Source organism: Streptomyces sp. NPDC020965 (assembly GCF_044333555.1).
GTDB lineage: Bacteria > Actinomycetota > Actinomycetes > Streptomycetales > Streptomycetaceae > Streptomyces.
This window is the reverse complement of record NZ_JBIRRE010000004.1, coordinates 186187-243857: the sequence shown is the minus strand read 5'-3', so window position 1 is coordinate 243857 and position 57671 is coordinate 186187. Positions and strand designations below refer to the sequence as shown.

The window sequence follows — 57671 nt, the reverse complement described above, 5'->3', positions numbered from 1 at the left end:
CGAGACGAGGAGCAGCGTGGGGAGGGCGGAGAGCAGCCGCTGAAGGACGAACTTCGTCATTGCTCCGCGTCCCGTCCGGCCGGTTCGCCCAGGACGCGTCCGCGCACCCGACGGGTGGCGGCGCCCGCGGCGGCGGGGTCGAGATCGGTGAGCCGCCCGTGCCGCTTGCGGACGACGCCGCCGACGACGACCGTGTCCACATCGCGCGGCCCGGCCTGGAGGACGATATGGGCGGCCGGGTCGCCGAGGGCGATCCCGTACGGTTCGGTGCCGATCAGGATCAGATCGGCGAGCCGGCCGGGGGTGAGCCGGCCGAGATCGTCGCCGAGGCCGATGGCGCGGGCCGCGTTGACCGTGGCGTACTCCAGCATGTGGCGGGGATCGACCAGCGGGGAGTCGGGACGGCGCGCCAGCGGCCAGCGGCCCGCCTCCCGTTCGGCCGCGGCCTCCACATTGCGCATCAGCAGGAAGGTGAGCCGCATGGTGGCGAAGAGGTCGATGGAGACCCGGGCATGGGTGTCGATGCCGAGGCTGGCGGTGACACCGGCCCGGTGCGCCCGGTTGAGGACGGTCATGGAACGGCCGCCGCCGAACTCGCCCTCCGGGGTGAAGGAGATGCCTCCGCCCCGGGCGGCGAGCAGCTCCAGCTCTCCGTCGTCGGCGGCGTTGGCGTGCGCCGGCAGGATGTCGGAGTCCAACAGCCCGGCCTCGTCCAGCGCGCGGATCTGACCGGCCGGATTCTGGTGGACGCTCATCCGCAGCCCCAGGTCCCGGGCCGTACCGATCTCGGTGGTGATCCGTTCCATGCCGCCGTACTCCAGCGAGGACAGCGCCATGCCGACCTGCAGCAGCCCGTCATCGCCGAGCCGGCCGCGCAGCTCGCGGACGTGGTCGAGCCGCCAGGCGTGGTCCTCGGGCGGGGCGTCGAAGCTGCCGAGCATCCCGTACGCGAACAGGGCGCGCTGGCCGGTCCGCCGGTGGGCGTTCAGCCCGGCCTCGGCGTGCTCCGGCGACATGACGTTGTGACAGAAGTCGAGGACGCCGGTGACTCCGCTGTCGAGCATCTGGACGGAGCCCGCGAAGGTGGCGTCGTGGATGTCGTCGGGGCTGAACCGCTCCCGGAGGTGGAAGACCTGGGACTGGTAGTCCTCCCCGGTCCAGCCGCTGGCGTGCAGTCCCTTGAGCGGGGTCTGCCAGGCGTGGTGGTGGGTGTCGATCAGACCGGGGACGGCGATCATGCCCCGGGCGTCGATGACCTCGGCGTCCGGATCGGAGAGCTCTGGAGCGACGGCGGTGATCCGGTCGCCGGTGATGAGGATGTCGCCGGTGGCGAGATCGCCGAGTCCGGGGTCCATCGTGAGGACGGTGGCGCCCTTGACGAGCAGTCGGGTGGTCTCAGGCACGGCTGACTCCCTGCGGTACGGGGGCGGCGACGGGCAGTTCGGCGAAGGGCGTCCCGGTGTGCACGACGCGTCCGCCGACGAGGGTGAGCACCGATTCGATCCGGGGGATCAGCTCCTGGGCGACGGTGAGGTAGTCGTCGCTGAGGACGGCGAGATCGGCGAGCAGCCCGGGTTCGAGCCGGCCCCGCTCGTGCTCCTCGAAGCTGAACCACGCACCGGCCGCCGTATAGCCGCGCAGCGCCTCCATCCGGGTGAGCAGATGGCGCGGCGCGAGGGTCTCGGTGCCGAGGACGGTCCGCCCGTCGAGGAACCAGGCGAGGGTGGCGAACGGGTTGTACGAGGCCACCCGCATGGCGTCGGACCCGAGCCCGAGCGGGATGCCACGCTCGATCAGCGTCCGCAGCGGCGGCGCCTGCGCGACGGTCTCGGCACCCCAGATCGCGAGGGCCTCCTCGCCCTGGAAGCGGTAGAGCCCCTGGGCGAGCACCCCCGCGCCCAGCGCGGCGATCCGGTCGACATCGGCGGGGGTGAGCGGTTCGGCGTGCACCAGGGACCAGCGCAGCCCGCTGATGTCGTGTTCGGCGTGCGCCTCCTCCCAGGCGGTGAGGAGGGCGTCGATGGTGGCGTGCTGGTGGGCGTGGGCGTGCACGGTCCAGCGGTTGCGGGCGAGATCCCCGAAGATCTGGCGGAACTGGTCCCGTACCTCGTCGCCGATCTCCACCGGGTGGGCGATCTTGTCCACCGTGCGGTACAGGATGACCTCGCCCGCGCCGATGACCCGGAGCATCCCGTCGCCGATGTCGAGGGGGGTGAAGCGCTGGTATCCGGCGAGTTCCTCGAACTCGGTCCCGGCGCGGGAGGCGTGCACGGCCAGCCGGCCGCGTACGGTGAGCAGCCCGCGCCGCCAGGTCTCGTGGATCGCCGGGTAGGCGTCGGGCCCGCTGTTGAAGCCGCCGCCGTCGATCGCGCCGGTGATGCCGAGCCGGTTGAGCTCCCGTGACATCTCGGCCGTCGAGGCGACCTGCTCCTCGAAGCTGGGGCTCGGCATCCGCCGGTAGAACCACTCCATCAGAGGGGTGCCGTTGACCTTGCCGGTCAGCTCGCCGTCGGCGTCGGTCTCGAAGGACGCGGTGTCGAAGCCCTCCGCGCCGAGCTTGCGCACCAGCGCGTGATCGACGCCGAGGGAGTTCAGCGCGGCCGAGTTGAGGACGGCCCAGTCGTATAGGAACTGGACGTAGACGGGGTGGTCCGGGGCCGCCGCGTCCAGCTCGGCCCTGGTCGGGCCGCGGCCTTCGGGGAACTGGCCCGGATGCCAGCCGCCGATGACCCTGATCCAGCTTCCGGCGGGTCGTTCGGAGGCGCGCCGGGCGATGGCGGCGAGCCCCGACTCCAGGGTCGGTTCGTCCTCCCAGCGGACCTCGTCCCGCCAGGTGCGCCCGGCCCGCACGATATGGACGTGGGAGTCGATCAGACCGGGGACGACCCGGCGGCCCGCCAGGTCCACCACGGTGGTACCGGGCCCGGCCAGTCCCTCGATCTCCCGGGTGGTGCCGATGGCGGAGATCCGGTCACCGGTGACGGCGACGGCCGCCACCTCGGCGGGTCCGTCCTCCGCCGCCATGGTGGTCACCCGGCCGTTGAGAAGGACCAGATCGGGGTGGGCGGGGTGGGGAGGGGTGGTGCTCATGGGCGATTTCTCCATCCTGGACGTGCGAACGGACAGCGGTGCGCGCGGGAGGGGGCGGCGTACGGGGGAGGGCGGGGAGCGCCCGAGGCGGACCGGAGACGTACGGGGGAGGACCGGAGCGTCGCGGGGGCTCGGGGCCCGTCCGTGGTCCTCAGAGGTGCGGGGCGGTCCGGCGCGCACCCTCGCGGGCGGCGGGGGTCAGCCCGTGACCCGGGCGTCCCGGTAGCGGAACACCGCGACGTCATTGGTCGTGGAGACGATGTTCCCGACCTTCTTCGGGTTGTAGGCCCAGAAGCCCGTGTAGTCGAAGTAGCCGCAGTCCAGCGCCTCATCGTTGACGATCTTCGACATCTTCTGCCAGGCGGCGTCCCGTGCTCCGGGGGTGGTGGCGGCCAGTCCCTCCGCGGCGGCGGCGTCGATCGCCGGGTACCGCACCTTCAGGGGATTGCCCGGGGCGTCGGGCGCGAACTTCCGGATGTAGTAGTCGTACGCTCCCGAGCGTGAGCCGTCCGAGAGGATCGCGGCGGGGTACTTGCCGTTCTGGTAGGTGCTCAGGAACTGGGGGAAGTTCGGCAGTTGCAGTTCGACCTCCACGCCGATCTTCGCTAGCTGGCTGCGGAACAGCTCGGCGATGGTCCGCTGGGTGTCATAGCTGATCAGGGTGAACTTCCGCTTTCCGCCGCCGAGTCCGGCCATCAGCTCCCTGGCCTTGTCCAGGTCGTGGGGATACCCTCCGGCCGATGCGGTGTGGCCCGGCTGGCCGGCGGGGAAGCGCTGGAGCGGCACCTTTCCCTTGCCGCCGAGCGCCGCGTCCACGTAGTCCTGCGGGTTCATCGCGTGACAGACGGCCTGGCGGAACTCCTTGTCCTTGAAGGTGCCCTCGGTGTCGTACATCTGGAGGTGCCAGAGCACGGACGGGAACGAGGTGGACTTCATCCCCTCCTTGTCCGCCCGTTCGGCCAGCGGGGGAGTGGTCCAGACGACGTCGAGCTGCCCGGCGCGCAGCGCGTTGTAGAGGCTGTCGGGGTCGTTGATCTGGGTGATCTCGACCCGGGCGGGGCCGACCGACGCCTTGTCGTAGTACTTGTCGAAGGAGGTGACGACCGTTCGCAGTCCTTTGGTGGACGCCTTCGGGTCGAACCGCCAGGGTCCGGTGCCGGTGCCGCTGGTCCTCCAGTCCCCGGCGGCCAGGGCCTTGGGGGAGACCATGTACATCCCGAGCCGCGCGAGATTGGTGAGCAGGCTCGGCGCGGGCCGCCGCAGGTCGATCCGGACCCGGGTCGGGTCCACGGCGCTGATCTGCCCGATCGCGGAGAGCTGTCCCCGGTACTGGCTGGGGGTCTTCCGGATGCGTTCCAGATTGGTGACGACGGCCTGGGCGTCGAAGGGGGTGCCGTCGTGGAAGACGACGCCCGTCCGGAGGGTGAAGTCGATCCGGAGGGGGGTCTCCTGCCACCCGGTGGCGAGCTGGGGTCGGAGGGTGAATCCGTCCGGGGCGACGCCGAGCAGTGACTCGTACACCAGGGAGGTAAATGTGCTGTTCTGCTTGGTGACGGTCTCCCAGTCGTCGAACTGCTGGTTGGTGCCGACCCGCAGGGTTCCGCCGCTGCCGTTGCCGGCCGCGCCGGGGGCGGTCGATGCGGGTCCGGTGCCGCCGCCGGAACACGCGGTGAGGGTGAGGGCCAGGGCGACGGCCGGTATCAGGGCCCTTCGTGCGGACCGGGGCCGGCGAGCCCGTCTGGCGGGTGATCCGTTGTCTGTCACAGCTGTCACAGCGAGAACCTCCACACAACTGCACAAGCGTCGATACGCGAGGTGATGTGCGTTATAGTGCACGAGTGTGCAGCATTGTTGTCAAGGGTTGTACATCTCCTCTCGGTAACCCTTGGTCGGAGTGGGGCGGAGGCAGGCAAGCCGGGCATTGATCCGGCCTCCCCTCAGAGACCCGCTGGACGCTTGTTCAGTCAACGGGGATCGTGTGCAGTATCGCGAGGATGTGCGTGCAGGAAAGTGCAGTCCTTTACAGTTGTCCAGTGCGCGAACACGGCGGATCGAATGGATCGGGAGGCTCGATGAAGCCCGAGGGGGGAAGCCCTGGCCTCGGCGGCAGACTCAGGAGAGTCCGGGCCGAGCGTGGGATGTCACTGCGTGAGCTGGGCAAGCTCGCGGGCTGTTCCGCGAGTCTGATCTCGCAGGTCGAACGGGGACAGACCGCCCCGTCGGCAGGGGTGATCTACGGGATAGCGAATGCGCTGGAGATCTCCCTCGACTATCTCTTCGGTGTCTCGGACAGCGACGTCGTACCGGCACCGGCCGGCGCGGCACGGGCCCCGCGGGTCGCGCCGCCGCCGCACATCGGTACGGACGAGGCGCCGCGCTTCGCCCGCGGGGGCGCGCACTCCGTCCGGGGCGGCGAGGGTGCCACCGACGGCGATCGGCCGCAGGAGCCCGACCGCGGCCCCGCGTCGGCGGGGGTCGGACTGGCGCCGGCAGGGGAGAGCATCGTCCAGCGCGCGGGGCACCGCCGCACCATCGATCTCGCGAGCGGTGTCCGCTGGGAGCGGCTCACCCCGCAACAGGACGCCCGGGTCGACTTCCTGGAGGTCGTCTACGCGCCGTACGGACGGTCCACCGACACCCGTTGCCCGATCCGGCACGACGGGCGGGAGTACCAACTCGTCCTGCACGGCACCCTGCACGCCGACGTCGGATTCGAGACCTATGTGCTGGAGCCCGGGGACTCCCTCGCCTTCGACCCGGCCACCCCGCACCAGTACCGCAATATGACGGGGGACGAGGTCCGCTGCGTCTCCGTGGTCGTCCACCACGACGACTGACGGGCCCTCGGTCCGGGGCGCGCGCCACCGGGGGCGAGCCCCCGGACCCGACTCCGTGCCCCCGGTGCCGACTTCGTGCTCCCCGCCGGGCGGGGCCCCTGGGTCTCCGGGTGCGGGTGCGGCCCGTGGTGTTCCGGGTACTGCCCCCTGTCGCGGCCGGGTCGGGAACGGTACCTTCCGCCCATGCCGATACGTACGCGGGGATCCCGCTTGACGTACAGATCGATCGTGCCGGCGGCCGTGGCCGCCCTGATGGCCCTCGCGCTCTCTCCGACGACTGCGCGCGGCGCCCCCGTACAGGTGAGCGAACCCGTTCACTCGTACGAGAATGCGATCCGCGAATCCGTTTGGGTCGACACCCGGCTCGACGGTGACGGCGACGGCCGGACCGATCGGGTCGCCGTCGACATCGTCCGGCCGAGGGAACCCGCCCAGCAGGGCCGGAAGATCCCGGTGATCATGGACGCCAGTCCCTACTACGCCTGCTGCGGACGCGGTAACGAGAGCCAGCGCAAGACGTACGACGCGCAGGGCGGCCCCGTCCAGTTCCCGCTCCACTACGACAACTACTTCGTCCCCCGCGGCTACGCCTTCGCCGCGGTCGACCTCGCCGGCACCAGCCGATCCGACGGCTGTGTCGATGTCGGCGGAGTCTCCGACGTCCATTCCGCCAAGGCCGTCATCGACTGGCTGAACGGCCGGGCCAGCGGCTACACCACCCGTACCGGCACCGTACGCGCCGGGACGGACTGGACCACCGGCGACACCGCGATGATCGGCAAGAGCTACGACGGCACCATCGCGAACGGGGTCGCCGCCACCGGAGTCGAGGGCCTCAAGACGATCGTCCCCATCGGCGCCATCTCCAGTTGGTACGACTACTACTTCGCCAAGGGCGCGCCCCTCTTCGGCAGCGGGCCCGACCGGCTCGCGAACCACGTCGCGAGCCCCGCGGCCCGTCAGCGGTGCCAGGCCGTCCAGCAGCGTCTGGTCAGCGGGGCGCCGCGCACCGGCGACCGCACTCCCCTCTGGGCGGAGCGCGACCATGTGCCCGACGCCGGCAAGGTGACCGCCAGCGTCTTCGCCGTCCACGGCACCCAGGACCTGAACGTCCGCGCCAGACACGTCGGGCAGTGGTGGGACGCCCTCGCCGACGCCGGGGTGGAGCGCAAGATCTGGCTGTCGGGGACCGGACACGTCGATCCGTTCGACTTCCGGCGCGCCGAGTGGGTGAAGACCCTGCACCGCTGGTTCGACCACTATCTCCTCGGTTACGACAACGGCATCGAACGCGAACCCATGGCGGATATCGAGCGCGCCCCCGACGTGTGGTCCACCGACCGCGTCTGGCCGCCGGCCGGCACCGTGACCACCGCACTCCGGCCGGGTCGCGGCGCGGTCCCCGGAGTCGGCACGCTCTCCCTCACCCCCGCCGCCCCCGGTGTCACCGAGAGCTTCACCGACGACCGGACCTTGGGCCAAGCCGACTGGGCCGCCCTGATCGACCGGTCGACCCCGGCGAAGGCGGGCTTCATCACCCCGCCGCTCGACCGGGCGCTCCGGCTCGCCGGCTCCGGCACGGTCGATGTCACCGTCACCCCGACGACCCGCACGGCCCATCTCTCCGCCGTCCTCGTCGATCTCGGGCCCGACACCATCCGCGACTACACCGCACCGGGCGAGGGCATCACCACCCTCCCGGAGCGCACCTGCTGGGGCTCGTCCACCCCTGGTGACAGCGCCTGCTTCAAGGAGACCCGGGCCGACACCAGGGCCGTCGACCTCACCGTCTTCAGCCGGGGTTGGGCCGATCTCGGCAACCACGCCTCCGCCGACCAGGGCCGCCCGCTGACCCCCGGCAGGCCGTACACCATCACCCTCGATCTGCATGCCAACGATCATGTGGTGCCGCCGGGGCACCGGCTCGCCCTGATCGTCGCCGGCACCGATCGCGGACTGATCGAGCCGCCCGCGAACACCCCACGACTGACGGTCGACCTCGCCCGCACCACGGCGAACCTCCCCGTCGTCGGCGGCGCGTCCGCGTTCGCCGGCGCCACCACCGGGAAGGCCGTGGCGCCCCTACCCGGCCGGGTACGCCTCGACGGCGTCGCCGGTCCACGTCCCATCCACCCGATCCCGGGAGCCGACAGCCGATGATGACCCGATGGCGCACCCTCGTGCTCACGGCGACCGCCGCGGCGCTCGCCGTACCCCTGATCACCGCCCCGGCACGGGCCACCCACAGCCCGCCGCCGCGCACCGGCTTCGAGATCAGCGACGGCGCGCGGTGGACGAGTCAGCCGGAGGAACAGTCCTTCCTGGCCGCCGTCGACCGGGGCGGTGACCGGGTATCGGTCGGTCGGATCGGTACGACCAAAGAGGGCCGGCCGCTCCAACTCGTCCGGATCGGCGACCCCCGCGCGGCCACCACCGTGCTGCTGATCTGCTCCCAGCACGGCGACGAGCCGTCCGGCCGGGAGGCATGTCTCTCCACCGTCCGCGACCTTGCCCATGCCAGGGACCGGGCGACCCGCGCCCTGCTCTCCCGGACCGAGATCCTGGTCGTCCCCACCGCCAACCCGGACGGTCGCGCCGCCGACACTCGGGGCAATGCCGACAAGGTGGATATCAACCGCGACCATCTCGCCCTGCGCACCGCGGAGGCCCGGGCGCTGGCCGCTGTCGTCCGGGACCACCGCCCGGACATCGTCTACGACCTGCACGAGTACGGCGCCACCCCGCCGCAGTACGACAAGGAACTGTTCGACCTCTGGCCCCGCAACCCCAACACCGATGCCCGGGTCCACCAGGAGTCGAAGATCCTCTCCGGGGAGTACGTCCGCCCGGCCGCGCACGAGGCGGGATACAGCACCGGGACGTACGGCATCTGGACCGACCCCGCCACCGGCGAGCCCATCCGGCAGGTCGCGGGCGACGGCCAGGAGCGGATCCTCCGCAACGCCACGGGGATCAAGAACGCGGTGGGACTCCTCATCGAGAGCCGGGTCGATGCCCTGACGGCGGCGGAGAAGGCGGATGAGGCGCTGAACAACCGGCGCCGGGTGCACAGCCAACTCGCCGCGCTCGAAGGGCTGTTTGCGTTCACCGGGGAGCGGCGGTCACGGATCGAGGCGGCGACCACGGCGGCTCGGCTCGCCGGCTTCCTGGACCGCGGACCGGTCTATCTGGGCGGCGCCGACAACGATCCGCCGACGCCGGACGAGACCCTCACCGACCCGCCGTGCGGCTACCGTCTTGACGCCGCCCAGTTCGCGGATGTAAAGGACGAGCTGGCTCTGCACGGGGTGGTGGCGCGACACGACGGTGACGGTGCGTTCGTACCGTTGCGTCAATCCCAGCGGAAACTGGTCCCGCTGCTGCTGGACGCCCGTGCGGCCTACCATCTGACAAAGGCACAAACCGTTACCGCCTGTTGACCTTCGTGATGTGCATGACCTGTGGTAGTGGGTAGCGGAAGCACACAGCAGCGTCATTTCGCTCGTTCCGCGCAACCCCTGAAAGGTGCCACGCGTGTCGCACGAAGAACAACCGGGTGACCGGGGAGCACGGCCGGAAACGGCCAAGGTCTCCGGTCACCCTCAGGAGATTGGGCGCCCTTCGACGGACCGCGTGGTCTTCGGAGTCACCGCCGTCCTGACCCTCGCCTTCGTGGTCTGGGGCACGGTCGCCACCGATGCCCTGGAGGACATCTCCAGCTCCATGCTGAACGGGCTCATCCACAACGGTGGCTGGGCCTTCGTCCTCGCCGCGTCCGCCTTCGTGGTCTTCGCCCTCTGGCTCGCCATCAGCCGCTACGGCAAGATCCCGCTCGGCCGCGAGAACGAGGGCCCGGAGTTCCGTACGGTCTCCTGGGTCGCGATGATGTTCAGCGCCGGAATGGGCATCGGCCTGATGTTCTACGGGGTGAGTGAGCCGCTCGCCCACTACATGTCGCCGCCACCGGGCACCGACCCCGCAGACTCGTCGGACGCCATGGCCACCGCCATGGCCACGACGCTCTTCCACTGGACCCTCCACCCGTGGGCGATCTACGCCGTCGTCGGGCTCGCCATCGCGTACAGCACCTTCCGGCGCCGCCGGCGGCAGACCATCAGCGCCGTCTTCGTGCCCCTGATCGGCAAGCGGCACGCGTACGGGGGTGTGGGTCGGGTCATCGACATCCTGGCGATCTTCGCCACGCTCTTCGGCTCCGCCGCCTCCCTCGGGCTCGGCGCCCTCCAGATCGGCAGCGGCTTCACCGAGCTGGGCTGGCTGGACAAGGTTGGCACCGGACTGCTCGTCAGCATCATCGCCGTGCTGACCGTGGCGTTCGTGGTCTCCGCCGTCTCCGGTGTGGAGAAGGGCATCCAGTGGCTCTCCAACACCAACATGGTGCTGGCGCTGGTGCTCGCCCTCTTCGTCTTCGTCGTCGGTCCCACCGTCATCGTGCTCGATCTGCTGCCGACGTCGATCGCCTCCTACTTCGGTGAACTGCCGCAGCTCGCGGGCCGTACGGAGGCCACCGGCGGCGAGGGCGTCGCCGACTGGCTGGGTAGCTGGACGGTCTTCTACTGGGCCTGGTGGATCTCCTGGACGCCGTTCGTCGGCATGTTCATCGCCAGGATCAGCCGGGGGCGGACGATCCGGCAGTTCGTCGGCGGCGTCATCCTGGTGCCGAGCAGTGTCAGCCTGGTCTGGTTCGCGGTCTTCGGCGGCACGGCGATGAAGCTCCAGGAGGGCAAGCAGCTCGGCGGTGAGACCACCCCCGAGGGCCAGCTCTTCGCGGTGCTCCAGCAGTACCCGATGGCGACGGTCATGAGCCTGCTGGTCATGGTGCTCGTCGGCATCTTCTTCGTCTCGGGCGCGGACGCCGCGTCCGTCGTGATGGGCACGCTCTCCCAGAAGGGCACCTTCGAGCCGACCAGGCTCGTCGTCGTGTTCTGGGGTGTGGTGACCGGTGCGGTCGCCGCGATCATGCTGCTGATCGGGAACGGCAAGGGCGACGCACTGGCCGGACTCCAGAATCTGACGATCCTGGTCGCCGCGCCCTTTGTGGTCGTGATGGTGGGCATGTGCGTGGCGCTCATGCGCGACCTGCGGCACGACCCGCTGATCGTCCGGGGTGAGATGGGCGCCGAGATGGTGGAGTCGGCGATCATCGCGGGCCATGAGCAGTACGACGGGGACTTCGAGATCCGCATCGGGCCCGGGGCCGGACCGGACGACGACCGGAATCCGGTGGAGCCGAAGTGATCCCGGGGCGGCGGGGCCGGCCATCGGGCCGCCCCCGCCGCCCCCCGGCGCCGGGAGGGCGGGCCGGCTTCGCCCAGCCGCCAGCCGCCAGCCGCCAGCCGCCAGCCGGGGGCCGGGGGGCCGGGGGCCCCGGCCCGCCGCGCCGCGCTGGTCGGTGGCCCTTCAGTGGACCGGTACCGGTGTTCCGGATCACCTGTGTTCCCGCGTCGGCCGGTGACCTTCAGTGGATCGGCGCCCGTGCTTCCGACCACCCGTGCCCCGGATCACCCGCGCTCCCGCCCCGGCCGGTGACCCTTCAGCGGACCGGCACCCCTGCTCCGGCCCCCCTGCTTCCGGCCACCTGCCCTCCCGCGTCGGTCGGTGACCTTCGGCGGTCCGGTATCCGCACCCCGGGCCACCCGTGCTCCCGCGCCGGGGCGGGAGCACCCGCGCGGGCGCGCGCCGCGCGCCTTCAGCGGTCCGGCACCAGTGCCGCCGCCGCCCGCGCACACCCCCAGGCGACCGTCACCCCCGCGCCCCCGTGGCCGTAGTTGTGCACCAGCAGCCCGCCGTCCGGCCGGTGCTCGGCCGCGATCCGGACCCCGGCCGGCCGAGCCGGGCGCAGACCCACCCGGTGGGCCAGCACCCGGGCCCCCGCGACCTCCGGACGGATCCGGGCGCACCGTGCCACGATCGCCGCCGCCGTCGCCGGGTCGGGCTCCGTCCGTTGATGCCCTTCCTCTGCCGTGCCGCCGAGTATCAGCCGGCCCGGCTGCGGCAGGAGATAGGTCGTCTCGCTCGACGCGCCGTCGGCGCTGACGAACCACTCCTCGACCCCCGGGTTCTCCACCACGACCAGTTGGCCCCGGACCGGTACCAGACCCTCGTCCGGCACCAGCTCCCGCGCCGCGAGGCCCGCGCAGTTCACCACCGTCCGCGCCGTCGCCGCCGCCTCCGCGAACGAGGCCACCGCGCGGAGCTCCACCGTGCCGCCCGCCGCCTCCAGCCGCTGCCGCAGCCACCCGAGGTGGGCCGGCATGTCAACCAGCGGCACCCGCGCCCACACCCCCTCCATGTGTCCGGGCGGCAACTCGTCGGCCCGCGCGTCCCGCACTCCGTCCAGCCGCGCCGACCACGGCCCGAGACCCGACCGGCGCGAGCCCTCCATCACCCCCGCGACGAGTCGCACCCCCGTCTCGCCGGGGCGCTCGGCGAACTCCTCGTACACCCGCAGGGTTGCCGTCGACCACTCCCCGACCAGCTCCTTCGGCTCGATCCGATAGGGCCACCACAGTCCGCCGGCGACCGACGACGTCGTCTCCGTCGCCTCCTCCCGTGTCCATACGCGCACCCGAAGACCGCGCTCCGCCAGCACCACGGCGGTCACCAGCCCGCTGACCCCGCCCCCCACCACGATCACGTCGACACCCATACGGCGACGGTAGCGAACGCCGCGCGGTGCCACGGAAGGACGGAACCGGCGGAGATACTCAGGACATGTCTGCCGAGTACGCGACCTTCGGGCTGGCGCCGGCGATGCGGGCCGGGGGAGTCCTCGCGAGTGGCGCCTGTCAGACGCACCGGGACTTCATGGACTTCATCGTCGACGGGAAGCCCCTCCTCTTCCAGCTCTGTGACCTGGACGCGGTCTCCCCGCTGGCCTCCGACGTACCCCCGGCGATCCTCCTGGCCGAGGTGCGCACCCTGCTGCTGGACACGCCCACCCGGCTGGCCGGCGGGCGGTGCGTGATCTACGCCTGTCCCGAGTGCCAGTCCCTGGAGTGCGGCGCGGTGACGGCGGTCATCGAGCGCGACGGCGCCGACATCGTCTGGCGGGACTTCGCCTGGCAGACGGCTGACCACGCCGATCTGGAGCTGAACGGCTATCACGGCCTGGGACCGTTCCGGTTCCGCGCGGACGCCTACCGCGCCACCCTGGAACGGCTGCTCACCAACCTCACCGACCTCGCAGACATCACCGACGCGGTGGCGGCGGGCTGGGCCCCGCCCCGCAGCCGCCGGGCGCTGCTGATCGGCGCCAGGGTGGCCGTGCTCGCCAGACTGGCCGCGGCCCTGCGCTCCATCGGGATCGGCGCGGACATCAGCCGGGACGCCCGCCGGGTGTCCGCCACCGAACTCCGCGCCTACGGCGCCGTCGCCTTCGGGCGGGCGGTCGACGAGCCGGCGCGCGCCGCCGTGCGCGCCGCCTTCGACGCGGTCGGTGCCGAGGTGGCGTACGTGGACGGGCTCGCCCCGATCATTCCGGTACTGGTGGCCCAGATCGAACACGCCCTGGACCGCAACCCGCCGGAGCGCCGTCGGCTCACCACCCTGACGGCACACGACGGTCGGGCCCTGGTGGAGGTCGCCTCGACCTGTCAGGTGCGACTCCTCGCCTACCGCCTCGACCGGCTGTACCGCACCCGCGAGCGGTCCGTGTTCGCCGGCACGCTGGAGCCGGGGGAGCACCGGATTCCGCTGGACGACCGGGTGGTCGGGGGCCGGTCCTTCCTGGTGGCCCGCACTCTGGAGAACGTGCTGGTCACCCCGGTGACACAGGAACTCTGACCAGGGCCGTGGCGCACCGCCCCCCGGCCGCCGGCGGACGGACGTGTGCACCGCCCCCCGGCCGCCCGCAGTGGAGGCTCTAGGATCGTCAGTCTGATGACTGCCACTCTCGTCGCCAAGGATCTCGCCGCAGGACACGGCGACCGCTCGCTCTTCACCGGACTCGACCTCGTCGTCGCGCCCGGTGACGTGATCGGTCTCGTCGGTGTCAACGGGGCCGGAAAGTCCACCCTGCTCCGACTGCTGGCCGGGGTGGACCGGCCCGAGAGCGGTGAGCTGAGGCTCTCGCCGCCGGGCGCGTCCGTCGGCCATCTCCCGCAGGAGCCGGAGCGCAGGCCCGGCGAGACCGTACGCGAGTTCCTCGCCCGCCGCACCGGTGTCGCCGCCGCCCAGACCACCATGGACGAGGCGACCCAGGCGCTGGTGGACGGCGCCCCCGGCGCCGACGACGCCTACGCCACCAGCCTGGAGCGCTGGCTCGGGCTCGGCGGCGCCGATCTCGACGAGCGTGCCGCCGACGTCGCCGCGACGCTCGGGCTGACCGTCGGCCTCGATCTGCCGATGACCGCGCTCTCCGGCGGCCAGGCCGCCCGCGCCGGTCTCGCCTCCCTCCTCCTCTCCCGCTACGACGTCTTCCTGCTGGACGAGCCCACCAACGACCTCGACCTGGACGGCCTGGAACGGCTGGAGACCTTCGTCAAGGGGCTGCGCGCGGGTACCGTCGTCGTCAGCCACGACCGCGAGTTCCTCACCCGGACGGTCACCAAAGTCCTCGAACTCGATCTGGCCCAGCAGGAGATCACCCTCTACGGCGGTGGTTACGCGGCCTATCTGGAGGAGCGGGAGACCGCCCGGCGCCACGCCCGTGAGGAGTACGACGCGTACGAGGGCAAGAAGTCCGCCCTCGAAGGCCGCGCCCAGATGCAGCGCTCGTGGATGGACAAGGGCGTCAAGAACGCCCGTCGCAAGGCGACCGACAGTGACAAGCTCGGCCGGAAGTTCCGCAGCGAGGCGAGCGAGAAGCAGGCCGCCAAGGCCCGGCAGACCCAGCGCATGATCGAACGCCTGGACACGGTGGACGAGCCCCGCAAGGAGTGGGAGCTGCGGATGGAGATCGCCGCCGCCCCGCGCTCCGGCTCGGTCGTGGCGACCCTGCGTCAGGCCGAGGTCCGGCGCGGCGACTTCCACTTCGGGCCCGCTTCGCTTCAGATCGACTGGGCCGACAAGGTCGCCATCACCGGCGCCAACGGCTCCGGGAAGTCGACCCTCCTGGCCGCCCTGCTGGGCCGGCTGCCGCTTGACTCCGGCCATGCCGCACTCGGCTCGGGCGTCGTCGTCGGCGAGGTCGACCAGGCCCGCGGGCTCTTCCACGGCCCCGAGGCCTTGCTCGACGCCTTCTGCGCGGCCGTCCCGGAGACCGAACCGGCCGAGGTCCGCACCCTGCTGGCCAAGTTCGGCCTCAAGGCGGCACATGTGCTGCGCCCGGCGACCACCCTCTCCCCGGGCGAGCGGACCCGGGCCGCGCTGGCACTGCTCCAGGGGCGGGGCGTCAATCTCCTCGTACTCGACGAGCCGACGAACCACCTGGACCTGCCCGCGATCGAACAGCTGGAGTCGGCGCTCGACGCCTACACGGGCACACTGCTGCTGGTGACACACGACCGCCGGATGCTGGACGCGGTGCGCACCACCCGCCGTGTCGAGGTGGCGGACGGAAAGATCACCGAGAGCTGATCCCGGCGACCGGGGCGGGGGCGCTCGACGGCCCCCGCCCCGGTCCGCTCAGCGCCGCTTGTCGGGACCCGTCAGGCCCGCGCGGCGCAGCGCATCGGCCATCGCGCTGTTCGCCGGGGGCGGGGTCTGCCGTCCGCCGCCCTGCCGGCGCTCGCCACCACGCCCGCCGGTGCCGCTCTGCTGACGCCCCGCCCCGCCGTTCTGCCGAGGCGCGCCGCCACCCTGCCCGGCGCCCTGGCCGCCGTTCTGTCGAGCCGGGCCACCGGCCTGTCCGCCACCGCCCTGCCCGCCGCGCTGGCGGGGCCGTCCGCCCCGGTCACCGCGCTCGGGGCGGTCCTGGCCCTCCTGGGGGGCGGCCTCGTCCTCCAGTCGCAGCGTGAGCGAGATCCGCTTGCGCGGGATGTCGACTTCGAGGACCTTCACCTTCACCACGTCGCCCGGCTTCACCACATCGCGCGGGTCCTTGACGAAGGTCCGCGACATCGCCGACACATGGACCAGACCGTCCTGGTGGACACCGATGTCCACGAACGCGCCGAACGCCGCCACATTGGTGACCACGCCTTCGAGGATCATCCCGGAGTCGAGATCGCCGATCTTCTCGACACCCTCCTTGAAGGTGGCGGTCCTGAAGGCGGGCCGCGGGTCGCGCCCCGGCTTCTCCAGCTCACGCAGGATGTCCGAGACCGTCGGCAGTCCGAAGGTCTCGTCCACGAAGTCGTCGGCGCGCAGCGAGCGCAGCGCTCCGGGGTTGCCGATCAGCGTGGCGACCTCGCCACCCGCCGTCTTCACCATGCGGCGCACCACCGGATATGCCTCCGGGTGCACGCTGGACGCGTCCAGCGGGTCGTCGCCGCCCCGGATGCGCAGGAAGCCCGCGCACTGTTCGTACGCCTTCGGGCCGAGCCGGGCCACATCCTTCAGGGCGCGGCGGGACCGGAACGGGCCGTTGGTGTCCCGGTGGGTGACGATGTTCTCGGCGAGGCCAGCACTGATGCCGGAGACCCGGGAGAGCAGCGGCGCGGACGCGGTGTTGACGTCCACACCGACGCCGTTGACGCAGTCCTCGACCACGGCGTCCAGGGAGCGGGAGAGCTTCACCTCGGAGAGGTCGTGCTGGTACTGCCCCACCCCGATGGACCTGGGGTCGATCTTGACCAGCTCGGCGAGCGGGTCCTGGAGCCGGCGGGCGATGGAGACCGCGCCGCGCAGTGAGACGTCCAGCTCGGGCAGCTCCTGTGAGGCGAACGCGGAGGCGGAGTACACGGAGGCGCCCGCCTCCGAGACCATCACCTTCGTGAGATTCAGCTCCGGGTGCCTGGTGATGAGTTCACCGGCGAGCTTGTCGGTCTCGCGGGACGCCGTGCCGTTGCCGATGGCGACCAGGTCGACGGAGTGCTCGCGGGCCAGCCCGGCCAGGGTCGCCAGCGACTCGTCCCACTTCTTCGCCGGCACATGGGGATGGATGGTGTCGGTGGCGAGGACCTTGCCGGTCGCGTCGACGACGGCCACCTTCACCCCCGTACGGAAGCCGGGGTCCAGGCCCAGCGTGGCGCGGGTCCCGGCCGGGGCGGCGAGCAGCAGGTCCCGCAGATTGGCCGCGAAGACCCGCACCGCCTCGTCCTCGGCGGCGGTGCGCAACCGTAGGCGGAGATCGATCCCGAGGTGCACCAGGACGCGGGTGCGCCAGGCCCAGCGGACGGTGTCGACGAGCCATTTGTCGCCGGGGCGACCGCGGTCGGCGACGCCGAAGCGGTGGGCGATGGTGCCCTCGTACGACGAGGGGCCCTCGGTCGCCTCCTCCGGCTCCAGCACGAGATCGAGCACGTCCTCCTTCTCGCCGCGGAGCATGGCCAGCACCCGGTGCGAGGGCAGATCGGTGAACGGCTCGGCGAAGTCGAAGTAGTCGGCGAACTTCGCGCCCGACTCCTCCTTGCCGTCCCGCACCTTCGCCGCCAGCCGCCCGCGCGTCCACATCCGCTCGCGCAGCTCGCCGATGAGGTCGGCGTCCTCGGAGAACCGCTCGGTGAGGATCGACCGGGCGCCGTCCAGGGCAGCGGGGGCGTCCGCCACGCCCTTCTCCGCGTCCACGAAGGCCACGGCGGCGGTGAGCGGCTCCACCGACGGATCCGTCAGCAGCCCCTCGGCGAGCGGCTCAAGACCGGCCTCGCGGGCGATCTGCGCCTTGGTCCGCCGCTTGGGCTTGAACGGCAGGTAGATGTCCTCCAGGCGGGCCTTGGTGTCGGCGGCCCGCAGGCGCGCCTCCAGCTCGGCGTCGAGCTTCCCCTGGTCGCGGACGGACTCCAGGATCGCGGTCCGCCGCTCCTCCAGCTCCCGCAGATAGCGCAGCCGCTCCTCCAGCGTGCGCAACTGCGCGTCGTCGAGCGTCTCGGTCGCCTCTTTGCGGTAGCGCGCGATGAACGGCACGGTCGACCCGCCGTCGAGCAACTCGACGGCCGCCTTGACCTGTCGCTCCCGTACGCCGAGCTCTTCGGCGATCCTGCCTTCGATGGACGTGGTCACGGTTTCCCGACTCGCCTTCTGCTGCTGGCTGTGCTTGCGACTGCATTGTGCCGGGTGGCTGCGGAATATGTCGCCCGCCTGTGGATAAGTCGCCCGTACACCGCCCCGGACACCGGAGCCCAGCGAGATCCAGCAGGAGGGCCTCAGGCGCGGCGGGTGCGTCGGCCGCCGCCTGAGGCCCCGCCGAAGAGCCGGGCGAGCAGCCGGAACGGCAGGGTGACGATGGTGGCGACGGTGGAACCGACCATGCGGAGCGCGTCCGCTACGGCACGGAACATAAGGGGCCTCCTGAAATCGACGGGATGTCCCGGACCGGGTTGCCGCCCGACGCCGGGACAAACCCCTCGTGCTCCTTCGGCCCCCGGCCACCCGGGGCACCGTGAGGGCCGGACCGGGAGACCCCGACGGCCCCCCGGCCCGGACCTGAGGCGAGCCCGGCCCCTGAGGCGAGCCCGGCCCTTGCGCCCCGGCCGTCCCGGAACCGGCCGTCCCGGAACCGGTCAGGCGCAGTTCACACCGTCACTCCTTGCCGATCAGGTCCGCGGGGAACGCTCCCGCCCCGGCCGCCTTCACCAACAGCTCCCGCCCCAGCTCGGTCAGCCGCTCCACCCCAGCCGCGCCCAGGTGTTGGTACGGCGCCCGGTCCAGACGGTCCGTCAGGAGCTCCAGGTCCGAACGGAGCCGTATGCCGTCCGCCGTCAGCGCACCCTCCGCGTCCAGCACGCCGCGCTCCCGGAGCCGGGCCTGCGCGGCGTCCCAGTCGGACTGCTGCCAGCCACGGGTGGAGAGCACCCAGTGCGGTGTCATGCCCCTGCCGGTGGCGGTGTGGCTCACCAGCGCCTCCAGCGGGTCCAGTTCCAGCGTCAGCAGCGCCGAGACATGCCCGTCGCCCCGGTGCTCGCGCAGCAGGGTCGTGGCGTACCAGTACGCCAGGTGGGGTTCGGCGGGTACGGGCAGCTCGGCGTGGGCCGCGTACAGGGGACGGGCCTGCGGGGCGCACGCCTCGGTCGCGCGCAGGGCGAGCCGGGCGGCCTCCGCCAGCTCGGGGGAGTCGATCACCTCGGCGCCCAACAGCCGCCGCAGCGTGCTGTCCACGGCCCGCAGTCGGGCCCCCACGATGGCCGCGGGTGACGCGGTCGCCCACACCGACGGCACCAGCCGGGCGATCATCTCCGGGTTGAAGTTGTAGAAGGCCGCGGCGACGGCGCCCGGCCCCACCGCCCCCATCGCGGCGGCCCGGGAGGCGACATAGACGGCGTCGGGCTCGTCAACGCCGATCGCGGAGAGCTCCTTCGGTAGATCGGGCGAGAAGTAGACCGTCGCGTGCAGCGGGTCGAGGACGTGGTGACAGCGTCGGGCCGTAGCGGTCTCGGAAGTCATATGCCGCAGCCTACGTACCGACCGGTAGGGAGAGAAGGGGTAGCAGTACCGACCGGTAGGGCAATGGAGGCGTGGCGGAACCGAACGGTCCGACGGAAACGGCAACGGTTTCGCGGGGTACGGCGGGGCTGGGGTGGCAGGAAAGGTGGGAATCTCGTCATTGCGGCCATCGACGCCACCGCGAAAGATGGCTGACATGACCGAGCGAAGCATCCTCGTCGTCCTCTACGACGGCGTACAGAGCCTCGATGTGACCGGCCCCGTCGAGGTGTTCGCGGGCGCCGACCACGTCACCGGGAACCCGGCCGCCTATCCGCTGCGCACCGCGTCGCCCGACGGCGCGCCGGTCCGCACCACCAGCGGCCTCACTCTCGTCCCCGACACCTCGCTCGCCGATGCGCCGCGCCCGCACACGCTGCTCGTCCCCGGGGGCGGGGGCCCGCTCGGCCCCGACCCCGTACTCATCGACTGGCTCCGCGAGCACGGGCCGCACCCCGAACGCCTCGTCTCCGTCTGCACCGGATCGCTGCTGCTCGCCGAGGCCGGGCTGCTCGACGGCCATCGGGCCACCACCCACTGGGCCTCCTGCGACGAGATGGCCAGGGACTACCCCCGGGTCCTGGTGGAACCCGACCCGATCTTCGTACGGGACGGCAGGATCGCCACCTCGGCGGGTGTCACCGCGGGCATCGATCTGGCGCTCGCCCTGGTCGAGGAGGACTACGGCCGGGAGGTCGCCCTCACCATCGCCCGCTATCTGGTCGTCTTCCTCCGGCGCCCGGGGAGCCAGGCCCAGTTCAGCGCCCAGCTCGCCGCCCAGACCGCGCGCCGCGAGCCGCTGCGGGAGGTCCAGCACTGGGTGACCGAACACCCCGGCGACGATCTGTCCGTCGAAGCGCTGGCCGCCCGCGCCCGGCTCTCCCCGCGCCACTTCGCCCGCGCCTTCCAGGCCGAGACCGGGACGACACCGGGCCGGTATGTGGAGCGGGTGCGGCTGGAGCACGCGCGGCGGCTGCTGGAGGAGACCACCGACGGCGTCGAGGAGATCTCCCGCGCCATCGGCTACGGCACCCCCGAGGCGCTGCGCCGCCTCTTCCTGAAGACCCTCGGCACCTCGCCGGCGGAGTACCGCCGCCGCTTCCACGCCCCCCTCGGCTGACCCCTCCGCCAGGGAGACCGCCCCCCCTCGGCCGACCGCCACCAGGAGACCAAGAGCCCGCTCGGCCGACTTGTCAGCCGGGGACCAAGAGCCCGCTCGGCCGGCGCCTCCGCCGAGGGAGGACCGCGCGCGCCTGAGCCCGGGGCGCCGCACCCGAACCACCTCCACACCGCCCGAATCCCGGGCCGTCCGACCCATCCGACCCATCCGACCCGACCGAGAGGAACCCCATGTCCGAGAACACCCCTGCCCAGCCCGCCACGGCCCCCGTGCGGATCGCCGTACTGCTCTTCGACGGCTTCACCACCCTCGACGCGATCGGCCCCTACGAGACCCTCAGCCGGCTCCCGGAGGCCGAGACGGTCTTCATCGCGAAGGAGCGCGGTCCGGTCCGCGGCGACCAGGGCTCCCTCGCCCTCGTTGCGGACCGGACCCTCGCCGAGGTCACCGACCCGGACATCGTGCTGGTGCCCGGTGGACCCGGCTCCGACCTCGCCATGCGGGACGAGACGATCCTCGACTGGCTGCGTTCCGCGGACGCCACCAGCACCTGGACCACCTCCGTCTGCACCGGTTCACTCGTCCTCGCCGCGGCCGGGCTGCTCACCGGCCGCCGCGCCACCTCGCACTGGCTCGCCCTGGACACCCTGGAGGGGTTCGGCGCGCGTTCGACGGGCGAGCGTGTCGTCTTCGACGGCAAGTACGTCACCGCGGCCGGCGTCTCGTCCGGCATCGACATGGGGCTGTCGCTGTTGGGCCGGATCGCCGGCGACACCTTCGCCCAGACCATCCAGCTCCTGACGGAGTACGACCCCGAGCCGCCGTACGACGCCGGCTCGCCCGACAAGGCCCCGGCCGAGATCGTCGCCGCCCTGCGGAATGAGCACGCGACGGTCTTCCGGGCCTGACCGGGCCTGACCGGGCATATCCGGGCCGGGCCGGCCGACCCACCAGCCGCCCCGCTCACACCGTCCAGGTGAACCGGGGCGGGCGCCGCTCCAGAAAGGCGGCGACACCCTCCGCGGTGTCGCCGCCCGCGCGCGCCTGCTCAGCCGCCCGCTCCGCCCAGTAAGCCTCCCGGTCGGCCCGGCCCGTCACGAACTCCTTGGCGGCCGCCTGGGTGAGCTGCGAGCGCGCGGCGACGATCCGGGTGAACTCGGCAACCCGCTTGCCCAGTTCGTCGCCGGCGAGCACCTCGTCCACGAGCCCCGTGCGCAGCGCCCGTTCCGTATCGATCAGCTCGCCGGTGAACAGGAGGTACTTCGCGGCCGACGGGCCCACCAGCGAGACCAGCCGCCGGGTCGAGGAGGCCGGGTAGACGATGCCCAGCTTCGCCGGCGTCACCCCGAAGAGTGCGTCGGCCGCCGCGAACCGTAGATCGCAGGCGGCGGCGAGCTGACAGCCGCCCCCGACGCAGTAGCCGCGCACGGCCGCGAGCGTCGGCTTCGGGAACGCGGCAAGAGCGTCCTCCGCCCGTACGGACAGTGCCTGTGGCGACTCGCCCGGCTCCCGCAGCGACGAGATGTCGGCGCCGGCGCAGAAGGTCTCCCCGTCGCCGGTGAGCACCAGCGCGCGGACGGTCGGATCGCCCGCGAGCCGCCCGAGCAGCTCCGGCAGCGACCGCCACATCGCCGCCGTCATGGCGTTGCGCTTGGCGGGATTGCTGATGACGACGGTGGCGACCCCGTCCGCGACGGTGTGGGTCACCCGGGGCCGGTGCGCCGCGAGGGCTGGCGTCTCCATGCGCCGGATGCTATCCGCCCGGCCCGGACCTACGATCAAGAAGGGGTACCAGGGGGGTGCGGCGAGGAGGAGACGATGGCCGGTACCACTCAGGAGCCCCGGCGGCTGAAGCGCGGATTCGGGGTGCTGGCCGCCCTCGGCGTGATCCTCGTCCTCGCCGGAATCGTCGGTCTCGTCTACACCGGGCTCGCCACCCTGACCTCCATGCTGCTCTTCGGCTGGCTGCTGCTGCTCGGCGGCGTGGTCGGTCTGGTGCACGCCGTCCAGTCCCGGGGCAGTGACTTCTTCTGGTTGGCCGTGGTGGTCGCGGCGCTGAACATCGCGGCCGGTGTGGTCGTCATCCGACACCCCGAGGGCTCGGCGGAGGCACTGACCCTGTTCGCCGCGCTGCTCTTCCTGACCGGTGGTCTCTTCCGGCTGGTGGGCAGTCTGGTGGTACGGGGTCCCCAGTTCGGCTGGACCCTGGTGCAGGGCGCCTTCGGTCTGCTGCTGGGCATTCTGGTGCTCGGCAACTGGCCGGAGAGCAGCCGTTACGTCCTGGGGCTCTTCTTCTCGCTGGCACTGCTCTTCGACGGCCTCGGGCTGATCGCCATCGGTGTCGGCGGCCGGCAGATCGTCGGAATGGTCGCGCCGCCCGAGGGGCGGTCGGGCAGGGCGGGAAGGCACGGCACACCGGGCACGGCGCGGGCACCGGGCGAACCGGGCACACCCCGCGATCCGCAGGGTCCGGGCGCACCGGGCGGAACAGCCGGCCCCGGCCCCGGGCCCTGAGGGCGTCAGGACCGGTCGTACAAACGTCGCTGTCACGCACTCCACGGTCAAAAGGTGTCGATTGCTGCTGACTTCTGTTCAATATCGCGGACCGGACCGGCCCACTGCCAACACTGATTACTCGACGGTCAGTGACAGCCGAGCCGAGGGTGGTACCGGACTATGGAGAGCCGCGGGAGCGTCCCGGCCCGGCCACTGTCGTACGAGGGCGTCTGGCGGTTCACCGCCCCCTCGGTCGACGTCTCCGTACCCCGCGCCCGGCACGCCGTGCGCGATCTCCTGTGCCGCCAGGGCGTACCCGTGCGCGACGACATCGTCCAGAGCCTGCTGCTGATCGTCTCCGAGCTGGTCACCAACGCCGTCCGGCACGCGGCGCTACTCTCGCCCGAGCTGGGCCTGGAGGTCGCCGTACGCGCCGGGCGGATCCGGGTGTCCGTGGAGGACTGCCACCCGTACCGGCCATCGGCGCTTGAGCTCGACCGCGGCCAGACCGGCGGCCGGGGGCTGCTCCTCGTCCGGGAGATCACCCGGGAGGCCGGCGGGCGCTACGACATCGAGCAGACCGCCATCGGCGGGAAGGTCGTCTGGGCCGAGCTGCCGCTCCGCCCGGCCCACGGCGGCGGTACCGCGCCCCGCTGAGGCCCGCCGCCGTGCTGTCGTACCGCCCGGGGGGTCACCAGCCGCCGGACGGGCCCGTCAGCTCCCTGATCGCCGGGCGGGCGGCGTCCAGCACCGTCATGAACCACGCCGAGAACGGTCCCGCCGCGTGCCGCGCGGCCAGTTCCTCGGGAGTGACGAAGACCGTCTCGCCGACCTCCTCCGGATCCGGCAGCGGCGCGCCCTGCGCCAGCCCGACGAAGAGGTGGTTGTACTCCTGCTCCACCAGCCCCGAGTCCGGGTCCGGATGGTTGTAGCGGACCGTGCCCGCCTCAGCGAGCAGCGAGGGCGAGATCCCCAGCTCCTCGTGCGTGCGCCGGGCGGCGGCGGCGAAGGGTGCCTCACCGGGGTAGGGGTGCCCGCAGCAGGTGTTCGACCAGACGCCGGGGGAGTGGTACTTCCCGAGTGCCCGGCGCTGGAGCAGCAGCCGCCCCCGCTCGTCGAAGAGAAACACGGAGAACGCCCGGTGCAGCCGGCCTGGCGCCTGATGGGCCGACAGCTTCTCGGCGGTGCCGATGGTGTTGCCGTCTTCGTCGACCAGTTCGAGCAGAATCGTTTCGGGTGTGCCGCTCGACGTACTGTTCGTGGCGGTGGCGGGTGAGGTCGGCATAACCATCCTTCGCTGTGGTCCTCGGCGCCCTGAGGGCCCTGCCCAGTCTGCCGCACGCGAGCGGCTAGTCCGCACTTCGGCGGCCCTGGGCATGTCCCCGGGCCGCCGGTGCGGGGTGCCCGGGGTGCCCCGGACGGCCCTCAGTGGCAGAGCCGGGCCTCGTGCGACGCATGCCCGACCGGCTCCAGTTGGAAGGTGCAGTGTTCGACGTCGAAGTGCGAGCCGAGGCAGCCCTGGAGATCGTGCAGTATCCGCTCGTGCCCGACCGTGTCCAGGGTGTCCTGGCTCACCACCACATGCGCGGAGAGCACCGGCATCCCGGAGGTGATCGTCCAGGCGTGCAGGTCGTGGACGTCCTCCACCCCCGGCAGAGCCACTATGTGCGCCCGTACCTCGGCCATGTCCACACCCTTGGGCGCGGCCTCCAGTAGGACGTTCAGGGTCTCCCGCAGCAGTTTCACGGTGCGCGGCACGATCATCGCGCCGATCACCAGTGACGCGATCGGGTCCGCGGCCTGCCATCCCGTGGTGAGGATGATCGTGGCCGAGACCAGCACCGCGACCGAGCCGAGCGCGTCGTTCAGCACCTCCAGATACGCCCCGCGCACATTGAGGCTCTCCTTCTGGCCGCGCATGAGCAGCGAGAGGGAGACCACATTGGCGACCAGACCGACCAGGGCGAAGACGATCGTCAGCCCGCCGTTCGTCTCGGCCGGGGTGACGAACCGCTGCACCGCCTCGTACAGCACGAAGCCGCCGACGCCGAGCAGCAGAAGACAGTTGGCGAGCGCGGCCAGGATCTCGGCCCGGGCGAAGCCGAAGGTGCGGTTGGTGCTGTACGGCCGGTTGGCGAAGTGGATGGCCAGGAGCGCCATCCCGAGACCGACCGCGTCCGTTGCCATGTGGGCGGCGTCGGCGACCAGGGCGAGCGATCCGGTGACCACACCGCCGACGATCTCCAGGACCATCACGCTCACCGTGATGACCAGCGCGACGCGCAGCCGCCCCCGGTAGGCGGCGGCTGCGGTGCCCGTCGGTGGCGGTCCGCCGTGCGTGTGTCCGTGGTCGTGCCCTGCCCCCATGGCTGATGCCTCCCAGCGCGTCGAAAAGCCTCGGAACCCGTTCCGAGGGCTCTCGGAACGATCTGTCCGCGACCCCAGTGAACTACTGGTGGGGGGTATGGGCAACACGGCACTGAACACCGTTGTCATGTTGTCTGACCTGCGGAAACGATCCGCAGGTCAGGAGTGGTGAAGGATCATTCCGCCCTCGTTCGGCCGACCGGAGCAGCCGGTGTGGGTCCCCCCGCCGGCTGCTCCGGCCGGCCCGCGGCGGTCAGCCTGATGCCGGGCGGTGCGCGCGCCACCCCTCCCACGCCGACTCGACCATTTCGCGCACCCCGCGCGAGGCCCGCCATCCCAGCTCCGCACCGATCAGCTCGACCGACGCCACCGCCTTCGCCGCGTCGCCCGGCCGGCGCGGCTCCACGACCGGCGCCGCCCCGTACCCCGTGACCTCGCCCACCAGATCGGCCAGCTCGCGCACCGAGACACCGGTCCCGCGCCCGATGTTCACCGTCAGATCCCCGGCCGCCCCCGCCGCCAGCCGGCGAGCCACCGCGAGGTGCGCGTCGGCCAGATCGGCGACATGGATGTAGTCCCGGACACAGGTGCCGTCCGGGGTCGGATAGTCGTCGCCGAAGATCCGCGGCGCCTCCCCCCGGGTGATCCGGTCGAAGAACATCGGGATGATGTTGAACACCCCGGTGTCCGCCAGCTCGGGACGGGCCGCGCCCGCCACGTTGAAGTAGCGCAGACAGGCCGTCGACAGCCCATGGGCCCGGCCCGTCGCCCGCACCAGCCACTCACCGGCCAGCTTGGTCTCGCCGTACGGATTGATCGGCACACAGGGCGCCGACTCCGGGATCAGCTCCAGCTCCGGGACGCCGTAGACCGCCGCCGACGACGAGAACAGGAATCGGGGCACCCCGGCCGCCACGACGGCCTCCAGCAACACGGTCAGACCGTGCACGTTCTCCCGGTAGTAGGTCAGCGGTTCGGCCACCGACTGCCCGACCTGCTTCTTCGCCGCGAGGTGCACCACACCCGTGACCCCGTACCGGGCGAACGTACGGTCCAGGAGATCCCGGTCCGACACCCGACCGGACACCAGCGGGACCCCCTCCGGCAGCCGCTCCCCGACGCCCGACGACAGGTCGTCGACCACGACGACCTGCTCGCCCGCCCCCACCATGGCCCGCACGACATGCGCGCCGATATATCCCGCTCCGCCTGTGATCAACCAACTCATGCGCTTCACTCTAGGTCGCGTCTTCAGAGTCCCGTCTGTCTGCCGTGCCCCGGCCTGCGCGCCCCCCAGGCCCTGTCCGGGCGATCTTGTCGGGCCCGCGACGGACTGGCTACGGCACGTCCCCACGGCCCTTGGGGGCCTGGGGAGGCCCCATGCCTCGGCCCTTGGGGGCCTGGGGAGGCCCCATGCCTCGGCCCTTGGGGGCCTGGGGAGGCCCCATGCCACGGCCCTTGGGGGCCTGGGGAGGCCCCATGCCTCGGCCCTTGGGGGCCTGGGGAGGCCCCATGCCTCGGCCCACGGGGCCTGGGACCCCCACCCTGCGTTGTCGTCGGTCGCCTATGCTCCGCATGGGCTCCCTCCTCCGCCTCGGGACTGCACGCACCAGACCCCGCCAGCCCCGCCCTCCGGGCGGACGACGCTCCTTTGAAGGCGCTCCCTGGGCACGGTTTGTGGGTGGGGGCGTTGATCGACAATGATGATCTCCAGGCGGGAGGGGTGACCCTTCCGAGGGCCCCGCCGTGCCCATCGGGCCGGGTACAGCCAGTGAACTCCCGCCCGGGCGCATCCGATAGCCTCTGCCGAAGTCTCCGCCGACGAGCCACCGCCCGCGCACGGGCCGGGGCCGCCGCGTACCCACACCCTCGGTTCCAAGGAGTGAGTTCGTCTGTCGACCGCCATCGTCACCGGTCCGCCCGTACCCGGATCGTCGCTTGAGGGCGATCTGCGGTCGCTGGGCTTCGACGTACGGGTCTCCCCGGGAGCCACCGAGACCGCCGCGCTCCTCGCGGACGTCCCGGCCACCGAACGCGTCGCCGTCGTGGACGCCCGCTTCGTCGGCCACGTCCACTCGCTCCGGCTCGCCCTGACCGACCCCCGCTTCCCGCTGGCGGCCGTGCCCGGTGCGCTGACGGCCCAGCCGGAGGCGCGGGAAGCGCTCTCCCGCGCCCTGACCACCGTCGCCGGCCCGGCCGGGGACCCGGTCACCGGAATCGCCCTCGCCGCCACCACGATCCTCCCCGACACCGTCGCCGATGCGCTCGACGCCGCGGGCGACGCCCCGCACCGGCCCGAGCTGGGGTCGCTCGTGGCGACCGTGCCCGCCGACCCCCAGGCCCGCAACGAGGCCCGCCAGGCCGTCGCCGCCGTGGACGACGAGGCCGTACGGCTCCGCTCCGCGGTGAAGGCCCGCGACGGCTTCTTCACCACCTTCTGCATCAGCCCCTACTCGCGGTACCTCGCCCGCTGGTGCGCCCGCCGCGGCTTCACCCCCAACCAGGTCACCACCGCGTCCCTGGTCACCGCGCTGATCGCGGCAGCCGCCGCAGCCACTGGCACCCGCGGCGGATTCATCGCGGCCGGCGTCCTGCTGCTCTTCTCCTTCGTCCTGGACTGCGCCGACGGACAGCTCGCCCGCTACTCCCTCCAGTACTCCACGATGGGCGCCTGGCTCGACGCCACCTTCGACCGGGCCAAGGAGTACGCCTACTACGCGGGGCTCGCCCTGGGCGCGGCACGCGGCGGCGACGACGTGTGGGCGCTGGCGCTCGGTGCGATGGTGCTCCAGATCTGCCGCCATGTCGTGGACTTCTCCTTCAACGAGGCCAACCACGACGCCGTCTCCAACACCAGCCCCACCGCCGCGCTCTCCGACAAGCTCGACAGCGTCGGCTGGACGGTCTGGGTGCGCCGGATGATCGTGCTGCCCATCGGTGAGCGCTGGGCCATGATCGCGGTGCTCACCGCCGTCGCCACCCCGCGGATCGTCTTCTACGCGCTCCTCATCGGCTGCGGCTTCGCCGCCGCCTACACCACGGCCGGCCGGCTGCTGCGCTCGCTGACCCGGCGGGCGACCCGGACCGCGCGCGCGGCGCGGGCCCTGGCGGACCTCGCGGACTCCGGCCCGCTCGCCGAGGCCATCGCCCGCGCGACCGGTCCCGCCGTCCGCGGGCTGCCCGCCCTGGCCCCCCCGCTGATCGCGCTGCTCGGCGGCGCCGCACTGGTGAGCGCCGCGGCGTTCAGCGACTACGGCTCCTTCGTGCCCGTCCTCGCGGCCGCCGGCTACGCCCTCACCTCCGGCCTCGCCGTCGCCCGCCCCCTCACGGGCTCCCTCGACTGGCTCGTCCCCCCGGTCTTCCGCGCGGCCGAGTACGGCACGATCCTGGCGCTCGCCGTCCGCGCCGACGAGCCGGGGGCGCTGCCCGCGGCCTTCGGACTGGTCGCGGCCGTCGCCTACCATCACTACGACACGGTGTACCGCATCCGCGGCGGTACGGGCGCGCCCCCGGCCTGGCTGGTACGGGCGATCGGCGGACACGAAGGCCGGATCCTGGTCGTCGCACTGCTGGCCGCCCTGGTCACCGCCACCGACTTCCGTCTCGCGCTGACGGCCCTCGCGGTCGTCGTCGCCCTCGTGGTGCTGGTGGAGAGCATCCGCTTCTGGGTGTCCTCCGGGGCGCCCGCCGTACATGACGAAGGAGAACCCGCATGATCGGCCTCGTACTGGCAGCCGGTGCCGGACGGCGTCTTCGCCCCTACACCGACACGCTTCCGAAGGCCCTCGTGCCCCTGGCGGACGGCGACGGCGCCAGAACCGTCCTCGACCTCACCCTGGCGAACTTCGCCGAGATCGGCCTCACCGAGGCCGCCATCGTCGTCGGCTACCGCAAGGAGGCCGTCTACGAACGCCAGGCGGCCCTGGAGGCCACGTACGGCATCAAGCTCACCCTCGTCGAGAACGACAAGGCGGAGGAGTGGAACAACGCCTACTCGCTGTGGTGCGCCCGTGAGGTCCTGAAGCGGGGCGTCATCCTCGCCAACGGCGACACGGTCCACCCGGTCTCGGTCGAGCGCGCCCTGCTGGCCGCGCGCGGCGAGGGCCGGAAGATCATCCTCGCCCTCGACACGGTGAAGCACCTCGCCGACGAGGAGATGAAGGTCATCACCGAGGACGGCCTCGGCGTGCGCCGGATCACCAAGCTGATGGACCCGGCGACCGCCACCGGTGAGTACATCGGGGTCACCCTGATCGAGCCGGAGGCCGCCGTGGAGCTGGCCGACGCGCTGCGGACCACCTTCGAGCGCGACCCCGACCTCTACTACGAGGACGGCTACCAGGAGCTGGTCAACCGCGGTTTCACCGTGGACGTGGCCCCCATCGGAGACGTCCCCTGGGTGGAGATCGACAACCACGACGATCTCGCGAAGGGCCGGGAGATCGCGTGCCTGTACTGACCCGGCTCATCCCGTCGCCGGTCGTCGTCGACATCCGGCCCGGGGCACTGGACGATCTGGTCGACCTCCTGGCCGACCAGCGGATCTCCAGCTCCGGCCGGCTCGCCTTCGCGATCAGCCGCGGCTCCGGACAGGCGCTGCGGGAACGGCTCGCGCCCGCCCTGCCGGGCGCCGACTGGTACCCCGTCGCCGACGGCACCCTCGACTCCGCCGTCCAGCTCGCCGACGACATCAAGGGCAAGCGGTACGACGCGGTCGTCGGCCTCGGCGGCGGCAAGATCGTGGACGTGGCGAAGTACGCGGCGGCCCGCGTCGGGCTGCCGATGGTCGCCGTCGCCACCAACCTGGCCCACGACGGCCTCTGCTCCCCGGTCGCCACCCTCGACAACGACAACGGCCGGGGCTCCTACGGGGTCCCCACGCCGATCGCCGTCGTCATCGATCTCGATGTGGTCCGCCGGGCCCCGGTCCGCTACGTGCGCTCCGGCATCGGCGACGCGGTCTCCAACATCTCCTGCGTCGCCGACTGGGAGCTGTCCCACCGGATCACCGGCGAGTCCATCGACGGCCTGGCCGCCGCCATGGCCCGCCAGGCCGGCGAGGCCGTGCTGCGGCACCCCGGGGACATCGGCGACGACGCCTTCCTCACCGTGCTCGCGGAGGGACTGGTCCTGACCGGCATCTCCATGTCGGTGGCCGGCGACAGCCGGCCGGCGTCCGGCGCCTGCCACGAGATCAACCACGCCTTCGACCTGCTCTACCCGGGACGCTCGGCGCCCCACGGCGAGCAGGTCGGACTCGGGGCCGCCTTCGCGATGCATCTGCGGGGCGCCCACGACCAGGCACACCTCTTCACCGATGTGCTGCGCCGCCACGGCCTGCCGGTCCTGCCCGACGAGATCGGGTTCTCCACGGAGGAGTTCGTCCGAGCCGTGGAGTACGCACCGCAGACCCGTCCCGGCCGTTTCACCATTCTTGAGCACCTTGACCTCACCACCGATCAGATCAGGGACGCGTACGCCGACTATGCCAAGACCATCCGTAGCTGAACTCCGTCCGGTCGTTCATCCGGAGGGAGTGAAGGACCGGCGCAGCGGCGAGCACTGGGCCGGGCGCCTTTACATGCGCGAGATCTCCCTCCATATCGACCCGTATCTGGTGAACACCAGAATCACCCCCAACCAGCTCACCTACCTGATGATCGTCGTGGGTGTGCTGGGTGGCGCGGCGCTGTTGATCCCGGGGTTGACCGGCGCGGTCCTCGCGGTCGTCCTCTTCCAGATCTATCTGCTGCTGGACTGCGTGGACGGCGAGGTCGCCCGCTGGCGCGGCCAGACCTCCATCACCGGTGTCTATCTCGACCGGGTCGGCCACTACCTCTGCGAGGCGGCGCTGCTGATCGGCTTCGGCGTCCGCGGCGCCGATGTCTTCGGCGACGGCGGCCCCGAGTGGCTCTGGGCCTTCCTCGGCACCATCGCCGCGCTCGGCGCGATCCTGATCAAGGCCGAGACCGACCTGGTCGACGTGGCCCGGCAGCGCAGCGGACTGCCCGCCGTCAAGGACGAGGCATCCGTGCCCCGCTCCTCCGGTCTGGCGCTCGCCCGGCGCGCCGCCGCCGCGCTCAAGTTCCACCGGCTCGTCGGCGGTATCGAGGCCAGCCTCTTCATCCTGGCCGCGGCCGTGCTCGACCTGGTCCAGGGCGATCTGTTCTTCACCCGTCTCGGCATCGCGATCCTGGCCGGTATCGCCGTCGTCCAGACACTGCTGCACCTGGTGTCGATCCTCGCCTCCAGCAGGCTGAAGTGACGGCCGCCCCGAGGCTCGGCGCGGTCATCATCACGATGGGGACCCGCCCCGACGACCTCCGGGCGCTCCTCGAATCGGTCGCCCAGCAGGACGGCGACCCGATCGAGGTCGTCGTCGTCGGCAACGGCGCCCCGGTCACCGGCGTCCCCGAGGGGGTGCGCACGGTGGACCTGCCCGAGAACCTGGGCATCCCCGGGGGCCGCAACGTCGGCATCGAGGCATTCGGCCCCGGCGGCTCCGACGTGGACGTCCTGCTCTTCCTCGACGACGACGGACTGCTGCCGAACACCGACACGGCCGAACTGGTGCGCGCCGCGTTCACCGCCGACGACCGGCTCGGCATCGTCAGCTTCCGGATCGCCGACCCGGAGACCGGACTCACCCAGCGCCGCCACGTGCCCCGGCTGCGCGCGTCCGACCCGATGCGCTCGTCGCGGGTGACGACCTTCCTCGGTGGTGCCAACGCGGTACGGACCTCGGTCTTCGCCGAGGTCGGCCAACTGCCCGCGGAGTTCTTCTACGCGCACGAGGAGACCGACCTCGCCTGGCGGGCGCTGGACGCGGGGTGGTCGATCGACTACCGCTCGGACATGGTGCTGTTCCATCCGACGATGCCCCCGTCCCGGCACGCGGTCTACCACCGCATGGTGGCCCGCAACCGGGTCTGGCTCGCGCGCCGCAACCTGCCCGCGCCGCTGGTCCCGGTCTACGTCGGGGTCTGGCTGCTGCTCACCCTCGCCCGACGCCCCTCGTCGGCGGCGCTCAAGGCGTGGCTGGGCGGGTTCAAGGAGGGCTGGCGGACCCCGTGCGGGCCGCGCCGGCCCATGAAGTGGCGTACGGTATGGCGGCTCACCCGACTAGGACGGCCCCCGGTGATCTGACAAGCTCGGTCCCGACAGCGCCGGGCGACCCGGGGGAGCGCCCCCGGGGCCGCTCGGCGCCGCGCCCGAATCCGCCGCGCATTGTGAAGACGAGAGTCCCGAATCCGCCGCGCATTGTGAAGACGAAAGTTTTGACTTGTGAGTGACACAACCCAGGACGGTGCGATCACGATGACCGCGCCGCCATCCGCCGACGAGGGCCTGTCCTCGGCGGAACTCGCCGCCAAGTACGGCCTGGCGGTCAGCGGTGCGCGACCCGGGCTGGTCGCGTACATCCAGCAGCTCTGGGGCCGGCGCCACTTCATCCTGGCCTTCTCCCAGGCCAAGCTGACGGCGCAGTACAGCCAGGCGAAGCTCGGCCAGCTCTGGCAGGTGGTGACGCCGCTGCTCAACGCGGCCGTCTACTACTTCATCTTCGGGCTGATCCTGAACTCGGGACGGGGGATGGACAAGGAGGTCTTCATCCCCTTCCTGGTGACGGGCGTCTTCGTCTTCACCTTCACGCAGAGCTCGGTGATGGCGGGCGTACGGGCGATCTCCGGCAACCTCGGGCTGGTGCGGGCGCTGCACTTCCCGCGCGCGTCCCTGCCGATCTCCCTGGCGCTCCAGCAGCTCCAGCAACTGCTGTTCTCGATGGTCGTGCTGGTGCTGATCGCGGTCGGCTTCGGCAGCTATCCGTCGCTGTCCTGGCTGCTGATCCTGCCCGCGCTGGTCTTCCAGTTCGTGTTCAACACCGGTCTCGCGCTGGCCATGGCGCGGCTCGGCAGCAAGACGCCCGACCTGGCGCAGTTGATGCCGTTCATCATGCGGACCTGGATGTACGCGTCCGGCGTGATGTTCTCCATCCCGGTGATGCTGAAGGACCACCCCGCCTGGATCGCGGATGTGCTCCAGCTCAATCCGGCCGCGATCTATATGGACCTGATCCGCTTCGGACTGATCGACGGGTACGGTTCGGAGAATCTGCCCCCGCACGTGTGGGCGTTCGCCCTGGGCTGGGCGCTGCTGGTCGGCGTCTTCGGTTTCGTGTACTTCTGGAAAGCGGAAGAGCGGTACGGCCGTGGCTGAGAACGAACTGGGACGGGTTCCCACCGTCATCGCCGACGATGTGCACATCGTCTACCGGGTGCACGGCAGCGCCGGCGGCAAGGGGAGCGCCACGGCGGCGCTCAGCCGCATCCTCAAGAAGGGCAAGAGCGAGCCCCGAGGGGTGCGCAAGGTCCACGCCGTCAAGGGCGTCTCCTTCACCGCCTACCGCGGCGAGGCGATCGGTCTGATCGGCACCAACGGCTCCGGCAAGTCCACGCTGCTGCGTGCCATAGCCGGGCTGCTCCCCACCGAGCAGGGCAAGGTCTACACCGACGGTCAGCCCTCCCTGCTCGGGGTGAACGCCGCGCTGATGGGCGATCTGACCGGCGAGCGCAATGTCATCCTCGGCGGCCTGGCCATGGGCATGTCGCGGCAGGAGATCCACGAGCGCTACGAGGACATCGTCGACTTCTCGGGGATCAACGAGAAGGGCGACTTCATCACGCTGCCGATGCGCACGTACTCCTCGGGCATGGGGGCGCGGCTCCGGTTCGCCATCGCGGCGTCCAAGAACCACGACGTCCTGATGATCGACGAGGCGCTGGCCACCGGTGACCGCAAGTTCCAGATCCGGTCCGAGCAGCGCATCCGTGAACTGCGCAAGGAGGCCGGTACGGTCTTCCTGGTCAGCCACAGTCTCGGGTCCATCCGGGGCACCTGTAACCGGGTGCTGTGGCTGGAGAAGGGCGAGCTGCTGATGGACGGTCCCACGGCCGAGGTCCTGCGGGCGTACGAGAAGGAGACCGGCAAGTAGTGACGAGAGCGGGACCGGATCCGGGTCCGGTCCCGACCACGGCCCCCGCCATGGCATCCGGGCGGGGGCCTTCTCGCGTCCTCATGGGCGACAGCGGCCGGTCGGCCGCGCCCCCCGGCGGCCGGGCCCGGACCGTCGAAGCGGGTCAAGTCCGGGCTGATGAGAGAAGGTTGGCCGATAGTGCGGCGTTGCCGTGAAGAGCGCGACACCCCGACGATCCACCGGGCCTTGTACAACGTAAGCTGTAGCGGTGCTGAATCGCGGCAAGTGGGGCGATACGTCCTCGGCACCCAGTCCGACGGGCGGACCTCTCGCAGTCGGGATCACCGGCGGCGTGTCCGAAATAGGATGGATTGGATCGGCAGTGTAGAACGGGAGATGTGACGGCAATGATCGAAAATCTCCAGCTCCGTGAGGGTTTCGCCGTTCCCGCACCTGGTAGCCCCGTATGACTGACATCCGACCGACGCGCACCACAGCCGCGCCGCTGGCCACGGCGCCCGCGGGGAGCTCCACGACGTCCGGCGATCCGGTGGATCCCGCGCGCGCCACCCTGGACAAGGCGGCGCGGGAGAACTTCCCCGTCGCCCCCTTCTTCCTCCCGCGCGCCTGGCGCGACGACCTGATGGCCCTCTACGGCTACGCCCGCCTCGTCGACGACATCGGCGACGGCGACCTCGCCCCCGGCGGCGGGGACGCCCGGCTGCTCGGCGTGGACCCCGCCGACGCCGAGGACCGGCTGGTGCTGCTCGACGCCTTCGAGGCCGACCTGCGCCGTGTCTTCGACGGTTCCGAAGCGACCGGTGCCTCCGAGACGGCCGGTGACTCCGAGGTCTCCGGAGGTTCCCAGGAGTCCGACCGGCCGGACCCGTCCGGTGACGCACCCCGTCACCCCCTGCTGGTCGCGCTCCGCCCCACCGTCCGCCGCCGCGCTCTGCCACCCGGCCCGTTCCTCGGCCTGATCGCGGCCAACCGCCAGGACCAGCTCGTCCGCCGCTACGAGACGTACGACGACCTCCTGGCGTACTGCGAACTCTCCGCCAACCCGGTGGGCCGCCTCGTGCTCGGGCTCACCGGCACCGCGACCCCCGAGCGGGTGCGGCGCTCCGACGCCGTCTGCACCGCACTCCAGATCATCGAACACCTCCAGGACGTGGCCGAGGACCTCGCCGCTGACCGGATCTATCTGCCCGCCGACGACATGCGGCGATTCCATGTCACCGAGGCCGACCTGGCGGCCCCGACCGGCAGCGCCTCCGTGCGCGCGCTCGTCGCCTACCAGGCCGAACGCGCCCGCCGGCTGCTGGACGACGGAGTCCCGCTGGTGGGCAGCGTGCACGGCAGGCTGCGCTTGCTGCTCGCCGGGTTCGTCGGCGGGGGCCACGCCGCGCTCGCCGCGATCACGGCAGCCGGACACGATGTCCTGCCCGGAGCACCCAAACCCGGCAGGGCACGTTTGCTGCGGGAAACGGGTGCCGTATTGCGAAGAGCGCGTAGAGAGGGGTGAGCCGGACGATGGACCAACCGACACCCATGCCGGCGGCGGTACAGGCCGCGTACAGCTATTGCGAGGCCGTCACCGGACAGCAGGCGCGTAACTTCGCCTACGGCATCCGGCTGCTGCCGACCGACAAGCGGCAGGCGATGTCCGCGCTCTACGCGTTCTCGCGGCGCGTGGACGACATCGGCGACGGCACGCTCGCGCCGGACGCCAAGCACGAGCGGCTGGAGGCGACCCGGGAGCTGCTGACCCGCGTCCGCGCGGGCGCCGTCGCCGAGGACGACACCGACCCGGTCGCCGTCGCCCTCACGGACGCCGCGCACCGCTTCCCCATCCCGCTGGACGGGCTGGACGAGCTCATCGACGGCGTCCTGATGGACGTCCGCGGCGCCACCTACGAGACCTGGGACGACCTCAAGGTCTACTGCCGGTGTGTCGCGGGTGCCATCGGCCGGCTCTCGCTCGGCGTGTTCGGCACCCAGTCCGGCGCGCGCGGCACCGAGCGCGCCGCCGAGTACGCCGACACCCTGGGCCTCGCCCTCCAACTCACCAACATCCTGCGCGACGTCCGCGAGGACGCGGGCAACGGACGCACCTATCTGCCCGCCGACGACCTCGCCAAGTTCGGCTGCTCCGCGGGCTTCCACACCGTCAGTCCGCCGCCCGGCGCCGACTTCGCCGGCCTCATCCACTTCGAAGTGCGGCGCGCCCGCGCCCTCTTCGCCGAGGGCTACCGGCTGCTGCCCATGCTGGACCGGCGCAGCGGCGCCTGTGTCGCCGCCATGGCGGGCATCTACCGGCGACTGCTCGACCGCATCGAGCGCGACCCCGAGGCCGTACTGCGCGGCCGGGTCTCGCTGCCCGGGCACGAGAAGGCGTACGTCGCCATGCGCGGGCTCTCCGGACTGGACACCCGGCACATCGCCCGGCAGAGCCCCAGGGGGCGTGCCTGATGCCCACGCCCCACCCGTACGGACGGCCCCTCCGGGCAACCGTTCGATCCGATGCCGCGTCACAGACTGCGACAGTCCGAGGGGAGGACGCATGACGGACGATGATGACCAGCGGCCCCGCCACACCGTGACGGGCGACGCGACCGGCCCCCGGCCCCCGGACCACCCGGGCGCCCCCGGACACGCCGTCGTCGTCGGCGGCGGTATCGCCGGCACCACCGCGGCGCTCCGGCTCGCCGACGCCGGACTGCGCGTCACCCTCCTCGAAAGCCGCCCGCGCCTCGGCGGCCTCGCCTTCTCCTTCCGCCGCGGCGACCTCACCGTCGACAATGGTCAGCACGTCTACCTGCGCTGCTGCACCGCCTACCGCTGGTTCCTCGAGCGGATCGAAGGCGCCCATCTCGCCCCGGTCCAGGACCGGTTGGACGTCCCCGTCCTCGATGTCGGCGGCCCCGGCCGGCCCCGGCTCGGCAGGCTGCGCCGGGCCGCGCTGCCCGTCCCGCTGCACCTAGCGGGCAGCCTCGCCCGCTACCCGCACCTCTCGGTCGCCGAGCGGCTGAGCGTGGGACGCGCCGCGCTCGCGCTGGGCCGGCTCGACCCCGCCGACCCGGCCCTCGACGGACTCGACTTCGCCACCTGGCTCGGCCGGCACGGCCAGTCGCGGCGCACCATCGAGGCCCTGTGGGACCTCGTCGGCGTGGCGACCCTGAACGCCACCGCGCCGAACACCTCCACCGGCCTCGCCGCGAAGGTCTTCAAGACCGGCCTCCTCTCCGACCCGGGCGCCGCCGACATCGGCTGGGCCCGGGTCCCCCTCGGTGAACTCCACGACACCCTCGCGGGCAAGGCACTCGCCGCGGCCGGAGTCCGTACCGAGGTCGCCACCCGGGTGCGCTCCCTCACCCGGACCGACCAGGGCGGCTGGCGGGTCGGCACCGACGGCGAGAGCCTCGAAGCGGACACCGTCGTCCTCGCCGTCCCCCAGCGCGAGGCCCATGAACTGCTGCCCGACGGCGCCGTCGACGACCCCGGCCGGCTGCTCGACATCGGCACCGCGCCGATCCTCAACCTTCACGTCCTGTACGACCGCAAGGTGCTGCGCCGGCCCTTCTTCACCGCGCTCGGCTCCCCGGTCCAGTGGGTGTTCGACCGCACCGAGGCGTCCGGCGTGACCGAGGGCCAGTACCTGGCGATCTCCCAGTCCGCCGCCGAGGACGAGATCGACACCCCCGTCGCCGAGCTGCGCAGCCGGTATCTCCCCGAACTGGAGCGGCTGTTGCCCGCCACCAGGGGAGCCGGCGTACGGGACTTCTTCGTCACCCGGGAGCGCACCGCCACCTTCGCGCCCGCCCCGGGGGTCGGCAGGCTGCGCCCGGGCACCCGCACCCGGGCCCCCGGCCTGTACCTCGCCGGCGCGTGGACCGCCACCGGCTGGCCCGCGACCATGGAGGGCGCCGTCCGCAGTGGATTCACCGCCGCCGACGCCGCGCTCTCCGCACTCGGCCGCCCCCAGGAACATCCGCTCAAGGAGGCGGCGTGAGCCGCAGTTTCGGAACAAGAGGAGAGACCGTGCCGACTGTGCCTTCGGCGAACCCCGCTGACGACACCACGACGGGCGTGGACATCGCGGCCCTGCTGGAGCGCGGACGGGCCATGTCGACGCCGGAGCTCCGCGCGGCGATCGACCGGCTCGCACCGCCCATGGACACCGTCGCCGCCTACCACTTCGGCTGGATCGACGCCCAGGGGCAGCCGTCCGTCGGCGACGGCGGAAAGGCCGTGCGCCCCGCGCTCGCGCTGCTCTCCGCCGAGGTCGCGGGCGCCGGGCCCGAGGTCGGCATCCCCGGCGCGGTGGCCGTGGAGCTGGTGCACAATTTCTCGCTGCTCCACGACGACCTGATGGACGGCGACGAGCAGCGGCGCCACCGCGACACCGTCTGGAAGGTCCACGGACCGGCGCAGGCGATCCTCGTCGGCGACGCGCTCTTCGCCCTCGCCAACGAGGTCCTGCTGGAGCTGGGCACCGTGGAGGCGGGCCGCGCCACCCGCAGGCTGACCGCCGCCACCCGCAAGCTCATCGACGGCCAGGCCCAGGACATCTCGTACGAGCACCGCGAGCGGGTCACCGTCGAGGAGTGCCTGGAGATGGAGGGCAACAAGACCGGCGCGCTGCTGGCCTGCGCCGTCTCCATCGGTGCGGTGCTCGGCGGGGCCGACGACCGGACGGCCGACACGCTGGAGGCGTACGGCTACCACCTCGGCCTCGCCTTCCAGGCCGTCGACGATCTGCTCGGCATCTGGGGCGACCCGGTCGCCACCGGCAAGCAGACCTGGAGCGATCTGCGCCAGCGCAAGAAGTCCCTGCCGGTCGTCGCCGCGCTCGCCGAGGGCGGGCCGGCCTCCCGACGGCTCGGGGAACTGCTCGCGGCCGACGCCAAGAGCAATGACTTCGACAGCTTCTCCGAGGAGGAGTTCGCCACCAGGGCCGCCCTGATCGAGGAGGCCGGCGGCCGCGAGTGGACCTCCGGCGAGGCCCGCCGCCAGCACTCCGTCGCCATCGCCGCCCTGGACGGCGTCGACATGCCCGACCACCTCAGGGCGCAGCTCGTGGCCCTCGCGGATTTCGTCGTCGTACGGAAGCGATGAAATCGGGCCGAGGGACTACCGTGACGAATGAGGTGAACCCCCCACCGGAGACGTTCCGCACCGCGTCCTCCATATGAATCGCAGTCGCCGGCCGGTGACCGGGCAACCGGGAGCCGGCCGACGGAGACCCCAGTACGGCACCAGGCATCACTGCACGGTAAGGGGAAGCCATGACAGCGACGACCGACGGAAGCGGCGGACCCGCGGGGGCCCGCGCAGCCACTGCCGGCCAGAGACCGCACATCCATGCCACCGGGGCCCCTGTGGAGCCCCCCGCCCCGGGTGACCCTCCCGAGCTGGCACGCCGGGCCGCGGCACGCTCCGTCGAGTACCTGCTGAGCCGGCAGGACGCGCAGGGCTGGTGGAAGGGCGACCTTGAGACCAATGTGACGATGGACGCCGAGGACCTGCTGCTGCGGCAGTTCCTCGGGATCCGGGATCCGCGCACCACCGACGCGGCGGCCCGTTTCATCCGCGGCAAACAGCGCGACGACGGCAGTTGGCCGACCTTCTACGGCGGACCCGGGGAACTCTCCGCCACCGTGGAGGCGTACGTCGCGCTCCGACTGGCCGGTGATCAGCCGGACGACCCCCATATGGCACGGGCGGGCGCCTGGGTCCGACAGCACGGCGGTATCGCCGGGAGCAGGGTCTTCACCCGGATCTGGCTCGCCCTCTTCGGCTGGTGGAAATGGGAGGACCTGCCCGAACTCCCACCCGAGCTGATCTTCCTCCCCGGCTGGTTCCCGCTCAACATCTACGACTTCGGCTGCTGGGCCCGGCAGACCATCGTGCCGCTCACCGTGGTCTCGGCGAAGCGGCCGGTGCGGCCCGCGCCGTTCGCGCTGGACGAACTGCATATCGACCCGGGCCGCCCGAACCCGCCGCGGCCGCTCGCCTCCGTACGGAGCTGGGACGGATTCTTCCAGCGCGCCGACCGGGCCCTGCGGCTCTACCACACCTTCGCGCCGCGCCGGCTGCGGAGAATCGCGATGAACGCCGCGGCCCGCTGGATCGTCGAACGCCAGGAGAACGACGGCTGCTGGGGCGGGATCCAGCCACCCGCCGTGTACTCCCTGATCGCCCTGCACCTGCTCGGCTACGACATCGACCACCCCGTGATGCGGGCCGGACTGGAGTCGCTGGACCGGTTCGCGGTCTGGAGCGAGGACGATGCCCCCGGCGGCGGGCCCGTCCGGATGGTCGAAGCCTGCCAGTCGCCCGTCTGGGACACCTGCCTCGCCACCGTCGCGCTCGCCGACGCGGGCCTGCCCGCCGACCATCCCGCGCTGGTCAAGGCCGCCGACTGGATGCTCGACGAGGAGATCGTCCGCTCCGGCGACTGGGCCGTCCGCAGGCCCGGACTGCCCCCCGGCGGCTGGGCGTTCGAGTTCCACAACGACAACTACCCCGATATCGACGACACCGCCGAGGTGATCCTCGCCCTGCGCCGGGTGCGGCACCCCGACCCCGCCCGGCTGGAGGCCGCCGTCGCGCGGGCCGGCCGCTGGACCCTCGGAATGCAGTCCCGGAACGGCGCGTGGGCCGCGTTCGACGCCGACAACACCAGCCTGCTCCCCAACCGCCTGCCGTTCTGCGACTTCGGCGAGGTGATCGACCCCCCATCGGCCGATGTCACCGCGCACGTCGTGGAGATGCTCGCCCACGAGGGCCGCGCCCACCACCCCCGGGCCCGTCGCGGCATCGCCTGGCTACTGGCCGAACAGGAGCCCAGCGGAGCCTGGTTCGGTCGCTGGGGCGTCAACTACCTGTACGGCACGGGCGCGGTGGTGCCGGCCCTGACGGCGGCGGGGATCCCCGGGTCGCACCCGGCGATCCGCCGCGCGGTCCGCTGGCTCGACTCCGTCCAGAACGAGGACGGCGGCTGGGGCGAGGACCTGCGCTCGTACGGCGAGAAGGGCTGGATGGGTCAGGGCACCTCCACCGCCTCCCAGACCGCGTGGGCGCTGCTGGCGCTGACCGCGGCGGGCGAGCGGGAGAGCAAGTCGGTCGAACGGGGGGTCACCTGGCTCGCCGAGACCCAGCGGGCGGACGGCTCCTGGGACGAGCCCCACTTCACCGGCACCGGCTTCCCCTGGGACTTCTCCATCAACTACCACCTCTACCGCCAGGTCTTCCCGCTCACCGCCCTCGGCCGCTACGTCCACGGCGAACCCGTCGTGGCCCGCGACCGCGAGGGGGGTTGATGGGCGCTCCCCAGGGGCCGCCGGACACCGACGTACCACTACTGATCGCCTGCGCCCTCGGAATCGAGCGACTGGCGCTCCGCGGCGCCGACCACCGGGGCGGCGGAGGTCCGGTGACCCTGCTCCGTACCGGCATGGGACCGCGGAACGCGGCGCGCGCCGTACGGGAGGCGCTGGCCGGCGGGCCGCTCCGGGACGCCGCCGTCATCGCCACCGGGTTCTGCGCCGGGCTCGCGCCGGGGATGCGCCCCGGGGACGTCGTCATCGCCGATGAGACCCGCCACCCGGCCGGCGCCACCCCCTGCACCGCGGCGGGGCCGCTGATCGAGGCGGTCACCAGGACCCTGCCCGGCCGCCGGGTCCACCGCGGGCCGCTGACCGGCTCGGACCATGTCGTACGCGGCCCGGAGCGGGCCGAGCTGTGGGCCACCGGCGCCATCGCGGTGGACATGGAGTCCGCGGCCACCCTGGCGACGGCGCTGGACGCCGGACCCCGTCCGGTCGCCGCCGTCCGGGTGGTGGTGGACGCTCCGGAGCACGAGCTGATCCGTATGGGCACCGTCCGAGGGGGAATATCGGCATTCCGGGTTCTCCGGGCCGTCCTTCCCGCTTTCCACGAATGGCACCGTTCTTTACAGCTCCCCAGGAGGTGAGCCAGATGGCCATGCCGCTTCGCCAGACCATCAGGGTCGGGACCTATCTGCTTGAACAGAAGCTCCGCAAGCGGGAGAAGTTTCCGCTCATCGTGGAGCTGGAACCCCTCTTCGCCTGCAATCTGGCGTGCGAGGGCTGCGGGAAGATCCAGCACCCGGCCGGGGTGCTGAAGCAGCGGATGCCGGTGGCGCAGGCGGTCGGGGCGGTGCTGGAGTCCGGTGCCCCCATGGTCTCCATCGCGGGCGGCGAGCCGCTGATGCATCCGCAGATCGACGAGATCGTGCGCCAGCTCGTGGCCCGGAAGAAGTACGTGTTCCTCTGCACCAACGCCATGCTGCTCCGCAAGAAGCTGAAGAACTTCACCCCGTCCCGCTACTTCGCCTTCGCCGTGCACATCGACGGACTGCGCGAGCGCCACGATGAATCGGTCGCCAAGGAAGGCGTCTTCGACGAGGCGGTGGCGGCCATCAAGGAGGCCCAGAGCCAGGGCTTCCGGGTCACCACCAATTCGACCTTCTTCAACACCGACACCCCAGCGACCATCATCGAGGTGCTGAACTACCTCAATGACGACCTCAAGGTCGACGAGATGATGATCTCGCCCGCGTACGCCTACGAGAAGGCGCCGGACCAAGAGCACTTCCTGGGGGTGGAACAGACTCGTGAGCTGTTCAAGAAGTCCTTCGCCGGGGGCAACAGGCGCCGCTGGCGGCTCAACCACTCGCCGCTCTTCCTGGACTTCCTGGAGGGGAAGACCGACTTCCCCTGCACGGCGTGGGCCATCCCCAACTACTCCCTCTTCGGCTGGCAGCGCCCCTGCTATCTGATGAACGACGGATACGTCCCGACCTACCGCGAGCTGATCGAGGAGACCGACTGGGAGAAGTACGGCCGGGGCAAGGACCCCCGCTGCGCCAACTGCATGGCGCACTGCGGGTACGAGCCCACCGCCGTCCTCGCCACCATGGGCTCCCTCAAGGAATCGATCCGGGCGGTGCGGGAGACCGTCTCGGGAAGCCGGGGCTGAGCGATGGCCGCGGGCGGCGGCACCCCATCGGAGGCACGGGGGCACCGGGGCACCGGAAAACAACGAGAGCGAGGGAGCACATGACCGAGCCGCTGTCGACGGGCCGGGAGGTCGATGCCCGCCCCGGCCACCCCGGCCACCCCGGCCCTCCGGACCGGATGGCCGCACCCGGCCCGGAGGGCACCCCGCGCCGCGGCTTCGACCTGGCCGCACTGCTCGCCGAGCGCGGGGCCGAACGCTACGAGCTGCACGCCCGCCACCTCAACCACCAACTGCCCCGGGTGCTGCGCACCATCGGCTTCGACAAGGTCTACGAGCGGGCCGACGGCGCGTACTTCTGGGACGCCGACGGCCAGGACTACCTGGACATGCTGGCGGGGTTCGGGGTGATGGGCCTCGGCCGGCACCACCCCGTCGTCCGTGCGGCGCTGCACGACGTCATCGACGCCTCACTCGCCGACCTCACCCGCTTCGACTGTTCGCCCCTGCCCGGCCTCCTCGCGGAGAAGCTGCTCGCCCACAGCCCCCACCTGGACCGGGTGTTCTTCGGCAACAGTGGTACGGAGGCGGTCGAGACGGCGCTGAAGTTCGCCCGCTGCGCCACCGGTCGGCCGCGCGTCCTCTACTGCGAGCACGCGTTCCACGGACTGACCACGGGCGCCCTCTCCGTCAACGGCGAGGCGGGTTTCCGGGACGGGTTCGCCCCCCTGCTGCCCGACACCGCCGTACCCCTCGGCGACCTGGCCGCGCTCGAACGCGAACTGCGGCGCGGGGACGTGGCGGCCCTGGTGGTGGAGCCGATCCAGGGCAAGGGCGTCCAGGAGGCGCCCCCCGGCTATCTGCGGGCGGCGCAGGAGCTGCTCCACCGGCACGGTGCGCTGCTGATCGCCGACGAGGTGCAGACCGGCCTGGGCCGGACCGGTGACTTCTACGCCTACCAGCACGACGACGGCGTCGAACCCGACCTCGTCTGTGTGGCGAAGGCGCTCTCCGGCGGTTACGTACCGGTCGGCGCGACCCTCGGCAAGGACTGGATCTTCAAGAAGGTCTACTCGTCCATGGACCGGGTCCTGGTGCATTCGGCGAGCTTCGGCTCGAACGCCCAGGCGATGGCGGCGGGACTCGCGGTGTTGTCGGTGATCGAGGACGAGGGGATCGTCGCCAACGCCCGGGTGACCGGTGACCTGCTGCGCACCCGGCTGGCCGAGTTGGTGGACCGCTATGAGTTCCTGGCGGCGGTGCGCGGCCGGGGGCTGATGATCGGCATCGAGTTCGGGCGCCCCGAGTCCCTCGTACTCCGGGGCCGCTGGACCATGCTCCAGGCCGCCCGAAAGGGGCTCTTCGCGCAGATGGTCGTGGTGCCGCTGCTGCGCAAACACCGGATCCTCACCCAGGTCTCCGGTGACGAGCTGGAAGTGATCAAGCTGATCCCGCCGCTGACGATCGGCGAGCGGGAGGTGGACCGCTTCCTCACGGCCTTCACCGCGGTCATGGACGACGCCCATGCCGGGGGCGGGCTGATGTGGGACTTCGGAAAGACACTGATCAAGCAGGCGGTGTTGCAGCGCTGACCCGCCCCCGCGGAGTACCCGACCGGCGTTTTTTGCCTCTGAGGTAAAGAAATTTGCCTCAGAGGCAGTTTCCTGGCGCAATGGAGTCATGCACAGTCCTCCCGGAGGTCACCCTCCGGACCCGACCGCCGCCACCGGCGAACCGGCCACGGACCTTCCCGACGTGGCCCCCCGGCTGCGCGAGCTGCGCCGCCGCCGCGGCCTCACCCTGGAGGCCGCCGCCCAGCGCGCCGGACTCTCGCCCGCGCATCTGTCCCGGCTGGAGACCGGCCGCCGACAGCCGTCGCTGCCCATGCTCCTCAGTCTCGCCAGAATCTACGGTACGGCAATCGGCGAGCTGCTCGGCGAGGTGTCGGCGGAGCGCGACCCGATCGTCCGGGCCGGCCGCCGGGAGCCCGCGGCAGCCGACGGCTGGACGTATCACCAGGTGGGCGCCCCTGGCCGGGCCATGCAGGCGCTCCGGCTCGTCGTCCCTTACGGCGCGCAGGGCGATCTGGTACGGGTCCATCCCGGCGAGGAGTGGATCCATGTCCTCGACGGCCGGGTGCGGCTCACCCTCGGCGAGGCCGTGCACGAACTCGGCCCCGGGGACAGCGCGCACTTCGACTCGCTCACCCCCCACCGCATCGCGGCCGCCACCCGCGACGGCGCCGAGATGCTCTTCGTCCACACCCTGCTCCAGAGCCCCGACCTCCATCCGCACCACAGCTGACGCCGGTCCGCCGGTACGAGAAGAGAGGCCCGCCATGTCCGAGAGCCCCGCACCCCAGAACCCCGCCGCGCCCGAGAGCCCCGCGGTCTCCTCGAAGGCCGCCGCCAAAGAGGAGGGGAAGTTCCCCCGGGGTCTGGTGATCCGCCTCTTCGCCTACCTGATCGCGGGCCATGTGTTCGCCGGGTTCCTCTATCTCCTCTTCGAGATGGGCGCCAAGTAACCCAGGGTCGACCGGCGCCCACCCGTCGCGAGCCTCCCGTGGAATTCGCGAACCCTCCGTGAATTCGCGAACCTCCGTGAATTCGCGAACCCTCCGTGAAGGGGGACGGACGCGGTCACGCCCCGTCGAGCAGTCGCTCCCGCAGCCGCGCCCGGGTCTCGGGGGAGACCCCCAGCCCGTCCGTCAGATAGCGCTCGGTGGTGCCCCAGGTCTGCTCGATCGCATCGAAGGCGGCGTTCAGATAAGCGGCGCGCGCGTCGAAGAGCGGGTTCAGCAGCTCCATCACCTCCGCCGACATCCCGGCCGGCGAGTTGTCCCGGCGACGCACCAGATAACGCCGGTGCGGCTCGTTGGACTTGAGGTAGTCCGCCTCGATCGCCTCCCGCTCCACCCCGACCGCGAGCAGGGACACCGCTATCGAGAGCCCGGCGCGGTCCTTGCCCGCCGCGCAGTGCATGAGTGCCGGGACGCTGTCCTCGGCGAGCGCGTGCAGCACCCGGCTGTGCTCCCCGGTGCGCCCGGTGATCATCGTCCGGTACGACTCCGCCATCCGGTCCGCCGCCCTGCCGTCCGCCAGGATCGACCGGAGCTGGTCGAGATCGCCCTCGCGCACCATCAGCCAGAAGTCGGCGCCGTCGGCCGGGTCGCTGAGGGGCAGATTCAGATTCCGCACCCCGGGCAGGTCGATATCGGGACCCTCCAGCCGCATATCGGCCGAGTTCCGGAAGTCGAAGACCGTGCGCAGCCCCAGTGTGGCGAGGAACGCGGCATCGCTCGCGGTCGCGTTGGCGAGGTGACCGCTGCGGTAGAGGGCTCCGTACCGCACCTGCCGGCCGTCCACGGTCGGCAGTCCGCCCACGTCTCGGAAGTTGCGAACCCCGGTCAGCTCGGGTTCGGTCGACGGGACCCGCGGCAGCTGCTGTGTCACAAAGGCTCCTGGAGGTCACTGCCGGCGCGGCTCGCCGACGATGGCGTGTTCCCGACGATACGACACCGCCGTGCCCGGTCCCCGGCCTGTGCGGTCACCCGGTCCTCGGCACGGGTCGGCCAGCGGCCAGCGGCTACCGGGCGGGGGCGGCGGCGCCGGGCCACCCGCGGGGTCGGCACCTCATCCGGCCGGGGGTACCGGACCCCCGGATCCCTCACCCCGCCGCCACTAAGAGCCACATTCTGCACTTCTGACCGAATTGGTCGTTTAAGGGTAACGTGCCCCATCTATAGGGGAGATGGGGCCTCGCTCGTGAGCAGGATCATATTCGTGACGTTCCGTGCCGCCGGACGCGCGGCCGATATCGACGCGGGGTGGGTAGTTGGCCTTTCCGGTTCCACGGAGGGTGACCGGAAATTCCGGTCCGCCGGTGAATCGATCTTGACAGTGAAAGCGGAGTGGCTTGTTCAGGTCTGTGGCGCTCGTCTACGGTCACGGCAATCCGGGCGGACCGCCTCATCCTGCCGCCGACCGGAACCCCATTCGCATATCCACGCATGGCAGGAGCGGGGGACCCAGTCAGTACGCCGATCCGGGCATCCGGACGGCTTGGGGTGAAGTCGCGCAGTCGCGCGGCCGGGCATCTCCAGCCCGAACCCGACAGCTCACCTCGCAGGCGTCGGAGAGGAAGCAACGCCATGCCCGGAAAGGGTAAGCACCGCCGTACCAGGACCAGCCCCCTCACCCGCGGATTCGTCGCCGCGGGTACCGGTGGCGCCGCCATCGCCCTGCCACTGCTGGGCGCGGCCGGCGCCCACGCGGCGGAGCGGCCGGCCTCCGCCACCGCGCAGGTGACCAAGGCCCCCGCCGCCGCCCCGGTGGCGGAGAAGGCGGCGGAGAAGTCCGCAGCCGTCTACCGGGTGGTCGCCGGTGACCATCTGTCCAAGATCGCCGACGAGCAGCGGGTCGACGGTGGCTGGCAGCGGCTCTACGAGGACAACCGCAAGGTCGTCGGCGGGGACCCCGCGCTGATCCACCCGGGCGTCGAACTCGCCATCGCCAAGGCGACCGGCGGTGCGGTGCCGTCGCAGCGGACGGAGGCCACCCCGGAGCCCGCGTCCCGGTCCGCCGCCCCGGCGACTCCGGAGGTCGAGCCCGCCCCGGCCGCGGCGGCCCCCGCCGAGAGCGACGGCGCGAGCCAGACCGCGTCGGACACCGCGGAGACACCGGCCGCCCCCGCCGCCGCCGGTTCCGGTTACACCACCCCGCTCGAATCCGGTGGTGTCACCACCTCCTACCGCGCCTCCGGCGCCATGTGGTCCAGCGGCTACCACACCGGTGTCGACTTCGCGGCGGCCACCGGCACCACCGTCCGGTCCGTCGGCCCGGGCAGTGTCGTCTCCGCGGGCTGGAGCGGTTCCTACGGCAACGAGGTCGTCATCCAGCACACCGACGGCACCTACTCCCAGTACGCCCACCTCTCCTCCCTCGCCGTGTCGGCCGGGCAGAGCGTGACCGGCGGACAGCAGATCGGCCTCTCCGGCTCCACCGGCAACTCCAGCGGCCCGCACCTGCACTTCGAGATCCGCACCGGTCCCGACTACGGCTCGGACATCGACCCGGTGGCGTACCTGCGCCAGCACGGTGTCTCCCTCTGAACCGACGGCATCACCGCTGCCCCCCAGCGGAGGGCACCGGATGAACGGTCCGCGTCACACCTGACCCCGCGCGAGCCCGCCAGCCCCGCCCGTATCGGGTGAATCCCCGAATCCCCGTGTGCCGCCCCGGTGGTACGCGGGGATTCTGGCGTATTCCCACCCACCGGAATCGGACCCGGTGGTAAAGATCACCCCCCGTCAACCCCTCCTTACGGTCGCGTAGGTCACATCCGCGAGGTCAGGATGAGTTCTCGTGGCACAAGACGTGAGAACTTCGAGAGCAGGGACGCCCGGCGGAATCGGGTCGTACGCGGCGATCGGTGACAGCTTCACCGAAGGCGTCGGCGACCCCGGCCCCGCCGGGACGTACCTGGGCTGGGCGGACCGTTTCGCGGTCCTGCTCGCCGACCGCGCGCCGGAACACCCCTTCCGCTACGCCAATCTGGCGGTACGGGGCCGACTGCTCGACCAGATCGTCGCGGAGCAGGTGCCGAGGGCCCGGGAACTCGCCCCTGACCTGGTGACGTTCTGCGCCGGGGGCAACGACATCATTCGACCGGGCAGCGACCCCGACGCCGTGGCCGAGCGCTTCGAGCGGGCGGTGGCCGATCTGACCAACGCCGTCGGCACGGTCATGGTGACCACCGGATTCGACACCCGAGGCGTCCCGGTCCTGCGCCACCTGCGCGGCAGGATAGCCACGTACAGCGCACATGTGCGGTCCATCGCCGACCGGTACGACTGCCCCGTACTCGACCTGTGGTCGCTCAGATCGGTCCAGGACCGCCGGGCCTGGGACCGCGACCGGCTGCATCTCTCCCCGGAGGGGCACACCCGGGTCGCGCTCCGTGCCGCGCAGGTGCTGGGGATCGACGTGCCGGCCGACCCGGATCAGCCCTGGCCCCCGCTACCGCCGCGCGGCACCCTTGAGGTGCGGCGCGACGACATCCACTGGGCGCGTGAGCATCTGGTGCCCTGGTTCGGGCGCCGGCTGCGCGGCCAGAGCTCCGGTGACCATGTGGCGGCGAAACGTCCCGACCTGCTGCCCCTGTGACAGCGCCCCCGGTGCCGTCACAGGGCCCGCTCAGCTACGCGGTTCGCCGCCGCAGTGCGCCAGTACGGTGTCGGCGATCAGCTCGGGGACCCGCAGTGGCTGGAGATGATCGACGCCGGCCAGCCGGATGAGACGACAGCCGGGGATGCGCGCGGCCACGTCCTCGTTACAGGTGATCATCGTCGCCCGGTCCAGCTCCCCCAGCATCAGTACGGTCGGCGTGTCCAGCTCGCCGAGCCGGTCGAAGACAGGTGGGTCCGACTGCTCGAACTCCTCCTCGGTGAGCCAGGCCGGCGCGGCGGACCGCAACTGCGCCACGGCGGCGTCGTCCGCACCGGCGGCCGCCCATTCGCGCAGCCCGAACGCGGCCAGCCCCGGCACGTCGCCCGCCTCGGTCAGCGCCTCGTACTCCGCGTCGACCTCCGGTTCGTCGGGCCAGGGATAGCCGCCGACGCCGGGACAGAGCAGCACCATCGAGGCCACCCGCTCCGGGTCGGCCAGCGCGAGCCCCAGCGCCGCGCCGCCGCCCATGCTGCAGCCGACCAGGGCCACCCGCCGCAGGGCGAAGTGATCGAGCACGGCCACCAGATCGCCGAGCAGTGAGTAGGGCGCGACCGGCGCCGGGGACCGCCCGTAGCCGCGCACGTCGTAGCGGATCACGCGATGGCGCTTCGCGAGCAGGGGGAGGACCGGGTCCCAGATCCGGGAGTCCCCGACGCCCGGATGCAGGAGTACCAGCGGGGGGCCGTCGCCACCGGTGTCGTCCGCCCATATCTCGCCACCGTTGACCGGCACTGTGATGTTCATCCGCTGATCTTGCGGTGCCGGGCCGCCCCGCGCCAATGGTTTGCCGTTCAGCCTTGCCGTGACCCGCGAATTCCCCTCCGGAGGGCCGTACGGGGTACGTGCCGTGCGCCAGGTCCCGGGAGGAGACTCCGCTCGCCCCCGGCCGGTACGGGCGTGCGGGGCTCACTGTTGCGCGGGGGGTCAGCGAACGGCCGCCGCGAAGGCCGCGCGCTCCAGACCCAGTTCCCTGGCGAGCGCCTCGTCGGTCCACTCCAGCATGGCGGTGCGGGAGAGTGAACCCGCGTACGACGTCATCTGTACGGCGAGCCCGTCGAGGAACGCGGTGAGCCGCCAGGCCGCCGCCCGGGGGTCGGGACACGGGAACTCGCCCGCCGCCGCCCCCTCCGCGATCACCTCGGCCAGCGCGGCCTTCCACCGCTGGTCGAGATCGCGGGCGACCGCCCGTAGCGCCGGCTCGCGCAGTGCCGCCGCCCAGCCCTCGATCCACAGCCGCCAGCCCTTCGCGCTGCCCGTCGGCGCGTACCAGCGGACGGCCGCCCGCAGCCTGCGCAGGGCGGAGGTGCGGCGGTCCAACAGCTTGCGCAGATGGGCGAGATCGGCATCGGCGGCGTGGGCGAACGCGGCGGCGACCAGCTTCTCCTTGGTCGAGAAGTGGTACAGGACAAGGGCATTGCTCACGCCGAGCGACGCGGCGACATCGGCGATCCGCACGGCCGCGACACCGCGGAGCTGGATCTGCTCGACCGCGGCGCCGAGAAGCTCTTCGCGACGTTCTGCCACGCTCAACCGGACTCTGGCCACGGCCTCACCCTACACATCCGATCTTCGCCGGAACGATGGCCCGGCTGCCACACCGGCGGCGGGTGACCGGTACCGGTGGCGGGCACGGGACGTCAGCGAACGACCCCTCCGCACCGGTCCCGGTGACTCGGCACCCCGCCCACCAGTACCGTTCGCCCGCAACGGAGTTGATGGCCCATCGGCGCCCCCGGCGAACCGCCCCAGCCTCCGGCCGCACTCGTCGCGCAGAGACCGCCCCGCTCGCCGCCCGCCCCGCCCGGCATGTTCATTTACTGAATAGTGGGTCAGTATGGGAGAGGCTGCCGGTAGCCTCCGGCGATGCGTCACCGCACACGGGTGGGACGAACCCCCAGAGCCGGATCGCGGGAGCGGTTGCGCAGACCGCCAGGCGACCAGGCTTACGGAACCGGGCGGCAGTCGAGCTGCCCGTTGCACCGAACCGGACGGTAGTCAGGTATCCGGGACGGCCGTGCGTCTAGGTGTACGCGGGCGGGAGAGCGCCGGCGTACGGGATCGAGGAAACCCGGGCTCCGTGTACGGCGTACGGGAATCGAAGGAACCCCGGGCGCGCGGGTCTCGGGAAACCGGCGACTTTCCGGCGTCGGGCCCCTGGCCGGTACCACTCGGCGGGAGGAGGCAGGAACATCGACACCGGGCGACACGTTGCCTCCCATGACGGCGGACATGGTCGCATGGGACACGAACGGCCGAAGCGCGGCGGCGCCGGCGTACCGGGGCCCACCGGTCGACGGCCGGTGACGGACGGTGTCCGGCGCGCGCCGGCCGGTGTGCTCCCGAGCGGCGGATCATCTCGCCGCACTGCCGTATCTCGCGCACATAATAAGAAGACCCGACACCTGGAGGTGCCGTGACCGGCGCTGGTTCCCCCCACTCGCTGAGATCCCGGCTGCGCTCACTGCGATCGGCCGCGTTCGGCGCGGATCCCTCCGGAGCGCGGATGGAGCGGATCCGCCGCTCGCCGAATTTCGTGGACGGCGTCTTCCAGAACCCCGTGGATGCCAGGACCAGGCCCTCCGGCGGTTCCATGGTCGAGTTCGCCAAGATCTACTTCCAGAAGGAGGCGCGGGCCCGGAGAGCTCCCGTCGGCCCCATCCCCCTGCACCCCACCACGCTCGCTGACCTGGCCCGTCCCCCGGCCTCCGGGCTGCGGCTGACCTGGATGGGTCACTCCAGCGTCCTCGCCGAGATCGACGGGCGGCGGGTGCTCTTCGACCCGGTCTGGGGAGAGCGCTGCTCACCCTTCCCGTTCGCCGGGCCCAAGCGGCTGCACCCCGTGCCCGCGCCGCTTGCCGACCTCGGCCCGGTCGATGTCGTGGTGATCTCCCACGACCACTACGACCATCTGGATCTGCCCACCATCAAGGCGCTGGCCGCCACGGACACGGTCTTCGCCGTGCCCCTGGGTGTCGGCGCCCATCTGGAGCGCTGGGGCGTCTCCGCGGACCGTCTCCACGAGCTGGACTGGCACGAGACGGCAGAGGTGGCCGGAATCCGGCTCACCGCGACCCCGGCCCGGCACTTCTGCGGGCGCGGGCTGCGCAACCAGCAGCACACGCTCTGGGCCTCCTGGGCCGTCGCGGGCCCCGAGCACCGGATCTACCACAGCGGGGACACCGGATATTTCCCCGGCTTCCGGGACATCGGCGCCGAGCACGGCCCCTTCGACGCCACCATGATCCAGATCGGTGCCTACAGCGCCTACTGGCCGGACATCCACATGACACCGGCCGAGGGTATGCGGGCACATCTCGACCTCCAGGGCGGCCGGGCCGCCGGGGTGATGCTGCCGATCCACTGGGGCACCTTCAATCTCGCTCCGCACCCCTGGGCGGAGCCCGGCGAGGGCACGGTCACGGCGGCCCTGGAGACGGGTGCCCGGATCGCGCTGCCGCGCCCCGGCGAGCCTTTCGAACCGACCGCGGCCGTTCCGGCCGAGCCGTGGTGGCGCGCGGTGGCGACGGTGCCGTCCGAGGGCTGGGCGCGGCTCGCCGCCCCGGGCTCCGACAAGGGCACGAACACCGGCACCCCCGAGGTCGCCCCCACCGCCTGATGGGCTCGCCCCGGGGGCTCCGCAGTGCCTGGAGCCCCCGGCTGTGGGCGGCGCCCTGCGGCAGCCCCCAGGGGCCGGCGGTGCCCTTCGGCGAACCCGAAGCCACCCCGATGGGTGCCCCCCGGAGGAACCCGCCGCGCCGACTGCTTTCGGCCAAATCTCATGGAGTGGGGGAGCGCCCCCCGCCGCGTCCCCGAGCGCGGTCTCCCCGGGGCGCACCGATGGTCGTCCGCGGGGGGTGGCGCCGCGTTGACCGGCCGGGGAGTGGCCGAGCGTCGCACCGGCCCGCTCCACCCGGGGGCCGTGCACCCTCGGTGACCCGCTCGCCCCGTCCGTACGCCCCCGGACCCGGCAGTGGGCGGGAGCACACGCACCGCTCCGCGCGCTCGTGGGTTCCCTCCGGCCCGGGGCCGGCCGCGGTTCTCCCGACTCCGGGCCGCACCCGTAACAAAAGCCCCAGAGGCCCCACCGGTCCCTGAATCAACCTGGCGTTCTCGGGCGGGAGTACGAAGCCTCATACCAGAGCGGGACGAATGGCGGGGAACTTTGTCAACTGCGCACCGAATGTGCTCGGCTGGCGGCTACCGTGTGTGGCCAGTGATCAACGATGGGCTCATATCCCCTGCGCCGGAGCATCGTTGACCCCTCGCAGGACTCCCCCCACCCATACCCCCCACCCCACGCACTACGCCGAACCCTGGGACCCACGTACCAAGGACGCTGATGTCTCCATTACGCGCACCCGCCGCGCGGCCGGACCGCCGGGAGGGCGGGCGCCACGGCCGGTCAGGCGCTCGCCCCACCCCGTCACCGGGCAGACCGCGCCCCGTGACGTCATCGCCGGAAAACCGCCTCCGCCCCCGTCTGCTGCGCACCGCGGTGCTTCCGGCCCTCATCGCCGCGCTCAGCGGCGCCACGGCGGTGGCCTTCACCGTGCACACGGCGGCCCCCCGCGCCACCGCCGCCCTCTGGATCGTCCTCACCGGCACGGCGGCCCTCGCCATAGCGGCCGTCGCGGGCGCCGCCCTGGGCGCGGACCGCACCGCCGCGTCCGTGCTCGACCGGTGCGCCGCCCTGCGCCGCTCCACCGCACGCGGTCAGGGAGACCTCCGTACGGTCGTCGAGCAGCTCAGGCGAGGGGAGGGGCCGCCCGCCCCGCGCACCGCGCTGCCGCCATCGGCACGGGGTGACGAACTCGATCTGCTCTCCCTGGAGCTGGCCCGCTCCCATGACGTCGCGGTCGCCGCCGTCGTCCAGGCATCCCGGCTCTCCAGCAGTGTGGGCAACGAACAGAAGGTCGAGGTCTTCGTCAACCTCGCCCGACGGCTCCAGTCACTCGTCCAGCGCGAGATCCAGCTCCTGGACGAGCTGGAGAACGAGGTCGAGGACCCCGAGCTGCTCAAGGGCCTCTTCCATGTCGACCATCTCGCCACCCGCATCCGCCGCCACGCCGAGAACCTCGCCGTCCTCGGTGGCGCGATCTCCCGACGGCAGTGGTCCAACCCGGTCACCATGACCGAGGTGCTCCGCTCGGCCATCGCCGAGGTCGAGCAGTACCCCCGGGTCAAACTGGTGCCACCGATCGACGGCACTCTGCGCGGTCACGCCGTCGCTGACGTGATCCACCTCCTCGCCGAACTGGTCGAGAACGCCACGGTGTTCTCCGCCCCGCACACACAGGTACTCCTGCGTGCGCAGCACGTCACGGCGGGACTCGCCATCGAGGTCGAGGACCGGGGCCTCGGGATGCCGGCCGCCGAACAGACCAAGATGAACGACCTGCTCACCGACCCCGATCAGGTGAATGTCGCCCACCTCCTCCAGGACGGGCGCATCGGACTCTTCGTCGTCTCGGCGCTGGCCCGCAGACACGGCATCGCCGTACGGCTCCAGTCCAACATCTACGGCGGCGTCCAGGCCGTCCTCGTACTGCCGCAAGGACTCCTCGGCGCCGACTCGGGCGGGCTCCAGCAGCCCGACACGAGCACCACCGCTGCGGCGGGGCACCGCCGCTCGGCACCGCCCCCGCTCACGAACCAGGTGCCCAACCCGCCCTCGATCCCCCGACCGGTACCGGCGCCGCCACAGCTCCAGCCGACCCAGGCCCCGGCGACCGCACGACCCGCGCCACTCGCCCCACTGCCCGTACGGTCGGAGCGCGCCGACCGCCCCAATCCTGCCGCCGCGCGTCCCGGCGTCACCCACACGGCACGGGGCGTACTCTCCAACGAACGCCCGCTGATGCCGATCGCCACCCCCATCGGAGTGGCCCGCGGAGGCGCGGTGGGTCGGCCGCAACTCCCCAGGCGGCGGAGTCAGGAGCACATAGTCCCGCAGTTGAGGACCCCCCCTCCGCCGCGCAAGGACGACGAGTACGCCCTCCATGACCCTGGTCTGATGGCCGCGTTCCAGCGAGGTTTCGGACTGGCCGAGGCCCAACCCCTCACGGAGTCCGCGTCCGTGCGGGCCGCTGTCACCGAGCCCGGCGCACTCCTCACCGACCCGCACCGCCACGACCACACCTTCAAGGAGTAGATGCACCATGGCGAGCGACGCGCCACACGGCCAGGTCTCCGATCTCGACTGGCTGTTGAGCGGTCTGGTCCAGCGGGTGCCGTACACCCGCAATGCCGTACTGCTCTCTTCCGACGGCCTGGTGAAGTCCGTCCACGGCCTGGAACCCGACAGCGCCGACCATATGGCGGCACTGGCCTCCGGCCTCTACTCCCTCGGCCGCAGCGCCGGAGCGCGCTTCGGCGACGGCGGTGAGGTGCGCCAAGTCGTCGTGGAACTCGACTCGACCCTGCTGTTCGTCTCCACCGCAGGCTCCGGCACCTGTCTCGCCGTGCTCGCGGGCCGGGAGGCGGATGCCGCCGTCCTTGGCTACGAGATGGCGATGCTGGTCAAGAGCGTACGGCCGTATCTCACCACCCCGGCCAGACAGCCCACCGGGACACCGGGCATCCCGGGCCAGTGACCGTGCCGGCCCCCAAGGACGGGCCGCTGCTCGATGCGGCGGCCGGGCCGCTCACCCGCCCGTACACGGTGAGCGGTGGCCGCACCCGTCCGACGGCCGTGCTGGATCTGCTCTCCCTGGTGACGACCACCGGGACCGCACCCCCTGCGCTCGGAGCGGATCACGTTCTGGCGCTGGGGCTCTGCAAGGGTCCGATCTCCGTCGCCGAGGTCTCGGCGCATCTGGGACTCCCCGCGGCCGTCACCAAGGTACTGCTCTCCGACCTCGTGGACTGCGGAGCGCTGATCGCACGGGCGCCTCGCAGTCATGACACACCGACCGACCGTTCATTGCTGGAGGCAGTGCTCGATGGCCTACGACGACGGCTCTGAAGCCGCCGACTCCGAAGTCGACGGTTCCGCGGACTACGGCCCCGCCCCGGACGACGTCTTTCCCACCGCCCTGAAAATCCTGGTCGCCGGTGGCTTCGGGGTGGGCAAAACCACATTTGTCGGGGCGGTCAGTGAGATCGAACCGCTGAGCACCGAGGAGTTGCTGACCCAGGTCAGTGTGGCGACGGACCATTTGGACGGAGTCGAGTCCAAGACGACCACCACGGTCGCCATGGACTTCGGCCGACTCACACTGGACCAGCGCCATGTCCTCTACCTGTTCGGAACGCCGGGCCAGGAGCGCTTCTGGTTCATGTGGGACGAACTCTCCGAGGGCGCGCTCGGCGCCATCGTCCTCGCCGACACCCGCCGACTGCAGGACTCCTTCTGCGCCGTGGACTTCTTCGAGGGCCGTGGCATCGACTTCGTCGTCGCGGTCAACGAGTTCGACGGCGCCTACCGCTACACACCGGACGAGGTACGGGCCGCACTCGATCTCAAGCCCCGGGTGCCGGTCGTGATGTGTGACGCGCGGATCGCCAGCTCGGGCATCGGGACGCTGGTCACGCTCGTCCAGCACCTCCTCAACACCACCGCGACGCCCGCCCCGGCGCCGAGCTATGGAGCACCGACATGACCTTCGACCCCACGGGCCATCTGCTGCTGACCCCCATTGACCGGGAAGCGCCCGTGCGTGTCAGACGGCTGCGCGAGTTGGGATTCGGGGACCGTCCGGACCCCGCCTTCGACGAGTTCGCCCACCATCTGGCGGAAGTGACCGGGGCTCCGTACTCCATGGTCAACTTCATTGATGAGAACCGACAGTTCTTCGCCGGACTGCACACACCGACCGGTGAGCACAACGGGAGCGATCTGACGGCGGTGGCCGCGGTGGCGGCGGCCGGGGGTGAGGTCAGTCGGTTCATGGCGCGGGACCACGGCTACTGTCCGCATGTCGTCGTCCGGCGCAAAGCGCTCGTCCTGGAGGACGTCTGCGACTACCCGCGGTTCGCGGGGAACCCCGTCGTGGACGAGATCGGCATCCGCTCTTATCTGGGGGCTCCGCTGATCGACCGGACCGGGATCGCGCTGGGCACGATCTGCGTGGTGGACACCGAGCCCCGCCCCTGGGGGA

The 57671-nt window shown here is 71.8% G+C and carries 50 protein-coding genes and 1 riboswitch (2 of these 51 only partly in view); of the genes, 35 read left to right on the top strand and 15 right to left on the bottom strand.

All coding sequences use genetic code 11. From position 1 onward, the window contains the following. The 4 genes from ACH4S7_RS14865 to ACH4S7_RS14850 form a co-directional block, all read right to left on the bottom strand. Positions 1-60: the beginning of an ABC transporter permease gene (locus ACH4S7_RS14865; RefSeq protein WP_398521555.1), read on the bottom strand. It extends 885 nt beyond the left edge of the window; 60 of the gene's 945 nt are visible here — the first part of the coding sequence; the start codon lies at positions 58-60; the stop codon falls past the left edge of the window. Continuing rightward, positions 57-1403, bottom strand: coding sequence for an amidohydrolase family protein (locus ACH4S7_RS14860; protein ID WP_398521554.1), 1347 nt, complete (start codon positions 1401-1403; stop codon positions 57-59). Before ACH4S7_RS14860 ends, ACH4S7_RS14865 begins: the two co-directional genes overlap by 4 nt. Further along, on the bottom strand, positions 1396-3090 hold the full coding sequence (locus ACH4S7_RS14855) for an amidohydrolase (protein ID WP_398521553.1): 1695 nt from the start codon (positions 3088-3090) through the stop codon (positions 1396-1398). The genes ACH4S7_RS14860 and ACH4S7_RS14855 overlap by 8 nt, the downstream gene beginning before the upstream one ends. 198 nt (positions 3091-3288) lie before the next feature. Further along, the gene (locus tag ACH4S7_RS14850; RefSeq protein ID WP_398521552.1) at positions 3289-4863 is read right to left on the bottom strand and encodes an ABC transporter substrate-binding protein; all 1575 of its coding nucleotides are present in this window, start codon (positions 4861-4863) and stop codon (positions 3289-3291) included. Between the two features lie 221 nt (positions 4864-5084). Between ACH4S7_RS14850 and ACH4S7_RS14845 the strand changes: the two genes are divergently transcribed. From ACH4S7_RS14845 to ACH4S7_RS14830, 4 genes are all read left to right on the top strand, one after another. Further along, positions 5085-5927 (top strand): helix-turn-helix domain-containing protein, encoded by an 843-nt coding sequence (locus ACH4S7_RS14845; protein WP_398521551.1) that lies wholly within the window; start codon positions 5085-5087, stop codon positions 5925-5927. A 183-nt stretch (positions 5928-6110) separates the two neighbouring features. Then, positions 6111-8087 (top strand): Xaa-Pro dipeptidyl-peptidase, encoded by a 1977-nt coding sequence (locus ACH4S7_RS14840; RefSeq protein WP_398521550.1) that lies wholly within the window; start codon positions 6111-6113, stop codon positions 8085-8087. Beyond that, the gene (locus ACH4S7_RS14835) at positions 8087-9367 is read left to right on the top strand and encodes a M14 family metallocarboxypeptidase (RefSeq protein ID WP_398521879.1); all 1281 of its coding nucleotides are present in this window, start codon (positions 8087-8089) and stop codon (positions 9365-9367) included. The genes ACH4S7_RS14840 and ACH4S7_RS14835 overlap by 1 nt, the downstream gene beginning before the upstream one ends. 193 nt (positions 9368-9560) lie before the next feature. Next, positions 9561-11183: a BCCT family transporter gene (locus ACH4S7_RS14830; protein ID WP_398521549.1), complete on the top strand. Its 1623-nt coding sequence runs from the start codon at positions 9561-9563 to the stop codon at positions 11181-11183. Between the two features lie 451 nt (positions 11184-11634). Here ACH4S7_RS14830 and ACH4S7_RS14825 read toward each other — a convergent pair whose 3' ends face one another. Further along, positions 11635-12594, bottom strand: coding sequence for an FAD-dependent oxidoreductase (locus ACH4S7_RS14825; protein WP_398521548.1), 960 nt, complete (start codon positions 12592-12594; stop codon positions 11635-11637). A gap of 65 nt (positions 12595-12659) precedes the next feature. Between ACH4S7_RS14825 and ACH4S7_RS14820 the strand changes: the two genes are divergently transcribed. Then, complete coding sequence (locus ACH4S7_RS14820; RefSeq protein WP_398521547.1) at positions 12660-13730, top strand: oxidoreductase; 1071 nt, start codon at positions 12660-12662, stop codon at positions 13728-13730. Positions 13731-13826: 96 nt separating this feature from the next. Next, positions 13827-15464: an ABC-F family ATP-binding cassette domain-containing protein gene (locus ACH4S7_RS14815; protein ID WP_398521546.1), complete on the top strand. Its 1638-nt coding sequence runs from the start codon at positions 13827-13829 to the stop codon at positions 15462-15464. Between the two features lie 48 nt (positions 15465-15512). Here ACH4S7_RS14815 and ACH4S7_RS14810 read toward each other — a convergent pair whose 3' ends face one another. From ACH4S7_RS14810 to ACH4S7_RS14800, 3 genes are all read right to left on the bottom strand, one after another. Then, positions 15513-17987 carry a Tex family protein gene (locus tag ACH4S7_RS14810; protein ID WP_398521545.1) on the bottom strand — a complete coding sequence of 825 codons (2475 nt, stop codon included), beginning with the start codon at positions 17985-17987 and terminating at the stop codon, positions 15513-15515. Between the two features lie 143 nt (positions 17988-18130). Next, entirely contained in the window at positions 18131-18265 is a 135-nt protein-coding gene (locus ACH4S7_RS14805; RefSeq protein ID WP_398521544.1) for an LPFR motif small protein, read from the bottom strand. A 241-nt stretch (positions 18266-18506) separates the two neighbouring features. Next, positions 18507-19367: a hypothetical protein gene (locus tag ACH4S7_RS14800; protein ID WP_398521543.1), complete on the bottom strand. Its 861-nt coding sequence runs from the start codon at positions 19365-19367 to the stop codon at positions 18507-18509. 196 nt (positions 19368-19563) lie between these two features. Between ACH4S7_RS14800 and ACH4S7_RS14795 the strand changes: the two genes are divergently transcribed. Beyond that, on the top strand, positions 19564-20526 hold the full coding sequence (locus tag ACH4S7_RS14795) for a GlxA family transcriptional regulator (RefSeq protein ID WP_398521542.1): 963 nt from the start codon (positions 19564-19566) through the stop codon (positions 20524-20526). A gap of 269 nt (positions 20527-20795) precedes the next feature. After that, positions 20796-21434 carry a DJ-1/PfpI family protein gene (locus tag ACH4S7_RS14790; protein ID WP_398521878.1) on the top strand — a complete coding sequence of 213 codons (639 nt, stop codon included), beginning with the start codon at positions 20796-20798 and terminating at the stop codon, positions 21432-21434. Between the two features lie 55 nt (positions 21435-21489). Here the strand turns inward: ACH4S7_RS14790 and ACH4S7_RS14785 are convergent, their stop codons facing one another. Next, positions 21490-22269 carry an enoyl-CoA hydratase/isomerase family protein gene (locus ACH4S7_RS14785; protein ID WP_398521541.1) on the bottom strand — a complete coding sequence of 260 codons (780 nt, stop codon included), beginning with the start codon at positions 22267-22269 and terminating at the stop codon, positions 21490-21492. A gap of 75 nt (positions 22270-22344) precedes the next feature. Between ACH4S7_RS14785 and ACH4S7_RS14780 the strand changes: the two genes are divergently transcribed. Continuing rightward, on the top strand, positions 22345-23040 hold the full coding sequence (locus tag ACH4S7_RS14780) for an HdeD family acid-resistance protein (RefSeq protein WP_398521540.1): 696 nt from the start codon (positions 22345-22347) through the stop codon (positions 23038-23040). A 162-nt stretch (positions 23041-23202) separates the two neighbouring features. Next, complete coding sequence (locus ACH4S7_RS14775) at positions 23203-23679, top strand: ATP-binding protein (RefSeq protein ID WP_398521539.1); 477 nt, start codon at positions 23203-23205, stop codon at positions 23677-23679. A 34-nt stretch (positions 23680-23713) separates the two neighbouring features. On the opposite strand, the gene idi is transcribed toward ACH4S7_RS14775, so the two are convergent. From idi to galE, 3 genes are all read right to left on the bottom strand, one after another. Further along, positions 23714-24307, bottom strand: a complete 594-nt coding sequence (gene idi, locus ACH4S7_RS14770; protein WP_398521538.1) for an isopentenyl-diphosphate Delta-isomerase — start codon at positions 24305-24307, stop codon at positions 23714-23716. A gap of 140 nt (positions 24308-24447) precedes the next feature. After that, entirely contained in the window at positions 24448-25389 is a 942-nt protein-coding gene (locus tag ACH4S7_RS14765) for a cation diffusion facilitator family transporter (RefSeq protein ID WP_398521537.1), read from the bottom strand. A 253-nt stretch (positions 25390-25642) separates the two neighbouring features. Then, positions 25643-26617 (bottom strand): UDP-glucose 4-epimerase GalE, encoded by a 975-nt coding sequence (gene galE / locus ACH4S7_RS14760; protein WP_398521536.1) that lies wholly within the window; start codon positions 26615-26617, stop codon positions 25643-25645. Positions 26618-27281: 664 nt separating this feature from the next. Here galE and ACH4S7_RS14755 point away from each other — a divergent pair. From ACH4S7_RS14755 to ACH4S7_RS14675, 17 genes are all read left to right on the top strand, one after another. After that, on the top strand, positions 27282-29105 hold the full coding sequence (locus ACH4S7_RS14755; RefSeq protein WP_398521877.1) for a DUF5941 domain-containing protein: 1824 nt from the start codon (positions 27282-27284) through the stop codon (positions 29103-29105). Then, entirely contained in the window at positions 29102-29848 is a 747-nt protein-coding gene (locus ACH4S7_RS14750; protein ID WP_398521535.1) for a sugar phosphate nucleotidyltransferase, read from the top strand. The genes ACH4S7_RS14755 and ACH4S7_RS14750 overlap by 4 nt, the downstream gene beginning before the upstream one ends. Further along, positions 29836-30897 (top strand): iron-containing alcohol dehydrogenase family protein, encoded by a 1062-nt coding sequence (locus tag ACH4S7_RS14745; protein ID WP_398521534.1) that lies wholly within the window; start codon positions 29836-29838, stop codon positions 30895-30897. The genes ACH4S7_RS14750 and ACH4S7_RS14745 overlap by 13 nt, the downstream gene beginning before the upstream one ends. After that, a complete protein-coding gene (locus ACH4S7_RS14740; RefSeq protein WP_398521533.1) occupies positions 30875-31654 on the top strand; it encodes a CDP-alcohol phosphatidyltransferase family protein in 780 nt (259 codons plus the stop codon). Before ACH4S7_RS14745 ends, ACH4S7_RS14740 begins: the two co-directional genes overlap by 23 nt. A 35-nt stretch (positions 31655-31689) precedes the next feature. Continuing rightward, a complete protein-coding gene (locus tag ACH4S7_RS14735) occupies positions 31690-32535 on the top strand; it encodes a glycosyltransferase family 2 protein (protein ID WP_398521876.1) in 846 nt (281 codons plus the stop codon). 138 nt (positions 32536-32673) lie between these two features. Continuing rightward, positions 32674-33603: an ABC transporter permease gene (locus tag ACH4S7_RS14730; RefSeq protein WP_398521532.1), complete on the top strand. Its 930-nt coding sequence runs from the start codon at positions 32674-32676 to the stop codon at positions 33601-33603. Continuing rightward, positions 33596-34378: an ABC transporter ATP-binding protein gene (locus tag ACH4S7_RS14725; RefSeq protein WP_398521531.1), complete on the top strand. Its 783-nt coding sequence runs from the start codon at positions 33596-33598 to the stop codon at positions 34376-34378. Before ACH4S7_RS14730 ends, ACH4S7_RS14725 begins: the two co-directional genes overlap by 8 nt. A 448-nt stretch (positions 34379-34826) precedes the next feature. After that, positions 34827-35885: a squalene synthase HpnC gene (gene hpnC / locus ACH4S7_RS14720; protein ID WP_398521530.1), complete on the top strand. Its 1059-nt coding sequence runs from the start codon at positions 34827-34829 to the stop codon at positions 35883-35885. A gap of 8 nt (positions 35886-35893) precedes the next feature. Beyond that, positions 35894-36832: a presqualene diphosphate synthase HpnD gene (hpnD, locus tag ACH4S7_RS14715; RefSeq protein ID WP_398521529.1), complete on the top strand. Its 939-nt coding sequence runs from the start codon at positions 35894-35896 to the stop codon at positions 36830-36832. A 91-nt stretch (positions 36833-36923) separates the two neighbouring features. After that, positions 36924-38372 (top strand): hydroxysqualene dehydroxylase HpnE, encoded by a 1449-nt coding sequence (gene hpnE / locus ACH4S7_RS14710; RefSeq protein ID WP_398521528.1) that lies wholly within the window; start codon positions 36924-36926, stop codon positions 38370-38372. Positions 38373-38410: 38 nt separating this feature from the next. Beyond that, positions 38411-39478 carry a polyprenyl synthetase family protein gene (locus ACH4S7_RS14705; RefSeq protein WP_398521875.1) on the top strand — a complete coding sequence of 356 codons (1068 nt, stop codon included), beginning with the start codon at positions 38411-38413 and terminating at the stop codon, positions 39476-39478. Positions 39479-39648: 170 nt separating this feature from the next. Then, positions 39649-41685 (top strand): squalene--hopene cyclase, encoded by a 2037-nt coding sequence (gene shc, locus ACH4S7_RS14700; RefSeq protein ID WP_398521527.1) that lies wholly within the window; start codon positions 39649-39651, stop codon positions 41683-41685. Continuing rightward, entirely contained in the window at positions 41685-42338 is a 654-nt protein-coding gene (locus ACH4S7_RS14695) for a 1-hydroxy-2-methyl-2-butenyl 4-diphosphate reductase (protein WP_398521526.1), read from the top strand. Before shc ends, ACH4S7_RS14695 begins: the two co-directional genes overlap by 1 nt. Positions 42339-42343: 5 nt before the next feature. After that, positions 42344-43366 (top strand): adenosyl-hopene transferase HpnH, encoded by a 1023-nt coding sequence (gene hpnH, locus ACH4S7_RS14690; protein WP_398521525.1) that lies wholly within the window; start codon positions 42344-42346, stop codon positions 43364-43366. Positions 43367-43524: 158 nt separating this feature from the next. Next, positions 43525-44937, top strand: coding sequence for an aspartate aminotransferase family protein (locus ACH4S7_RS14685; RefSeq protein WP_398521874.1), 1413 nt, complete (start codon positions 43525-43527; stop codon positions 44935-44937). An 88-nt stretch (positions 44938-45025) separates the two neighbouring features. Beyond that, positions 45026-45649 (top strand): helix-turn-helix domain-containing protein, encoded by a 624-nt coding sequence (locus ACH4S7_RS14680; RefSeq protein ID WP_398521524.1) that lies wholly within the window; start codon positions 45026-45028, stop codon positions 45647-45649. 34 nt (positions 45650-45683) lie between these two features. Then, positions 45684-45869, top strand: coding sequence for a DUF6126 family protein (locus ACH4S7_RS14675; protein ID WP_398521523.1), 186 nt, complete (start codon positions 45684-45686; stop codon positions 45867-45869). Between the two features lie 115 nt (positions 45870-45984). Here the strand turns inward: ACH4S7_RS14675 and ACH4S7_RS14670 are convergent, their stop codons facing one another. After that, a complete protein-coding gene (locus ACH4S7_RS14670) occupies positions 45985-46797 on the bottom strand; it encodes a tyrosine-protein phosphatase (protein ID WP_398521522.1) in 813 nt (270 codons plus the stop codon). A 534-nt stretch (positions 46798-47331) separates the two neighbouring features. Beyond that, positions 47332-47491, top strand: a riboswitch (cyclic di-AMP (ydaO/yuaA leader). A gap of 4 nt (positions 47492-47495) precedes the next feature. Between ACH4S7_RS14670 and ACH4S7_RS14665 the strand changes: the two genes are divergently transcribed. Beyond that, positions 47496-48455: a peptidoglycan DD-metalloendopeptidase family protein gene (locus ACH4S7_RS14665; RefSeq protein ID WP_398521521.1), complete on the top strand. Its 960-nt coding sequence runs from the start codon at positions 47496-47498 to the stop codon at positions 48453-48455. Positions 48456-48708: 253 nt separating this feature from the next. Then, entirely contained in the window at positions 48709-49509 is an 801-nt protein-coding gene (locus ACH4S7_RS14660; protein ID WP_398521520.1) for an SGNH/GDSL hydrolase family protein, read from the top strand. 30 nt (positions 49510-49539) lie between these two features. On the opposite strand, the gene ACH4S7_RS14655 is transcribed toward ACH4S7_RS14660, so the two are convergent. Both ACH4S7_RS14655 and ACH4S7_RS14650 read right to left on the bottom strand, forming a co-directional pair. Further along, the gene (locus ACH4S7_RS14655) at positions 49540-50316 is read right to left on the bottom strand and encodes an alpha/beta fold hydrolase (RefSeq protein WP_398521519.1); all 777 of its coding nucleotides are present in this window, start codon (positions 50314-50316) and stop codon (positions 49540-49542) included. 180 nt (positions 50317-50496) lie between these two features. Further along, positions 50497-51117, bottom strand: a complete 621-nt coding sequence (locus ACH4S7_RS14650) for a TetR/AcrR family transcriptional regulator (protein ID WP_398521518.1) — start codon at positions 51115-51117, stop codon at positions 50497-50499. Between the two features lie 868 nt (positions 51118-51985). Here ACH4S7_RS14650 and ACH4S7_RS14645 point away from each other — a divergent pair. From ACH4S7_RS14645 to ACH4S7_RS14620, 6 genes are all read left to right on the top strand, one after another. Continuing rightward, on the top strand, positions 51986-53188 hold the full coding sequence (locus tag ACH4S7_RS14645) for an MBL fold metallo-hydrolase (RefSeq protein WP_398521517.1): 1203 nt from the start codon (positions 51986-51988) through the stop codon (positions 53186-53188). A gap of 723 nt (positions 53189-53911) precedes the next feature. Then, on the top strand, positions 53912-55723 hold the full coding sequence (locus ACH4S7_RS14640; RefSeq protein WP_398521516.1) for an ATP-binding protein: 1812 nt from the start codon (positions 53912-53914) through the stop codon (positions 55721-55723). Positions 55724-55730: 7 nt separating this feature from the next. Next, positions 55731-56165 carry a roadblock/LC7 domain-containing protein gene (locus ACH4S7_RS14635; protein WP_398521515.1) on the top strand — a complete coding sequence of 145 codons (435 nt, stop codon included), beginning with the start codon at positions 55731-55733 and terminating at the stop codon, positions 56163-56165. Between the two features lie 2 nt (positions 56166-56167). Continuing rightward, positions 56168-56536, top strand: a complete 369-nt coding sequence (locus ACH4S7_RS14630) for a DUF742 domain-containing protein (RefSeq protein ID WP_398521873.1) — start codon at positions 56168-56170, stop codon at positions 56534-56536. Beyond that, a complete protein-coding gene (locus ACH4S7_RS14625) occupies positions 56514-57173 on the top strand; it encodes a GTP-binding protein (protein ID WP_398521514.1) in 660 nt (219 codons plus the stop codon). The genes ACH4S7_RS14630 and ACH4S7_RS14625 overlap by 23 nt, the downstream gene beginning before the upstream one ends. Next, on the top strand, positions 57170-57671 hold the 5' portion of the coding sequence (locus ACH4S7_RS14620) for a GAF domain-containing protein (RefSeq protein ID WP_398521513.1). The gene runs 80 nt beyond the window's last position; the window shows 502 of its 582 coding nt (coding positions 1-502); the start codon lies at positions 57170-57172; its stop codon lies beyond the right edge, outside the window. Before ACH4S7_RS14625 ends, ACH4S7_RS14620 begins: the two co-directional genes overlap by 4 nt.

Excerpts from the sequence above, each read along its gene's own strand:
- ACH4S7_RS14855 (WP_398521553.1), bottom strand. The coding sequence starts at position 3,090 with ATGAGCACCACCCCTCCCCACCCCGCCCACCCCGATCTGGTCCTTCTC.
- ACH4S7_RS14845 (WP_398521551.1), top strand. The coding sequence starts at position 5,085 with ATGTGCGTGCAGGAAAGTGCAGTCCTTTACAGTTGTCCAGTGCGCGAA.
- ACH4S7_RS14840 (WP_398521550.1), top strand. The coding sequence starts at position 6,111 with ATGCCGATACGTACGCGGGGATCCCGCTTGACGTACAGATCGATCGTG.
- ACH4S7_RS14835 (WP_398521879.1), top strand. The coding sequence starts at position 8,087 with ATGACCCGATGGCGCACCCTCGTGCTCACGGCGACCGCCGCGGCGCTC.
- ACH4S7_RS14825 (WP_398521548.1), bottom strand. The coding sequence starts at position 12,594 with ATGGGTGTCGACGTGATCGTGGTGGGGGGCGGGGTCAGCGGGCTGGTG.
- ACH4S7_RS14820 (WP_398521547.1), top strand. The coding sequence starts at position 12,660 with ATGTCTGCCGAGTACGCGACCTTCGGGCTGGCGCCGGCGATGCGGGCC.
- ACH4S7_RS14815 (WP_398521546.1), top strand. The coding sequence starts at position 13,827 with ATGACTGCCACTCTCGTCGCCAAGGATCTCGCCGCAGGACACGGCGAC.
- ACH4S7_RS14805 (WP_398521544.1), bottom strand. The coding sequence starts at position 18,265 with ATGTTCCGTGCCGTAGCGGACGCGCTCCGCATGGTCGGTTCCACCGTC.
- ACH4S7_RS14800 (WP_398521543.1), bottom strand. The coding sequence starts at position 19,367 with ATGACTTCCGAGACCGCTACGGCCCGACGCTGTCACCACGTCCTCGAC.
- ACH4S7_RS14795 (WP_398521542.1), top strand. The coding sequence starts at position 19,564 with ATGACCGAGCGAAGCATCCTCGTCGTCCTCTACGACGGCGTACAGAGC.
- ACH4S7_RS14785 (WP_398521541.1), bottom strand. The coding sequence starts at position 22,269 with ATGGAGACGCCAGCCCTCGCGGCGCACCGGCCCCGGGTGACCCACACC.
- ACH4S7_RS14780 (WP_398521540.1), top strand. The coding sequence starts at position 22,345 with ATGGCCGGTACCACTCAGGAGCCCCGGCGGCTGAAGCGCGGATTCGGG.
- ACH4S7_RS14775 (WP_398521539.1), top strand. The coding sequence starts at position 23,203 with ATGGAGAGCCGCGGGAGCGTCCCGGCCCGGCCACTGTCGTACGAGGGC.
- idi (WP_398521538.1), bottom strand. The coding sequence starts at position 24,307 with ATGCCGACCTCACCCGCCACCGCCACGAACAGTACGTCGAGCGGCACA.
- ACH4S7_RS14765 (WP_398521537.1), bottom strand. The coding sequence starts at position 25,389 with ATGGGGGCAGGGCACGACCACGGACACACGCACGGCGGACCGCCACCG.
- galE (WP_398521536.1), bottom strand. The coding sequence starts at position 26,617 with ATGAGTTGGTTGATCACAGGCGGAGCGGGATATATCGGCGCGCATGTC.
- ACH4S7_RS14750 (WP_398521535.1), top strand. The coding sequence starts at position 29,102 with ATGATCGGCCTCGTACTGGCAGCCGGTGCCGGACGGCGTCTTCGCCCC.
- ACH4S7_RS14740 (WP_398521533.1), top strand. The coding sequence starts at position 30,875 with ATGCCAAGACCATCCGTAGCTGAACTCCGTCCGGTCGTTCATCCGGAG.
- ACH4S7_RS14735 (WP_398521876.1), top strand. The coding sequence starts at position 31,690 with ATGGGGACCCGCCCCGACGACCTCCGGGCGCTCCTCGAATCGGTCGCC.
- hpnC (WP_398521530.1), top strand. The coding sequence starts at position 34,827 with ATGACTGACATCCGACCGACGCGCACCACAGCCGCGCCGCTGGCCACG.
- hpnD (WP_398521529.1), top strand. The coding sequence starts at position 35,894 with ATGGACCAACCGACACCCATGCCGGCGGCGGTACAGGCCGCGTACAGC.
- hpnE (WP_398521528.1), top strand. The coding sequence starts at position 36,924 with ATGACGGACGATGATGACCAGCGGCCCCGCCACACCGTGACGGGCGAC.
- shc (WP_398521527.1), top strand. The coding sequence starts at position 39,649 with ATGACAGCGACGACCGACGGAAGCGGCGGACCCGCGGGGGCCCGCGCA.
- ACH4S7_RS14695 (WP_398521526.1), top strand. The coding sequence starts at position 41,685 with ATGGGCGCTCCCCAGGGGCCGCCGGACACCGACGTACCACTACTGATC.
- hpnH (WP_398521525.1), top strand. The coding sequence starts at position 42,344 with ATGGCCATGCCGCTTCGCCAGACCATCAGGGTCGGGACCTATCTGCTT.
- ACH4S7_RS14685 (WP_398521874.1), top strand. The coding sequence starts at position 43,525 with ATGGCCGCACCCGGCCCGGAGGGCACCCCGCGCCGCGGCTTCGACCTG.
- ACH4S7_RS14680 (WP_398521524.1), top strand. The coding sequence starts at position 45,026 with ATGCACAGTCCTCCCGGAGGTCACCCTCCGGACCCGACCGCCGCCACC.
- ACH4S7_RS14675 (WP_398521523.1), top strand. The coding sequence starts at position 45,684 with ATGTCCGAGAGCCCCGCACCCCAGAACCCCGCCGCGCCCGAGAGCCCC.
- ACH4S7_RS14665 (WP_398521521.1), top strand. The coding sequence starts at position 47,496 with ATGCCCGGAAAGGGTAAGCACCGCCGTACCAGGACCAGCCCCCTCACC.
- ACH4S7_RS14655 (WP_398521519.1), bottom strand. The coding sequence starts at position 50,316 with ATGAACATCACAGTGCCGGTCAACGGTGGCGAGATATGGGCGGACGAC.
- ACH4S7_RS14640 (WP_398521516.1), top strand. The coding sequence starts at position 53,912 with ATGTCTCCATTACGCGCACCCGCCGCGCGGCCGGACCGCCGGGAGGGC.
- ACH4S7_RS14635 (WP_398521515.1), top strand. The coding sequence starts at position 55,731 with ATGGCGAGCGACGCGCCACACGGCCAGGTCTCCGATCTCGACTGGCTG.
- ACH4S7_RS14625 (WP_398521514.1), top strand. The coding sequence starts at position 56,514 with ATGGCCTACGACGACGGCTCTGAAGCCGCCGACTCCGAAGTCGACGGT.